General features: G+C 53.7%; 50 protein-coding genes, 1 tRNA gene and 1 other RNA gene (1 of these 52 only partly in view). 40 read left to right on the top strand and 12 right to left on the bottom strand.

All coding sequences use genetic code 11. The annotated features are described in order from the left end of the window. Both OEZ10_09150 and OEZ10_09145 read right to left on the bottom strand, forming a co-directional pair. The coding region (locus tag OEZ10_09150; GenBank protein MDH5633149.1) for a hypothetical protein at positions 1 to 349 on the bottom strand (349 nt) is incomplete at its 3' end. A 2-nt stretch (positions 350 to 351) separates the two neighbouring features. Next, positions 352 to 909 carry a hypothetical protein gene (locus OEZ10_09145; protein MDH5633148.1) on the bottom strand — a complete coding sequence of 186 codons (558 nt, stop codon included), beginning with the start codon at positions 907 to 909 and terminating at the stop codon, positions 352 to 354. A 691-nt stretch (positions 910 to 1,600) separates the two neighbouring features. On the opposite strand from OEZ10_09145, the gene yjjJ reads away from it, so the two are divergent. Then, on the top strand, positions 1,601 to 2,911 hold the full coding sequence (gene yjjJ, locus OEZ10_09140) for a type II toxin-antitoxin system HipA family toxin YjjJ (GenBank protein MDH5633147.1): 1,311 nt from the start codon (positions 1,601 to 1,603) through the stop codon (positions 2,909 to 2,911). Positions 2,912 to 3,101: 190 nt separating this feature from the next. Here yjjJ and OEZ10_09135 read toward each other — a convergent pair whose 3' ends face one another. From OEZ10_09135 to smpB, 3 genes are all read right to left on the bottom strand, one after another. Continuing rightward, positions 3,102 to 3,524 (bottom strand): LAGLIDADG family homing endonuclease, encoded by a 423-nt coding sequence (locus OEZ10_09135; protein ID MDH5633146.1) that lies wholly within the window; start codon positions 3,522 to 3,524, stop codon positions 3,102 to 3,104. A 525-nt stretch (positions 3,525 to 4,049) separates the two neighbouring features. Further along, positions 4,050 to 4,385, bottom strand: a transfer-messenger RNA (tmRNA) gene (gene ssrA, locus OEZ10_09130). 72 nt (positions 4,386 to 4,457) lie between these two features. Beyond that, positions 4,458 to 4,934 (bottom strand): SsrA-binding protein SmpB, encoded by a 477-nt coding sequence (gene smpB, locus OEZ10_09125; protein ID MDH5633145.1) that lies wholly within the window; start codon positions 4,932 to 4,934, stop codon positions 4,458 to 4,460. 133 nt (positions 4,935 to 5,067) lie between these two features. Here smpB and OEZ10_09120 point away from each other — a divergent pair, with 133 nt between their 5' ends. The 4 genes from OEZ10_09120 to OEZ10_09105 all read left to right on the top strand — a co-directional run bounded on the left by OEZ10_09120 (position 5,068) and on the right by OEZ10_09105 (position 8,597). Further along, complete coding sequence (locus OEZ10_09120; GenBank protein MDH5633144.1) at positions 5,068 to 6,477, top strand: sodium-dependent transporter; 1,410 nt, start codon at positions 5,068 to 5,070, stop codon at positions 6,475 to 6,477. Continuing rightward, positions 6,474 to 6,914: a type II toxin-antitoxin system RatA family toxin gene (locus OEZ10_09115; GenBank protein MDH5633143.1), complete on the top strand. Its 441-nt coding sequence runs from the start codon at positions 6,474 to 6,476 to the stop codon at positions 6,912 to 6,914. The genes OEZ10_09120 and OEZ10_09115 overlap by 4 nt, the downstream gene beginning before the upstream one ends. After that, positions 6,911 to 7,198: an RnfH family protein gene (locus OEZ10_09110; GenBank protein ID MDH5633142.1), complete on the top strand. Its 288-nt coding sequence runs from the start codon at positions 6,911 to 6,913 to the stop codon at positions 7,196 to 7,198. Before OEZ10_09115 ends, OEZ10_09110 begins: the two co-directional genes overlap by 4 nt. Positions 7,199 to 7,373: 175 nt before the next feature. Then, positions 7,374 to 8,597, top strand: a complete 1,224-nt coding sequence (locus OEZ10_09105; GenBank protein ID MDH5633141.1) for a hybrid sensor histidine kinase/response regulator — start codon at positions 7,374 to 7,376, stop codon at positions 8,595 to 8,597. A gap of 34 nt (positions 8,598 to 8,631) precedes the next feature. On the opposite strand, the gene bamE is transcribed toward OEZ10_09105, so the two are convergent. Next, positions 8,632 to 8,994 (bottom strand): outer membrane protein assembly factor BamE, encoded by a 363-nt coding sequence (bamE, locus tag OEZ10_09100; protein MDH5633140.1) that lies wholly within the window; start codon positions 8,992 to 8,994, stop codon positions 8,632 to 8,634. 90 nt (positions 8,995 to 9,084) lie between these two features. Here bamE and fur point away from each other — a divergent pair, with 90 nt between their 5' ends. Continuing rightward, positions 9,085 to 9,519 (top strand): ferric iron uptake transcriptional regulator, encoded by a 435-nt coding sequence (gene fur, locus OEZ10_09095; GenBank protein ID MDH5633139.1) that lies wholly within the window; start codon positions 9,085 to 9,087, stop codon positions 9,517 to 9,519. Between the two features lie 65 nt (positions 9,520 to 9,584). Here the strand turns inward: fur and OEZ10_09090 are convergent, their stop codons facing one another. The 3 genes from OEZ10_09090 to OEZ10_09080 are packed head-to-tail and all read right to left on the bottom strand — an operon-like array spanning position 9,585 to position 12,642. Then, positions 9,585 to 10,049, bottom strand: coding sequence for an N-acetyltransferase (locus OEZ10_09090; protein MDH5633138.1), 465 nt, complete (start codon positions 10,047 to 10,049; stop codon positions 9,585 to 9,587). 19 nt (positions 10,050 to 10,068) lie between these two features. Continuing rightward, positions 10,069 to 11,742, bottom strand: a complete 1,674-nt coding sequence (gene recN, locus OEZ10_09085; protein MDH5633137.1) for a DNA repair protein RecN — start codon at positions 11,740 to 11,742, stop codon at positions 10,069 to 10,071. A 3-nt stretch (positions 11,743 to 11,745) separates the two neighbouring features. Beyond that, entirely contained in the window at positions 11,746 to 12,642 is an 897-nt protein-coding gene (locus OEZ10_09080; GenBank protein MDH5633136.1) for an NAD(+) kinase, read from the bottom strand. A gap of 188 nt (positions 12,643 to 12,830) precedes the next feature. Here OEZ10_09080 and hrcA point away from each other — a divergent pair, with 188 nt between their 5' ends. The 10 genes from hrcA (at position 12,831) to OEZ10_09030 (ending at position 23,671) form a co-directional block, all read left to right on the top strand. After that, positions 12,831 to 13,871 carry a heat-inducible transcriptional repressor HrcA gene (gene hrcA, locus OEZ10_09075; protein ID MDH5633135.1) on the top strand — a complete coding sequence of 347 codons (1,041 nt, stop codon included), beginning with the start codon at positions 12,831 to 12,833 and terminating at the stop codon, positions 13,869 to 13,871. Between the two features lie 86 nt (positions 13,872 to 13,957). Then, positions 13,958 to 14,566 carry a nucleotide exchange factor GrpE gene (grpE, locus tag OEZ10_09070; protein ID MDH5633134.1) on the top strand — a complete coding sequence of 203 codons (609 nt, stop codon included), beginning with the start codon at positions 13,958 to 13,960 and terminating at the stop codon, positions 14,564 to 14,566. Between the two features lie 114 nt (positions 14,567 to 14,680). Next, a complete protein-coding gene (dnaK, locus tag OEZ10_09065; GenBank protein MDH5633133.1) occupies positions 14,681 to 16,612 on the top strand; it encodes a molecular chaperone DnaK in 1,932 nt (643 codons plus the stop codon). A 93-nt stretch (positions 16,613 to 16,705) separates the two neighbouring features. Continuing rightward, positions 16,706 to 17,836 (top strand): molecular chaperone DnaJ, encoded by a 1,131-nt coding sequence (gene dnaJ / locus OEZ10_09060; protein MDH5633132.1) that lies wholly within the window; start codon positions 16,706 to 16,708, stop codon positions 17,834 to 17,836. Between the two features lie 143 nt (positions 17,837 to 17,979). Further along, entirely contained in the window at positions 17,980 to 18,102 is a 123-nt protein-coding gene (locus tag OEZ10_09055; GenBank protein ID MDH5633131.1) for a hypothetical protein, read from the top strand. Between the two features lie 294 nt (positions 18,103 to 18,396). Further along, on the top strand, positions 18,397 to 19,341 hold the full coding sequence (locus tag OEZ10_09050) for a SulP family inorganic anion transporter (protein MDH5633130.1): 945 nt from the start codon (positions 18,397 to 18,399) through the stop codon (positions 19,339 to 19,341). Positions 19,342 to 20,202: 861 nt separating this feature from the next. Beyond that, positions 20,203 to 21,492 (top strand): FtsX-like permease family protein, encoded by a 1,290-nt coding sequence (locus OEZ10_09045; protein ID MDH5633129.1) that lies wholly within the window; start codon positions 20,203 to 20,205, stop codon positions 21,490 to 21,492. Next, entirely contained in the window at positions 21,489 to 22,766 is a 1,278-nt protein-coding gene (locus OEZ10_09040; protein ID MDH5633128.1) for an ABC transporter permease, read from the top strand. The genes OEZ10_09045 and OEZ10_09040 overlap by 4 nt, the downstream gene beginning before the upstream one ends. 18 nt (positions 22,767 to 22,784) lie before the next feature. Next, on the top strand, positions 22,785 to 23,480 hold the full coding sequence (locus OEZ10_09035; GenBank protein ID MDH5633127.1) for an ABC transporter ATP-binding protein: 696 nt from the start codon (positions 22,785 to 22,787) through the stop codon (positions 23,478 to 23,480). A gap of 26 nt (positions 23,481 to 23,506) precedes the next feature. After that, entirely contained in the window at positions 23,507 to 23,671 is a 165-nt protein-coding gene (locus tag OEZ10_09030; GenBank protein ID MDH5633126.1) for a hypothetical protein, read from the top strand. 4 nt (positions 23,672 to 23,675) lie between these two features. Here the strand turns inward: OEZ10_09030 and OEZ10_09025 are convergent, their stop codons facing one another. Beyond that, positions 23,676 to 24,458 (bottom strand): hypothetical protein, encoded by a 783-nt coding sequence (locus tag OEZ10_09025; protein MDH5633125.1) that lies wholly within the window; start codon positions 24,456 to 24,458, stop codon positions 23,676 to 23,678. 95 nt (positions 24,459 to 24,553) lie between these two features. Between OEZ10_09025 and OEZ10_09020 the strand changes: the two genes are divergently transcribed. Continuing rightward, the gene (locus OEZ10_09020) at positions 24,554 to 24,727 is read left to right on the top strand and encodes a hypothetical protein (GenBank protein ID MDH5633124.1); all 174 of its coding nucleotides are present in this window, start codon (positions 24,554 to 24,556) and stop codon (positions 24,725 to 24,727) included. A 4-nt stretch (positions 24,728 to 24,731) separates the two neighbouring features. On the opposite strand, the gene OEZ10_09015 is transcribed toward OEZ10_09020, so the two are convergent. Beyond that, entirely contained in the window at positions 24,732 to 25,526 is a 795-nt protein-coding gene (locus OEZ10_09015; GenBank protein MDH5633123.1) for an MgtC/SapB family protein, read from the bottom strand. A 63-nt stretch (positions 25,527 to 25,589) separates the two neighbouring features. Here OEZ10_09015 and dapB point away from each other — a divergent pair, with 63 nt between their 5' ends. The 6 genes from dapB to OEZ10_08985 all read left to right on the top strand — a co-directional run bounded on the left by dapB (position 25,590) and on the right by OEZ10_08985 (position 33,002). Continuing rightward, positions 25,590 to 26,387, top strand: a complete 798-nt coding sequence (gene dapB / locus OEZ10_09010; GenBank protein ID MDH5633122.1) for a 4-hydroxy-tetrahydrodipicolinate reductase — start codon at positions 25,590 to 25,592, stop codon at positions 26,385 to 26,387. Positions 26,388 to 26,527: 140 nt separating this feature from the next. After that, complete coding sequence (gene carA, locus OEZ10_09005; protein ID MDH5633121.1) at positions 26,528 to 27,664, top strand: glutamine-hydrolyzing carbamoyl-phosphate synthase small subunit; 1,137 nt, start codon at positions 26,528 to 26,530, stop codon at positions 27,662 to 27,664. A 6-nt stretch (positions 27,665 to 27,670) separates the two neighbouring features. After that, positions 27,671 to 30,901, top strand: a complete 3,231-nt coding sequence (gene carB, locus OEZ10_09000; GenBank protein MDH5633120.1) for a carbamoyl-phosphate synthase large subunit — start codon at positions 27,671 to 27,673, stop codon at positions 30,899 to 30,901. Beyond that, a complete protein-coding gene (gene greA / locus OEZ10_08995; protein MDH5633119.1) occupies positions 30,901 to 31,377 on the top strand; it encodes a transcription elongation factor GreA in 477 nt (158 codons plus the stop codon). Before carB ends, greA begins: the two co-directional genes overlap by 1 nt. Positions 31,378 to 31,381: 4 nt before the next feature. Next, entirely contained in the window at positions 31,382 to 31,846 is a 465-nt protein-coding gene (locus OEZ10_08990; GenBank protein ID MDH5633118.1) for a DUF4149 domain-containing protein, read from the top strand. Positions 31,847 to 31,964: 118 nt separating this feature from the next. Next, the gene (locus tag OEZ10_08985; GenBank protein MDH5633117.1) at positions 31,965 to 33,002 is read left to right on the top strand and encodes a hypothetical protein; all 1,038 of its coding nucleotides are present in this window, start codon (positions 31,965 to 31,967) and stop codon (positions 33,000 to 33,002) included. Positions 33,003 to 33,148: 146 nt separating this feature from the next. Here OEZ10_08985 and yhbY read toward each other — a convergent pair whose 3' ends face one another. Further along, entirely contained in the window at positions 33,149 to 33,442 is a 294-nt protein-coding gene (gene yhbY, locus OEZ10_08980; protein ID MDH5633116.1) for a ribosome assembly RNA-binding protein YhbY, read from the bottom strand. Positions 33,443 to 33,515: 73 nt separating this feature from the next. Between yhbY and OEZ10_08975 the strand changes: the two genes are divergently transcribed. The 17 genes from OEZ10_08975 to nuoG form a co-directional block, all read left to right on the top strand. Further along, a complete protein-coding gene (locus tag OEZ10_08975) occupies positions 33,516 to 34,160 on the top strand; it encodes an RlmE family RNA methyltransferase (protein ID MDH5633115.1) in 645 nt (214 codons plus the stop codon). A 177-nt stretch (positions 34,161 to 34,337) separates the two neighbouring features. Then, the gene (gene ftsH, locus OEZ10_08970) at positions 34,338 to 36,248 is read left to right on the top strand and encodes an ATP-dependent zinc metalloprotease FtsH (GenBank protein ID MDH5633114.1); all 1,911 of its coding nucleotides are present in this window, start codon (positions 34,338 to 34,340) and stop codon (positions 36,246 to 36,248) included. A gap of 59 nt (positions 36,249 to 36,307) precedes the next feature. After that, positions 36,308 to 37,099, top strand: a complete 792-nt coding sequence (folP, locus tag OEZ10_08965) for a dihydropteroate synthase (GenBank protein ID MDH5633113.1) — start codon at positions 36,308 to 36,310, stop codon at positions 37,097 to 37,099. 71 nt (positions 37,100 to 37,170) lie between these two features. After that, the gene (gene glmM / locus OEZ10_08960) at positions 37,171 to 38,544 is read left to right on the top strand and encodes a phosphoglucosamine mutase (GenBank protein MDH5633112.1); all 1,374 of its coding nucleotides are present in this window, start codon (positions 37,171 to 37,173) and stop codon (positions 38,542 to 38,544) included. A 39-nt stretch (positions 38,545 to 38,583) separates the two neighbouring features. Further along, entirely contained in the window at positions 38,584 to 39,252 is a 669-nt protein-coding gene (gene lepB, locus OEZ10_08955) for a signal peptidase I (protein ID MDH5633111.1), read from the top strand. Continuing rightward, the gene (locus tag OEZ10_08950) at positions 39,249 to 39,674 is read left to right on the top strand and encodes a GFA family protein (protein MDH5633110.1); all 426 of its coding nucleotides are present in this window, start codon (positions 39,249 to 39,251) and stop codon (positions 39,672 to 39,674) included. The genes lepB and OEZ10_08950 overlap by 4 nt, the downstream gene beginning before the upstream one ends. After that, a complete protein-coding gene (locus OEZ10_08945; GenBank protein MDH5633109.1) occupies positions 39,664 to 40,308 on the top strand; it encodes an alkylmercury lyase family protein in 645 nt (214 codons plus the stop codon). Before OEZ10_08950 ends, OEZ10_08945 begins: the two co-directional genes overlap by 11 nt. A gap of 100 nt (positions 40,309 to 40,408) precedes the next feature. After that, positions 40,409 to 41,161, top strand: coding sequence for a triose-phosphate isomerase (gene tpiA / locus OEZ10_08940; GenBank protein ID MDH5633108.1), 753 nt, complete (start codon positions 40,409 to 40,411; stop codon positions 41,159 to 41,161). Between the two features lie 30 nt (positions 41,162 to 41,191). Further along, positions 41,192 to 41,542 (top strand): preprotein translocase subunit SecG, encoded by a 351-nt coding sequence (gene secG, locus OEZ10_08935; GenBank protein ID MDH5633107.1) that lies wholly within the window; start codon positions 41,192 to 41,194, stop codon positions 41,540 to 41,542. Between the two features lie 57 nt (positions 41,543 to 41,599). Beyond that, positions 41,600 to 41,684: transfer RNA gene (locus OEZ10_08930), tRNA-Leu, on the top strand. Between the two features lie 248 nt (positions 41,685 to 41,932). Next, positions 41,933 to 42,289 carry an NADH-quinone oxidoreductase subunit A gene (locus OEZ10_08925; protein ID MDH5633106.1) on the top strand — a complete coding sequence of 119 codons (357 nt, stop codon included), beginning with the start codon at positions 41,933 to 41,935 and terminating at the stop codon, positions 42,287 to 42,289. Beyond that, positions 42,280 to 42,756: an NADH-quinone oxidoreductase subunit B gene (locus OEZ10_08920; protein MDH5633105.1), complete on the top strand. Its 477-nt coding sequence runs from the start codon at positions 42,280 to 42,282 to the stop codon at positions 42,754 to 42,756. Before OEZ10_08925 ends, OEZ10_08920 begins: the two co-directional genes overlap by 10 nt. Before the next feature lie 24 nt (positions 42,757 to 42,780). Continuing rightward, positions 42,781 to 43,407 (top strand): NADH-quinone oxidoreductase subunit C, encoded by a 627-nt coding sequence (locus tag OEZ10_08915; protein MDH5633104.1) that lies wholly within the window; start codon positions 42,781 to 42,783, stop codon positions 43,405 to 43,407. 495 nt (positions 43,408 to 43,902) lie between these two features. Beyond that, positions 43,903 to 45,156 (top strand): NADH-quinone oxidoreductase subunit D, encoded by a 1,254-nt coding sequence (locus tag OEZ10_08910; GenBank protein MDH5633103.1) that lies wholly within the window; start codon positions 43,903 to 43,905, stop codon positions 45,154 to 45,156. Then, a complete protein-coding gene (gene nuoE, locus OEZ10_08905) occupies positions 45,153 to 45,659 on the top strand; it encodes an NADH-quinone oxidoreductase subunit NuoE (protein ID MDH5633102.1) in 507 nt (168 codons plus the stop codon). Before OEZ10_08910 ends, nuoE begins: the two co-directional genes overlap by 4 nt. A 12-nt stretch (positions 45,660 to 45,671) precedes the next feature. Then, positions 45,672 to 46,970 carry an NADH-quinone oxidoreductase subunit NuoF gene (gene nuoF, locus OEZ10_08900; protein ID MDH5633101.1) on the top strand — a complete coding sequence of 433 codons (1,299 nt, stop codon included), beginning with the start codon at positions 45,672 to 45,674 and terminating at the stop codon, positions 46,968 to 46,970. Between the two features lie 17 nt (positions 46,971 to 46,987). Continuing rightward, positions 46,988 to 48,623, top strand: partial view of an NADH-quinone oxidoreductase subunit NuoG gene (nuoG, locus tag OEZ10_08895; GenBank protein ID MDH5633100.1) — the 5' portion only. 749 nt of this gene lie beyond the right edge of the window; 1,636 of the gene's 2,385 nt are visible here — the first part of the coding sequence; it begins with the start codon at positions 46,988 to 46,990; its stop codon lies off the right edge, out of view.

The following is a 48,623-nucleotide window of genomic DNA, read 5'->3' as shown; positions in this document are numbered from 1 at the left end:
GAAATAACCTGAAATGTTTCATAAAATAAGGCGCGGAATGAGATACACAGATTCTTTCTATATGCTCCCATGGAATGAATCCTATTCGTACATCAGATGCCTCGTCGATAACTCCTTTCTGGTTTATAACAAAATCGCCGGTTCGAATTTTTCTAACAAGCAAATATAAAAAACCTATTGGAGTTATTATTATGCCGATATTAGATGATACCTTTTGCATCATTGATAGATAACTCCCACTATACTCTTTATTTATACCCCAGAAAAACATTACCTCTAAAATCACGAGAATTATGAACAACTTGTTTGTCATACTAAAATGATAAACATCAAATTTACTATCAATCATATCTATCCTTTGCATAACAATTCTGCAGTCTTTTCTCTTATCCACTCCAATATTTGCGATACAATAAAAGCCAACGATGCAAATAATATTGATACTAGAATTACTGCGCCGAGTGGCCCCAGCGCCGCCAAAGGCGCAGCGGCAAGTGTCGCCTCAAATACAACTGTAGCAGCAAATTGATAAGCAAAAAATGCAAATGCCGCAGCCAACATCCAATGACATTCCTGGCTCATATCAAAAAAACCATATAACGCAGACATTAATCCCAGCATTTTACTTATTACGCTGTTAAACAGCTTGGCAATTTTGGGAGCGCCGTCGATTTTATGGAAAAAATTGATAGCGTCCGACATCCCGCCTTCCACGGTAATTGCCATTTTACGCAATTCCTGATCCTCCGCCTCTCCTCCATTGCTTCCACCAGAGATCTTCCAGGCACCGTTACCATCGGATGGGCTATAGATTATATAACCTTCTCCTCTCCAGCCCCCCACATTTATCTGGTTCTGATGAGCAACGATGTGCCTTCCTGTACTTAACCCCTGTTGTATTTCCTGCAACGCAGAGCTGCTTAAGCCTAGCTGGGGTAATACTGTCCCGGCATCTTGGACTCTGTGCAGGGTCGGACCTACCTAACCCGTTAATAACAAAGCATTACGTCCCCAAAATTACCCAGTTTTAGGCCCTAGACACCTCTTTTTTGACCCAAAAAGCAGGCTCTAACGAAATGCCGTGTTGTCCTGGGGGCATGGGCACAGCGCCGGACCTGCCTTACCCTCTGATAACAAGCAGTCTGTGCAGGGTCGGACCTACCTAACCCGTTAATAACAAAGCATTGAGTCGTTAAATTTCCCCTGTTTCTGGCCCTAGACGCCTGTTGCCGGATCCGAAAAGCCCGGTTTAAGAAAGTAATGGCGGCTTTCTGTAGGCCGGGTTTGGAAAACACGAAGCCTGGGCCGGATATGCTTCCAATCTGTTAGATCATCCATTTTGCCCTCTAAATGGTCGCTCTAAGAGTGGAATAGGCCGGTTATTTCGATAAAACATACTTAGTATCAATGGGTTACATAGGTCTGACCCCTTGCCGTCGACCCCTTGCCACGAGCACGCCATCCTTGCTTGATTAGGCTATTCATTAAGTAAGTCAATAGTTTTCTAAAAAATACACTAAGCTATTGTAATAACAATATAAAATACTATATTCTGGCTTGATATATCTATTCACAATATCAGTCAATTGGGGCCAGTTTTATGGCGTTATCTATTCGAGACATTCTGCGGCGCGGGCCGGCGACGTCGAAAGCCCTGCAAATTGAGGCTGACATCAGCCAAGCCGGGGTGTCGCGTCAGCTTCGCGCCCTGGGCGACAGCGTTGTCCGGTTGCCCGGGGGCAGGGCGCCGCGCTATGCATTGGCCCGCAACGCGTTTGGCGGTGATGACCGGTTGCCTGTCTATATGGTTGACGCCGATGGCAATAATGCTGTCGTGGCATACTTGCGGCCGTTGGCTCACGGCGGCTATTTCGTCGAACCGCTTGCCGGTATGCCGCCGGTGTTGCTGGGCGAAACCGGACATGGTGTCTACGATGATCTGCCGTATTTCCTGGCCGATATGGCGCCACAAGGGTTTCTTGGCAAGCAAATCGCGCTTGAGATGGCATTGCGCTCACCGGATTTCCCTGAAGACCCACGCCATTGGAATACCGATCATATTGGTCGTTACCTGGTATCCAATGGTGATGACCTGCCGGGTAACCTTGCTTTTGGTGCACAGGCCCATCTGCGCATCAGGCGTGAGCCGCAAGCGGTTGGCGTTGCCGATTTCCCGGCGTTGGCAGATGCGGTGATGGGTGGAGCCGTGCCGGGCTCTTCAGCCGGTGGTGAGCAGCCGAAGTTCACCGCGTACAGTGCCGAGAGTCGTGCACACATGATCGTAAAGTTTTCACCACCGGGGAATGATCCGGTTGCGCGCCGATGGCGGGATATCCTGGTCACCGAACATCATGCGCTGGAAGCCATGCGTCAATGCGGCGTTTCTGTGGCCGATGCGCGCTTGCTGGAAGTGGGTGATCGCTTGTTCCTGGAGTCACAGCGATTTGATCGGCAAGGCAAGTATGGCCGCATGCCCATGCTGTCCTTGCAGTGTGTTGATGCCGAGTTTACCGGTATTGGCAGTAACTGGCCGCGTGCGATGCACGCGCTTGAGCAAAAGGGCATGGTCAGCAGCCGGTATGTTTATGAGGCCGAGATGATGTGGGTGTTCGGCAAGTTAATCAATAATACGGACATGCACCTGGGTAATCTCAGCCTGGGTATAGATGGCAGTATGTTCAGGTTATTGCCCGTGTACGACATGTGTTCCATGGGCTTTGCGCCCCGGGGTGGCGAGGTATTGCCTTACGAGTTTGTTGCGCCGGAAGCATTGCCTGTAACCAGCCTGGATGACAAAGCTGTTGCAGGTATCAGGAGTGTTGCGCGTACCTTCTGGCATAACCTGATGCTTGACGAAAGAATATCGCCCGAGTTCAGGGAATTTCTGCAACGTGGTAATCCTGCTAACTAGAATTTGAATCTCGTTTCATCGATGGTCTCGGACTTCGTTGCTGGGGAAGGCGTGCAGCCGTGAGCGTTCCGATATTGTGAACTCGACTACGACAGCCAGGACTGGTTTGTGAACCTGGTGGGCAAGTTCTAAGTCAGTCTCAAGATGAACAGTTCTAATGAAATGCTTGGTATTGCAGTCTTGATATATCTTACGGCTTTATCGTCAGCACAGCATTTTCAAACATCCGGCGTTCGGCCGCGGTTTCCTTTGAGTACTTGCCGTTTCTTGGTGTCAGTTCGATGTATTTCTCCAGGATGAGATTAACCCGCCTTATTTTGTACGACAGCATATACGGTTGCAGTTGCGCGATCAGCAACAAGGCCTGGCGGTTGTATATGGCGTAGGTATAGCTCGGTGTATGGTTTGGGGAGGTTGTACGTTTGCGCGTAATCTTGCCGGCACCTATGGCCTGTTTGGTAAATTCAAGTAACTGGAGTTCAGTATTGCTGATACTGACGGCGAGGTGGCGGTGTTCATCTTTATGCTTTCTGGTGAGTGTTACGGTGCCTTCGCCATCAATAAGTCCGGCAATGTAGGCAGCATTAACAGGGGTAAGTATATTGATGTCCATAGTTGCCATCCTTGACGATATGAATCTGCTACCAATATAACGTAATAACCAGGTGGGTCAAAAAAGAAAAGGGCTGCCTTTCGGCAGCCCTTTAAGTTGGTGGAGGCGGCGGGACAGTGATTCCTGAATTTTCATCCAGGCCTGGACTATTCCTTCACCTGCAAGTCACTGCAGGGGAGGGCGTGTTGTGAGTCAGAATACGACTCACCCTAGTGCTGCATAGTTCCAGCCTTTTGGGCCGTTACCTTAGCAGCCTATGAGTCTCTAGACGGCTTATGGGTTTCCCCTTCACCGTACGGCGTTGGCCTAGATCGGTAATCTCTGAAGGACCCCTGAAGTGGCGCTTGCTGTGTTGAAAAGAAACTCAAACTGCTCATTTACGAAAATGTAAACTCCGCGTTTTCGTTTCTTTTCGTCTTGCAATCATCCACTTGATGGGTCTTCAGAGCTCACCGGGTTCCTTAGCGTTCACCGTATGAGCCCTCTTTTTCCAATGGAGATCACTCTCCATGGCGACCATTGTCTTAATCGAACCCGCGTCCGCAAGCTCTCCGCCATTGGCTCTACATGCTTAGCCCAGTCTTTGAGTTTAACTAGCGGCTACCCGACGGGCAGGGAAGACCGATAGCGATTCCGTTAAGTTTTAGTGAATCCACCCCGGACGTGTTTCATCACGAGCCTGTGTGCGATGACCCCTCGAACCTGCGCCCACAGGCAAACAGCAGTGAGAGGGCACCCTACTGGGGTTTAGGCAGCGAGTGCGTAGTTGTCTTCGTTGGCAACTATAAGTTTTGCAGCTGATTAGCGAGTTTCTGCCACTCGGCATGCACCGCAGGTTTTGTAACCCACGTCGAAGCCAGGTCGCCCCCATGTACTGCACAAGCGCTTGGCTGTGGCTGAGTATAACGCCGATGCCGGGGAAAAGGGTAATGTTCAGCCTTTTTTCATGGCCCGGGCGACTTCGCGCTTGTTTTCCCGATCCTTGATGCTGGCGCGCTTGTCGTGGGCCTGCTTGCCCTTGGCCAGGGCGATTTCCAGCTTGGCGCGACCCTTGGACCAGTACATGGCCGTGGGCACGACCGTGTAGCCCTTGCGCTCGGTAGCGCCAATCAACTTGTTGATTTCGTGGCGATTAAGCAGCAATTTCCGGGGCCGGGTGGGGTTGGGGTTGATGTGGGTGCTGGCCGTAGCCAGGGGTGTGATCAGTACGCCGAGCAGCCAGATTTCGCCGTTTTCCAGGCGCACGTAACCCTCCTGCAGGTTGACGCGACCGGAACGCAGGCTTTTGACTTCCCAGCCTTCCAGGGCGATACCGGCCTCGAGCCGGTCTTCCAGGAAGTAGTCATGACGCGCTTTTTTATTGAGCGCGATGGTGCTGCTGGGGGATTTATCCTTTTTGCTCTTGCCCATGGCGATAGCTGTTTTGTGATATTTTCCGTTTCCCGGCATGATGCCGGGGTCTGGGTTATATAATAGTATTGTTTCATTGTCACCCGACAACGATAAAGCCGGGACCGAACCCGGCAATAATGGCAGGTGCAGTTTGGCGGAGAATCAGCAAAAACCGGTTCAGGAAGATATGGCCTTGCGCGATTATGGTATCCGCTGGTCGTCCAATCGCCTGTTTGTCATGGCCGGCGCCGGTGCCGTCATTGGTCTCAATAATATCTGGCAGTTTCCCTATCTCGTGGGTGAGCATGGCGGCGGGTTATTCCTGCTGGTGTATGTATTGGCGGTGCTGGTCATTGGCTTGCCGCTGATGATGACTGAATTCGCCGTTGGCCGTCTTGGCCGCGGTTCACCGATCCAGACCGTGCGCGCGCTGGTGGACAAGACTCATGGCGATCCAAACTGGGTCGTGCTTGGCTCCATCAAGACTTTTGCCGGTTTTATTGTTCTTTCCTACCTGAGTGTTATTGCCGGCTGGTTGCTGGCCTACGTCGTACGCAGCTCGCTGGGCATGTTCCAGGATCTTACCGCTGATGGCATGAGTGCCCAGTTTTCCGGGTTTGTCAGTGACCCGGAAAAACAACTGTTCTGGCACAGCCTGTTTGTCATTATGACAACCGTTGTAGCCGCGCGCGGATTACAGCGCGGGTTTGAAAAAGCCGTCCGGGTGCTGGTGCCATTGTTGTTCGTATTGCTGTTGGCACTGCTTGCCTACACGGCAAACTTCAACACCATTGCCCAGGCCGCAACCAGGATTTTTGCCATGGACGTCGAAGCATTTACCTGGACATCGGCAATGATGGCCATTGGCCACGCGTTTTTCAGTCTCGGTCTTGGCTATGGCGTTATCATGATGTACGGCACCTATATACGGGAAGAGTGTGATATTACGCGCAGCAGTATCATGATTATCCTGATTGATCTGGCTGTAGCCATTATTGCGGCAATCATTGTCTATGGCTTGCTGATCGCCGGCCAACAAAGCATATCCAGCGGACCAACCCTGGTGTTTCAGACCTTGCCGCTGGCATTGGACAACCTGCGCTTTGGTTATATCGTGATGCCGCTGTTGTTTGTCATGCTGGTAATCATCGCCTGGCTGTCATCCATTGCCCTGGTTGAGCCGGCCATCGTCTGGCTTATCGAGTGCCATGATACCGGCCGGTTCAATGCCGCGGTTATTGCAGGACTTGGTGTCTGGTTGCTTGGCCTGGTCACGCTGTTGTCATTCAATGTCTGGTCTTTCGAGTTTTCCTATTTCGGCATCAACAAGTACCTGGGTGCATTTGATATTTTGCAGATTATGACATCCCATTACATGCTGCCCGTATCCGGCCTGTTGCTGGCCCTGTATGCGGGCTGGTCAATGGAAAAAACCATCAGCATGGAGATGTTGGGCCTGCATCATCCGCTGCTTTACCGCATGTGGTATGGCAGTATTCGGTTTGTTATACCGTTGCTTATGCTGATGATCATTTTTACTGTTCCCAGGTTGTTCCTATGACATCAATCACCAAGTCGGCTTTGGTGCCTTTCAGTGCCCAGGATATGTATGAGCTGGTTTCTGATATTGAAGCCTATCCGAAATTTCTTCCCTGGTGTGGTGGTACGAATATTATTGAGAAATCAGGCGAGTCTGTTACCGCGTCCATCGCTATCGCCTACAAGGGCGTCAACAAGAGCTTTACCACGCGCAATCGCCTTCAGCCTGGAAGAGTCATGGAGATGCAACTGGTCGACGGCCCGTTCAAGGCGCTGCATGGTTACTGGACATTTGATGCGCTTGATGAAACTGCCTGCAAGGTGACGCTGGATCTGGAGTTTGAATTTTCCAGTATGCTCGTATCCATGGCGCTTGGACCGGTATTCGAATCCATCGCCAACAACCTGGTTGACCAGTTTCAGAAGCGCGCCCACGAGATTTACGGAAAGCGATCATGAGCAAAATTCAGGTAGAGGTTGCCTATGCCTTGCCCGACAAGCAGTTTTTAAAGCCTGTTATCTTGCCGGATGGCGCCTGTGTTCGTGAAGCCATAGTGGAATCCGGCGTGCTGAATGATTTTCCGGAAATAGACCTGCCGTCGGTACGCGTGGGTATTTTCAGCAAAAAAGCTGTGCTTGAGCAGCTTTTGAATGATGGCGACCGGATTGAGATATACAGGCCGTTAACTATCGATCCCAAGGAAGCGCGCCGCCGCCGGGCGGAGCTGCCCAGAGGGTCCTGATAGCCCCGGTTTAATTTCTGAAGTCGCGGTTTTACGAAAAGCTGCGAGCAAAAGTAAACATTATTTTCAACTGGCCTTTCAACGCTTTAAATGCATCTTGTTATCGGCTAAAACTGTTAGGATTTCCGATACGACAGAGAATGCAAAAACAATATGCACTTCGCGGATTTATGAAATGACAGTTGAGGGCGACCAGGCTGAGCTGGTTTTGTGTGTGGAAGACAACCCTGTCAACCAGAAACTAATTGTTGCTTTGCTTAAAAAAGCCGGATACCGCGTGGTTGCTGCCGGCGATGGCCTGGAAGGCATCGATATGGCGCGCAAATACAAGCCTGACCTGGTGATCATGGACATGAGCATGCCGGGCATGGATGGTTACGAGGCAACCACGCTGATCAAGAGCGATCCCATGATTGCACATATACCGGTAGTCGCAGTGACTGGTAATGACCTTGAAGGTGATCGCGAACGCAGCCTGATAGCCGGTTGTAATGGCTATATTACCAAGCCCATTGATCCAGTTGCCTTTGCGCCCAAGGTGGCCATGTACCTGGAAGGCTACTCCGAGTTTGTAAATTCCGAAGAGCAAGCCGACCTGTTATCAGAATACAGTCGTCGCCTGGTAGCGCGTCTCGAAAAGCGTGTGCGCCAGCTGTCCGTCGCTCTTGAAGAAGCAGAAGAGGGCAATCGCCTCAAGTCTCAATTTCTCGAAGTCATGTCTCATGAACTGAGAACCCCTTTGACTGTTATCCAGTCATCAGCGGACATGATGACAACAATCGAAACCAGTGACGATGAATTCTTTGGTTATTGCCTGTCAGCGTTGCGCGAGAATTCTGACAAGTTGCTGTTCACGGTGAACTCGGTGCTGGAGCATTGCCAACTGGAGGCAGACAAGCTGGAGTTGTTTATCAGCGATGTGGATATCGCTCAGCTGCTCCGGGAAGTCGCCGAAGAGTTCAGACCGAGGGCCGAAAGCAAGGGCCTCGGGTTTTCGCTGGAAATCCCGGATGACATGCCGTCTGCCAGTATTGATTCGGAGCGCACCCGCCTGGTTATTTCCCACCTGGCTGATAACGCCATCAAGTTTACCCGCGAAGGTGACATCAGGGTTGTGATGAGTTATGACAAAACAGAAGAAGTGGTAAGGATCAGCATTTCGGATACCGGGATCGGTATTGCAGCAGGCAGCGATCGTGACATGCTTCGGTCTTTTCGGCAGCTCGACAGCCGCGAGTCCCGTGAATACGGCGGCACCGGTATTGGCTTGCCGTTATGCAAGCAGCTCCTGGATCTTCATCATGGATCTCTCAACTGGGTCAGCGAGGAAGGGAAGGGTTCCTGCTTTACCGTCAGCCTGCCCGTTTCCGGCAAGGTCAGTGTTGCCAGGACCGCCTGAGATCGTCTGAAACAAACAGAATGGCAGATTTGGCCTAGTCCTGGTCAGGCTCGGTACCGTTCCGGGTCGTCTTATCCCTGAATTCCTGCTTGCTGACCCGGCTGACCTTGCCGTCACGGAAGAATACGGTTGCCTGTCGTCGCTCAACCTTGCTGCTACCCCCTTTCTGGTAGCTGTAATAGTAGTCCCAGCGATCATTGTGGAACGGGTCCTGTATGAGCGGGGTGCCCAGCACGAAACGGACCTGTTTTTCGGTCATGCCCGCCTTGATTCGCTCAACGTCCTCGGCCTTGATCATGTTGCCCTGCTGGACGTCGGGAATGTAAATGATGCCGCAACCGCTTAGTGACAGCAGCGTAAAGACGAGTAAAATCAGGATGTAACGGCTTTTTTTCATTTGTGGCTCAGGTGCTGATAAAATCGGCCGCATCATACCGTAATCGGCGGTTAAGTGGTACACAGCTAAATAACAAGAAGGGAGTGCACGATGAGCGAATCATCCGAACTGAAAAAAGCAGGCCTCAAGGCGACCATGCCAAGGCTGAAAATCCTCAATATCCTCGAAAACACCTCCAACGCCCATATGACCGCTGAAGACGTCTACAAGCTGCTGCTTGATGCCGGCGAGGAAGTGGGTTTGGCAACGGTCTACCGTGTGCTGACCCAGTTCGAATCAGCCGGGCTGGTGATGCGCCATAATTTTGAGGGTGGCCGGGCGGTCTACGAGATCGACAAGGGTCATCATCACGATCACATGGTCTGCGTAAAATGCGGCAAGGTGTTTGAATTTGTTGACGATGCCATTGAAGCCAGGCAGGACAAGATTTCCCGGGAGGCCGGTTTTGTCATCGAAGACCACTCACTGTCGCTCTACGGAATGTGTGAGGGCATGAAGAAAAACGGCGTCTGCTCAAAACAGTAACGGCATCGCGGTTGCCACGATCGGGCGCCCGGTTCAGGCGCCCACAGCCGGTTTGTATCTCTGCATTACATTTCCAGCAGTACCGCGATTTCGTCGCAGTTGTTGTACTTGTAGCACTTGATACAGATCCCCCAGACCTTTTCCGGCAACATGTCCTTGCTGACAGTCCTGAACCCCAACCGATGAAAGAACTCCGGCACGTAGGTCAACGCCATTAATCGGCGTAGCCCGAGCCTTTTGGCCTCGTTGATGACTTCCTGGACCAACAGCCGACCATAACCTTTTCCCTCAACCTCGGATGCCACCACCAGGCTGCGCACTTCACCGAGATTTTCAGTAAAGATTTCCAGGGCGCAGCAGGCCACGACCTTGCCGTCAAGCTCGGCAACAAAGAAATCGCGCAGGTGACGATAGATGTCGTTGATCGGCCGCGGCAGCAGGTTGCCCATGTCAGCGTAATGGCTGATCAGATCATGTATCTCGTGGGCATCAGCAACAGCGGCAGGACGAATTATGGCTGGTGTAGACATATCAAGACTTGCCCTGGATTTAGCGATTACCGGCTCGCACGAGCATGTCTTCGGCATGAGCCAGGGTTTGCTGGCTGATTTCAATGCCGCCGATCATTCGTGCAATTTCCTGGACCCGTGCCTCGGAAGGCAGGGTGGTGATGCTGGTCTCGGTGATGCCATTTCGCGCGGTTTTATGTACCTGCAGCTGATGATGGCCCTGTGATGCCACTTGCGCCAGGTGGGTAATACATAAAACCTGGCGGGACCCGCCCAGGTCGCGTAGGCGGGTGCCGACAATCTCGGCAACGCGGCCACCAACGCCGACGTCCACTTCGTCGAAGATCAGGGTGGGGATTCGGCCCAAGCCGGCCAGTACCACCTGTAAAGCCAGGCTGATACGTGACAGCTCACCCCCGGACGCCACTTTGCCAAGTGCTTTGGCTGGTTGGCCTACATTGGCACTGACCAGGAGTTCAACCCGCTCACGCCCGGCTGCAGCTGGCAGGTCGCCCTCCAGGGGCGCCAGTTCGACCTGGAATTGACCGCCGGGCATGCCCAGTTCCTGCATGTGTTCGGATACAGCATGCGACAGCTTTTTGGCTGCCTGGGTGCGTGCCGCGCTTACGGTTTCGGCCAATGCTGCGTAGTCTGACTTGGCTCTGACCAGGTCTTTTTCCAGCCGATCGAGGCTATTGTCCGCGTCTTCCACGTCCGCCAGTTCCTGGGCGAGCGTATTCAATACATCCGGTAATTGATCCGGGTTTACCCGGTGTTTGCGCGCCAGGTCAGTCATGACGCCAATGCGTTCATCAAGCCACTGCAGGCGCTGCGGATCCAGGTCCATATCATCCACGTAATGACGTAATTGTGAAACCGCCTCGCTGATCTGGATATCGGCGTCGCGCAGCAGCGAGGCGATGGCGTCTATGGACTGGTCGTGACCACCCAGTTGTTCCAGGCGCGAAATGAGGTGGCCGAGGGCGTTGCTGATGGACTGGTCATCTTCATAAAGTGTCTGGATGGCAGCCTGCGCACCTTCCATCAGTTCTGCACCGTTGGCCAGGCGATCGTGCTCCTGCTCCAGTCGTACCGGTTCGTCGCGACCGAGACCCAGGGCTTCCAGCTCGTGTACCTGGAACTGGAGCAGCTCAATGCGGGCGCTGCGATCACTGGATTCCTGGCGCAGCCGGTTCAGGCGATCCTGCAGCGTGCGTGCCGAGCGATAGCGGTTGCCCAGTTCGGCTACCCGGTCATTGATGCCGGCATAATCATCAAGTAGCTGGCGTTGCGTATCGCGTTTGAGCAGCGACTGGTGTTCGTGTTGACCATGAATATCCACCAGCAATTCGCCCAGCTCCCGAAGCAACTGGATAGGCACCGGCCGACCATTGATGTAGGCGCGGGAGGATTTGTCGTTTTCGATAATGCGGCGCAGCAGGCACTGGTTGTCTTCATCCAGGTCCTGTTGCGACAGCCAGGCGCGGGCTTCCGGCGCGTCATCCAGTGAAAAGCCGGCAATCACCTCGGCGCGCACGCAGCCATGGCGAATATTGCCCTTGTCGGCGCGTTCACCGAGCGCCGCTGCCAGGGCATCAATGAGTATGGATTTGCCGGCGCCGGTTTCACCGGTCAGCACGCTGAAGCCCGACTCGAGATCGAGCTCAAGGCTTTGAACAATGGCAAAGTCTTTTATAAAAAGATGGCTGAGCATGGTTTACAGCTTTTCACCCCAGTGCAGTTTGGCGCGAAGCACACTGTAATGATTTCGACCACTGGGGCGCAACAGGGTAATGAGCTCAGGGTTGCGGCGCACAAAAATATGATCATGATCCTGCAGCGAGAACATGGCCTGGCCGTCCAGGGTCAGGTAAGCGTGCTGATTGGACAGCGAGGTCATGACGATTTCAACTACACACTGGTTGTTCACGACAATGGGGCGATCAGACAGGGTGTGCGGACAAATCGGCACCAGCTCTATAGCTTCCAGAGCCGGGTGCAGGATCGGGCCGCCGGCGGAAAGCGCATAGGCAGTAGAACCGGTCGGTGTGGCGACAATGATACCGTCGGCGCGCATACTGTTGACGAACTCACCATCAATGAAGGTTTCGAATTCGATCAGTCGTGCCAGCTCGCCCTTGTTGATGATGACATCATTAAATGCCTTGGCGGCATGGATGATTTTGCCGCTCCGCATTACTTCGGCGTGCAATAAGGAGCGCCGCTCGGTTTCGTGGTCGCCATCGAGTATGCGGTTAATTTCCGGGATCATGTCGTCCACGGAAATATCGGCCAGGAAACCGACCCGACCCAGGTTGACGCCAATGAGCGGCACCTGGTCGGCGGCCAGGTTGCGGGCAATATTCAAAAATGTGCCGTCACCGCCGATGACTATGCCGACGTCGATGTGTTGGCCAATAACATCCAGGGCTTCAGTGCTGTATTGGTCCAGGTCAAAACCGGCTTTGGTAATCAGTTCCGCTGTAGAGGATTCGATGACGACCTTGATTTTGCGGCCAAGCAAATGCCTGGCGAGCCGGGCCAACGTGTCCGCCATGCTGCTGTCGGCATACTTGCCGAATAATCCCGCCGTTTTGAAAGATGAATGTTCCATGGCCGCAATGTGTATTGTTATGTGCAGAAACTACCACGCGCCATGGCGCGAATAAATGATTTCCATCCGGGTATCCGGGTGTTTTAACGGTTATGGCCGGCGCTGTATTGACAGCGCCGGCCTGAGCTAGCAAGCTTGGTTTTAGCACTCCACCAGCTGGAGTGCCAGACGTTATTTGGACCTGGTTTATGTCATCACTATCCGCGCGCGCTGAAATTCTGTTAAAGACACTGGTCAATCGCTACGTGAGCGACGGGCAGCCGGTGGGCTCCGGCGTGCTCGCGCGCCAGTCCGGGCTGGAGGTAAGCCCTGCAACCGTGCGCAATGTGATGGCGGACCTGGAGCAGCTGGGCCTGGTGGTATCGCCGCATACATCTGCCGGGCGCATTCCGACGCAAAAAGGCTACCGGGTATTTGTCGACAGCCTGCTCAAGATTCAGCCGCTGAGTTCGGAAACTGTTAATGCACTGCGGGGAGAAATCGGCCACTGCAGTGATGCGCAGCGCATGCTGTCTACGGCCACTGACATGTTGTCGCAATTGTCATCCATGGCATCTCTGGTCACGCTGCCCCGAAATCCTGACCGTCACGGCTTCAAGCAAATCGAATTTGTGGGTCTTTCAGGTACCCGGGTGCTGGTGATCCTGGTTTCCCAGAGTGGCGCGGTGCAAAACCGGGTTATTCATACCGACCGCGGTTATTCCCCGTCCGAACTGGTGGAAGCAGCCAACTATTTTAATGAAACCTATGCCGGCCAGACGCTGGAGCAGGTCAAGCAGGCACTGGCCGCGGAAATGAAACTGGATAGCGAAACCATGGCCCAGGCCATGCGCCGGGCGGTGACCATGGCCCAGCAGGTATTTGCCGATGCCGATGACGCTGAGAACCTGGTGGTACGTGGCGAATCCAACCTGATGGAATTTCCTGATCTTGGCGACATGCGGCAAATGCGACACCTGTTCAATGCTTTTAATACCAAGCGTGACCTGCTGCATTTGCTGGATCGCAGTGACCGGGAAACCGGCGTGAAGATATTCATAGGTAATGAGTCCGGCTATCAGCCGCTGGAGCAGTGCAGTGTTGTGACCTCGCCTTACAAGGTGGGGAACGAGATCGTTGGCATGCTGGCTGTGGTCGGCCCGACGCGCATGGCCTACGAGAAAGTCATTCCGCTGGTGGATATTACGGCGCGCCTGCTGGGCACGGCCCTGAGCGCTGACAACGACTGATTTTCCTGAATTACCCCTGAAATGCTTGAATTCAACTGCTGCTGGCCCCATTTGACGGGCATTGCGCAAGCCGGAGTATTGTTCACATGACCCAGAATAAAGACGACGTTTACAAAGAAATTGAAGGTGAGACCGAAAACATGGTTGATGCTGCCCGCAATGATGCAGCTGATGCCGATGCAACCGCCGGTGAAACCGGCGATTCGGGCACAGAAACGGATTCGGTGGCAGTGTTGCAGCAGGCGCTGGAGCAGGCTCGGGCCGAAGCCGCCGAGGCCCGCGACAAGATGCTGCGCGCTGCGGCAGAGGCGGAAAATATTCGCCGCCGCGCCGAGAATGACGTGGCCAATGCGCACAAATTTGCTATCGAGCGTTTTGCCGGTGAAGTGCTGGCGGTTCGTGATTCACTGGAGCTGGCTCGCGCCGTGGAAATCAAGCAGGGTGACAGTGACGCCCTGGCCAAGATGCACGAAGGCCTGGAGCTGACCCTCAAGCAACTGGACAGCACCTTCGAAAAATTCAATCTCAAGGTGATCGATCCCGTCGGCGAAAAATTCAATCCGGAGCACCACCAGGCCATGACCCTGGTCGAGTCTGACGAGCACGAACCAAACCACGTGGTTGCGGTGGTACAAAAAGGCTGCCTGCTGCACGATCGCTTGATCCGGCCGGCCATGGTGATGGTGTCCAAGTAGCAGGAATAACAGGAAACAAATTGGCGATCGGGGCTTGAATTCAGGCTTGTCAGCCCCATTTCTGAGTCAGAGCATTTTTAACAGCAAGATTTTTGATTTTTCAGGGGAATTGCAATGGGCAAGATCATCGGTATTGACCTGGGTACGACCAACTCCTGCGTGGCAGTGATGGAAGGCGGCAGCCCGCGCGTCATCGAAAACAGCGAAGGCGATCGCACCACACCATCTGTCGTCGGTTTTAGTACTGACGGCGAAGTTCTGGTAGGCCAGTCCGCCAAACGCCAGGCTGTTACCAATCCGCATAACACGGTTTTTGCCGCCAAGCGCCTGATTGGTCGTCGCTTCGAGGAAGACGTGGTTCAGCGCGACGTCAAGCTGATGCCTTACAAGATTGTCAAGGCCAACAACGGTGATGCCTGGGTTGAAGCCAATGGCAAACAGATGGCGCCGCCGGAAATTTCCGCCCGCGTCCTGCAGAAGATGAAAAAGACCGCCGAGGAATACCTGGGCGAAGAAGTTACTGAAGCGGTTATTACTGTACCGGCATACTTCAATGACAGCCAGCGCCAGGCCACCAAGGATGCCGGCAAGATTGCCGGGCTTGAAGTCAAGCGCATTATCAATGAGCCTACCGCTGCGGCACTGGCTTTTGGTCTCGACAAGAAAGAAGGCGATCGCAAGATTGCAGTTTACGATCTTGGTGGCGGCACCTTCGATATTTCAATTATTGAAATTGCAGAAGTTGATGGCGAGCACCAGTTTGAAGTGTTGTCCACCAATGGTGACACCTTCCTGGGTGGCGAAGACTTTGACTTGCGCCTGATTGATTACCTGGCCGACGAGTTCAAGAAAGACAATGGCATGGATCTGCACAATGATCCGTTGGCCCTGCAGCGTCTGAAAGAAGCGGCTGAAAAGGCCAAGATTGAACTGTCTTCCAGCCAGCAGACTGATGTAAACCTGCCCTACATCACCGCTGATGCAACCGGTCCGAAGCACCTGAACGTAAAGGTTACCCGCGCCAAGCTGGAATCACTGGTTGATGACCTGGTTCAGCGCACTATTGAACCGTGCAAGGTGGCGTTGAAGGATGCCGGCCTGTCCGCTTCAGAAGTGAATGATGTCATCCTGGTCGGCGGCCAGACACGTATGCCGAAAGTACAGCAGGCGGTGAAGGACTTCTTTGGCAAGGAAGCGCGTCGTGACGTGAATCCTGACGAAGCGGTTGCCGTGGGCGCGGCCATCCAGGGCGGTGTCCTGGGTGGCGACGTCAAGGATGTGTTGCTGCTGGACGTTACGCCGTTGTCCCTGGGTATTGAAACCATGGGCGGCGTCATGACCAAGCTGATTGAAAAGAACACTACTATCCCGACCAAGGCGTCACAGGTGTTCTCGACCGCCGAAGATAACCAGCCCGCGGTAACCGTGCATGTTTTGCAAGGTGAGCGTGAAATGGCATCCGGCAACAAGTCATTGGGCCGTTTTGACCTGACCGACATTCCACCGGCGCCGCGGGGCATGCCGCAGATCGAAGTGGCATTTGATATTGATGCCAACGGTATTATGCATGTATCCGCCAAGGACAAGGGCACCGGCAAGGAAAACAAGATTGTTATCAAGTCCAGTTCCGGCCTGTCCGATGATGAAGTCGAGCGCATGGTCAAGGATGCCGAGGCACACGCCGAGGAAGACAAGAAGGCGCGTGAACTGGTCGATACCCGCAACCAGGCCGACCAGATGATTCATGGCGTAAAGAAATCCATGAAAGATGCCGGCGACAAGCTGGAAGCTTCCGAAAAGGAGTCCATTGAAGCCGCCATCAAGGATCTCGAAGATGCCATGAAGGGTGATGACAAGGATGCTATCAGCAGCAAGACTGAAGCCCTGGCCAATGCCGCGCACAAGCTGGCTGAACAAATGTACCAGCAGACTGAAGGCGCGGCAGGTGGTGCCGATGCCCAGGCATCTGGTGCCGGTGCATCAAAGGATGACAACGTTGTTGATGCCGAGTTCGAGGAAGTCAAGGACGACAAGAACAAGGGTTAATCTGTGCTGGCAGGCAATTGGGGCGCGGCGTTCAATAACAGGGCGTCGCGCCTTGTTGCGTAATATGAACCAATAACACGAAGTAGACTGATTATGTCAAAACGGGATTATTACCAGGTACTGGGTGTTGAGCGAAATGCTTCGGAAGCTGATTTGAAAAAAGCTTACCGTCGATTGGCCATGAAGCATCACCCGGACCGCAATCCTGACGACAAGGAAGCCGAGGCAGCGTTCAAGGAAGCCAAGGAGGCCTATGAAATCCTGAGCGATTCGCAAAAACGCGCTGCCTATGACCAGTTTGGTCATGCCGGTGTTGATCCGAGCATGGGTGCCGGTGGTTTTCGTGGCGGACCTGGTGGCGCCAGTTTCTCCGATATTTTCGGCGACGTGTTCGGTGATATCTTTGGCGGCGGCGGCGGTCGTCGTGGTGGCAGCAATGTCTTCCGTGGTTCTGATCTGCGTTACAGTCTTGAGCTGAGCCTGGAAGATGCGGTGCGTGGTACCGAAGTGAAAATCCGGGTACCGACGCTGGTGAAATGCGATACCTGTAATGGCTCCGGTGCCAAAAAAGGCAGCAGCCCGACCACCTGCCGTACATGCGGAGGCCATGGCCAGGTACGCATGCAGCAGGGTTTCTTCTCGGTTCAGCAAACCTGTCCGACCTGTCACGGCAACGGCAAGACCATTACTGATCCGTGCGAGTCCTGCCATGGCCAGGGTCGGGTCAAACACACCAAGACGCTGAATGTAAAAGTTCCGGCGGGTGTTGATGAAGGTGACCAGATTCGCCTTTCCGGTGAGGGTGAGGCAGGAGAGAATGGTGGACCGGCCGGCGATTTGTATGTGCAGGTGAGAATCAAGCCGCATGACATATTCCAGCGTGATGGCGACAACCTGTATTGCGAAATGCCCATGAGTTTTGCTACAGCAACATTAGGTGGTGAGATGGAAGTGCCGACGCTGGATGGTCGTGCCAATATCAAGATACCGGCCGGCACCCAGAGCGAGAAGATGTTTCGGCTTCGTGGCAAGGGCGTGAAAAATGTCCGTAGCGGTCATGTTGGCGACCTGTACTGCAAGGCCAGCGTCGAGACCCCTGTAAACCTGACCTCAAAACAGAAGGAATTGCTGGAAGCATTCAATCAGAGTATTCAGGAAGGTGGCGACAAGCATAATCCGCGCGAGAAGAGCTGGGTCGACAAGGTGAAAGAGTTCTTTGTATGATGATGGCCGGGCACTGCCCGGCCTTTGTTTGTCTGGCGATATCCAGTCAGGCCGCGAACAGGTAGCGCAAAGAGCGTGGTGCAACAGCATCCACGGCAACCAGCGTACCGGCTTGTGCCGGATATAACAGTAAGGGAGCGAAAGTGAAAATTTATCCAACCGAGGCCAGCAAAGACAAAACTGATCTGGGCAGCCGTATCAACAAGGTGCTGCAATATGGCGCAGTCATTGCCTGCCTCGTGATTGTTATTTTGTATTTTTCCTGAAATCTATTCGCGTGTTTGTCCTGGCCGCTGGTTCGCGTGATCCCATAGCATTAAGCGCGGCTGCATAGTGTTGGAGATGTGGTCTCCGATTGCGGGCTGAGTTTTAGAATTTTTATATCTTTTCAAAGCCAGGAATATGCCTGGCTCCGTGCATTTTCCCACCAAAAACCCCGTGCAGTGGTAGCACCATGCTGGTATATTACTGACTGCTAATATTCCTCGTAGCGTTTGCTGCTTCAGGCTAGCGATTCAATTCTGATTTTTCCCGTTTTTTGTGAAGGACCTCATGCCGCTATGAATATCAGGGCGCTTTTTCCGTTTCTTTCGTGGTTTCGCCTGGTTAATCGTGACAGCCTCAGAGCGGATATGGCGGCAGGGTTTACCGGAGCCGTTATCGTGTTGCCGCAAGGCGTGGCCTTCGCCACGATTGCCGGGTTGCCGCCCGAGTACGGGTTGTATACGGCCATGGTGACGCCGATCATTGCTGCGCTGTTTGGTTCATCCATGCATTTGATATCCGGCCCGACCACAGCGATTTCCATTGTTGTATTTTCCGCAGTAAGCCACCATGCGGTGCCCGGAACTCCCGAGTTCATTTCACTGGCTTTGTTGCTGACATTTCTTGCAGGTGTGTACCAGATGGCATTCGGCTTTGCCCGCATGGGCAAGCTGGTGAACTTTGTTTCGCATACGGTTGTAATCGGGTTTACTGCCGGCGCCGCCATTCTTATCGTGACATCGCAAATGAAAAGCGTGTTTGCAGTTCCGATCCCCAGGGGCGAGTCATTTTTGCATACCTGGGTCGACCTCTGGAATATGGCCGGGGACATGAATGGTTATGCGTTTATCGTGGCAATGGTGACCGTGGCAGTCGCCATAGCGGTAAAGAAATTTGCGCCGAAGATTCCTAACCTGCTGGTCGGCCTGGTAGCAGGCAGTTTCGCAGCGCTAGGCATCAGGTTCATGGGGCATGGTATTGATATGGTCGGTGCGATTCCGGCGCAGTTGCCGCCGCTATCTGTTCCGGAATTCTCGTTCAGTTCCATCAGGATGCTGGCCCCGGAATTCATCCTGTCAAGCAACTGCAACTATCCGGTGTTGCCAAAAACTATTTGGAAGCGACAGCCGGGGCGGCATTGTTTTGCTTTGGCCGTTTTCGTTTATCGAACGGAAAAAGACCTTTTCCGGCATCCGGAAATTCGTTCAGTTGTTGTGCCAGGCTGTTGCGATAGCTTTTGACCCCGCCAGTACTAACCCCGTCATGGAACAGGGTCGCCCAGAGTAGTTCTCCGGTTTTAGCATCCACAAGAATGGCATACCCATAAATGTTGTTTTTATGGGGCCTGCCGGAGCTAACCCAAATAGTGGCTCCGGTTACGACGCTTGCCATGGTTGACACCAACACGTCCGACAGCGCCCGCGAAAGAAACTTCTTGGCGGAAAGTGATATCCCGGTGTACTCCAGGAACAAATAGGCGTCTGCTGTATTTACGTTTTGATTCAGGGTGTCGTCATTAAGAAGAACAATATTTGTGTTATACGCAGTATCTACATCGACCAGCCTGGTGTCATATAGCTCGGCCAACGGGGCGCCTGAAAAGCTGGAGCGGATTTCTTCGATAATGGCACACTCCGGGTTGTCAGTTTGCGCCAATGAATTGTTGACCACGGCGTAATGCTTTTCAGTCAATACCTCTTTTAGTTTATCGTGCAACAAGGGGTTGAGTTTCTCGGTGCGTGGGGTAAGCACCTCAAGATTGCCTTCATCATCCAATCGATTCATTTGCCCTTGCGGTGCAAGAACCAGGACTTTTTTGAACTGACTCGTTCCGTAGGCAAAGTCACTTCTTGCGCGAAGAGCGGTTTGCATTGCGCAACCACTCATAGACAAAAGCAAAGTGATAAAAACAAGGCTGGTATAGATTCGGCGGGATGTTGGTATTTTCATTTTTATTTCCTTCTCCAGGAACTTCAATGCGTAAAATCATAATACTGTAAAACATCCTTAAATCAACGGTTTGTTTATTGATAGGGCGGGTGGAATGTCAAACTTTGCGGGAGTATAATTCGTATCCGTACCTATGAAGCCAGGGGGTCAGCGTGTCAACACACCCGCCATTGCTGGTATATATCGCCTGGCGCAACCTCTGGCGCAATCGTATTCGCAGCGTGCTCACCATTTCCGCGCTCGGTATCGGTCTGGCACTGATGATCGTGTATGCCACCCTGGTCGAGGGCATGTACCGACAAATGGCCAACTCGGCCACCCAGATTTCCACCAGTCATTTCCAGATTCATCGGCAGGCCTATGCCGATGACCAGGACCTGTATGCTTTGTTGCCTCAGGAATTGCTGGCAGTGCTGGATACCGTGCCCAGGGTCAGGGTAGCGCCTCGACTGTACGCCGCCGGTCTTGCTGCTGCGGGTGATCAATCTGTCGGCGTAATGTTGAAGGCTATCGATCCGGAGCGCGAAGCCCGTGTCACGAGTATGCTTGAACATATTCGCAGTGGCGAAATGAATCTTGGCAAGACTTCAACACAGCAGGGCGAGGTGACGGTATATCACGTACTTGTTGGCACGCAACTCGCTCGAAGTCTGCGCATCGCAGCTGGCGATGAAGTGGTCATTATCACCCAGGCCGCCGATGGCGGCATAGGCAATGGCATTTATCGCGTTGGTGGCATACTTAAACCTATCGAGGCCGGTTTTGATCGTGCGGGTGTCTTGATGTCTATTGATGCATTTCGCGAGCTCATGTTTATCGAGACCGGCATGCATGAAATTGCCGTGAACACGGATGATCTCGAACAGCTATCATTATTTGGACAGCACCTGTCCGATGCCTTGGCCGGGTTTCGCTCTCAGCATTCGATGCCGGAGTACGGTGGCAAGCTGGTGCTGCGCAACTGGCGACAACTTGTCCCGGCGGTATCGGACATGCTGGAGATGAGTGGTACGGTGATTTATATCATTGGCGGTATTCTGGTGGGACTGGCGGCGCTCGGTATGATGAATACCATGCTCATGGCTGTGCACGAGCGTACACATGAGTTTGGTATATTGCTTGCGATCGGCATGAGCCGCTACCGGTTGCTGACCATGGTGATGCTCGAGTCATTTTTCCTGTCCTTGGTCGCCATGGTAGTTGGTGTAGCGCTTGGTGCATCCTCGTCTCACTACCTGGAGGTGACCGGAATTGATCTGACACCATGGTTGCCTGATGGCATGGACTGGGCCGGTGTAATATGGGATCCGGTCTGGAAAGGTTACTTGACCGGCGAAAGTGTTGTTGTCGGTATTGTCATCATGGTTGTTGTTGCCATGTTGGCGTCTCTGATTCCTTCGTGGCGAACCGTGCGCATGAAGCCGGCCGAGGCGATACGATGAATATTTTTGAATTCAGGAATCGCTGGATTACCCTGGTATTGCTTGCCTGGCGCAACTTGTGGCGTCACCGGCGTCGTACCTTTATCACGCTAAGCTCTGTTGCGCTTGGCTTCAGCCTCGCGGTAGCCAGTATCGGTCTGCAGGACGGATCGCATAATTCGATGGTGCGTAATGGCATTCGGATGGGTGAAGGCCATATCACCATACAGCCACAAGACTACCGCGATTCTCCGGCCAATTACCGCTTTATCGGCGATGGCAACAAGCTGGCGCAATCACTGTCAACATTGCAGTTTGAGGGCAGGATCGCGCCCCGTATCGCCTTGCAGGTACTCGCCAATACTGCCAGTAATTCAGTGGGCGCAATACTGGAGGGCATTGATCCTGAAGCGGATCCGCGCGTCGGCCAGTTTCGGGGAAAGCTTGTTACCGGCAACTGGATTGAAAGCACCGATGCGCGAGGTGTGGTGGTCGGCAGCAACATGGCGCGCAAACTAAAGCTTGAAACGGGACGAAAACTCGTGATTATGATTGGCAAGCGCGGGGGTGATCCGGAAGCAAGACTGGCGCTGGTGCGAGGCATATTCAACACCGGCATTGATGCACTTGACAGTTATTATATAGTTAGCGGTATGGAGTTCGCCCGTCACTTCCTGATAGCAGAAGGAGGCAACGCCGAACTGGCACCGGTAACCCGCGTAGCCTTGTATCTTGATGATGCCGATCAGCTTGAAACCTGGCTGCCCGCGATCGGGAAACAGGTAAAAGAGCCCGGTATTGCCGTACTGGGCTGGCCGGAAATGATGCCGGAGTTATTGCAGTTCATCGCCATCGATGATGGCTTCAGTTACGTCATGTTTTTTCTGATCCTGTTTGTTGTTGTTATTGGCATTCTTAATACGGTGCTAATGAGCGTGCTGGAGCGTACACGGGAGTTTGGATTGTTGCGTGCCCTGGGTCTGAGCCGGGATTATCTTCTTGCCCTGGTATTTTGCGAATCCTTGCTATTGAGCTTTCTCGCAGTCGCGGTGGGCTGGATACTCGGCGGCAGCTTCCATCTATACCTGGCCTTTTATGGTATCGACTTTTCTGCACTGGTACCCGAGGGTACTGAAGTGATGGGCACGGTAATGGACCCGGTTGTTCGTTCGGAGCTGTCGATGACCCGGGTGGTCCAGCTGACGTCTATTATTTTCATGGCGACACTGGCATCGGGTATCTATCCCGCTATCAAGGCGGCGCGTGTGACACCTATCGAAGCCTTGCGTACCTGAAACATGAGGAAACCGGTTATGGCATTGCTGGAGGTCAAACAGATCAACAAAACCTATATCCAGGGCGAAGTGGAGGTGAGCGCGCTTCGTGAGGTCAACCTGTCACTGAAGGAAAGCGAGTTCGCTGCACTGGTGGGTCCGTCAGGTTCAGGCAAGACGACATTGCTGAATATTATTGGTGGGCTTGATGCGCCTTCGAGTGGTGGCGTGTTTCTGAATGGAACCGATATCACCGCGATGACCGAAAAACAGCAGGCGCATTTCCGGTTGATGGAAGTGGGGTTTATATTCCAGGCTTACAATCTGGTTCCGGTGCTGAGTGCACTGGAGAACGTGGAACTGGTCATGGTGTTGCAGGGTCGTCATGCTCATGAGCGACGGGAGCGCGCCCGGCACTACCTGGAAGTGGTTGGCCTTAAAGACATGATGCACCGTCGCCCGGGCGCCTTGAGTGGAGGTCAACAACAACGCGTTGCCGTCGCCAGGGCATTGGCAGCCGGTCCGCGTATCGTGCTTGCTGATGAGCCAACAGCCAACCTGGACTCTGAGAATGCGACGGCGTTACTGGAAATCATGCACGACTTGTCGCATGAAGAAAAAACCACGTTCCTGTTTTCAACGCATGATACAAGGGTGATGGCTCGTGCCGAGCGCATTATTACCCTGCGCGACGGCGCCGTGGAATCAGATAGCTATACCGGGCGTCATCATTAACGAGCACCGGTTTTGAAGGAATTGCCATGATCGCTGCTCTGCTCATTTCCGTGCTGTGCATTATCAGTGGAGTTGTTTGTCACCGCCTTGCTGCTGCACGCGGCAGGCAATCGGTACCTTGGGGCGTGGCAGGCTTGATGTTTGGGCCACTGGTGATCCCGATCATATTGCTGTTGCCGCGTCGGCGCTGATGCCTCACGGTGCAATCGGTTGTCCGCGTGCGGGCAAATCATCCAGTACTTCGACAATGGCAGCAATAAAATCATTATCGTTACCAAAGTGCATGTCCTTGTCAGCCTGGTTTGCCCAGAGTACGGCCCCGGTCTTGCTGTTGATCAATACCGCCAGTGTCTGCACGCTATGACGTGAACCGGTCGGCGTTATGACATTACCGGTTCCGATAATGGTGCCGCCCGACAGGGTGGCGTTGTCCCATTCGCCCGCATAGCTGGCACCGGAGTAACTGATATACAAAACCATGTCACTGTCCTTGAGTAATGGTGATTGCAGGGCCTCGGCCGGAATCGTTGCGTCGATATTAAGAGCCCTTTCCTTTGGCTGGTAGAGTCGGTCGTACAAGGTGCCGGATACAAGGTGCCAGGCGGCGGAGATACCACCGGAAAGCTGTTTTTCCTGTATACGCTTGTCCTGGTGTTCTCCCGGCCGAGATGCCGAGTAACCCTTCTTGTTCAGTTCTTTCACCAATACCGAAGACGCCATCTCCGATATGCGCAGGCTGAATATGCCGGTATTGCGAGGCAGGCCGCCTCGACTGATATACCTGATGTCACCCTCCGGTTTGAGTACCGCAATGCTTGAAACGGGATACCGGCCTCCGGCAAAGTCTGGCGTGGCGCGAACGGTTCCGCCCGAGACACAAGATTGCACCAGCAGTGAAGTCAGGATAAAAACCGGCAGCATGAGCCTGGAGGGGCGTGGCAATGGTAGCCGGGTTGAGTGGTAGCCGGACGTAATCATGATCTGAACCCCGCAATTGTCAGGTTTCGATTGACATATTAAAGTCAAAAAGCCTCAATCAGGCAATCATTGTGTTACACGAGGCGATAACCGGTATGACCGAAAAACACGTTATTTTCACCTACCTCGCAATCTGGGCGGCTTCCCAGGTCGCCGCCGTACTTGTTTCATGGAAGTTGGGCTACATCAGCACAGTATTGATTATCGTTGCGCCCATCCTGGTGGCCGCATCCTTGGGCAATATAATTACCCGCCGCCATTCCGACTAGCGGGTCAGCCACCGGCAGGATTCAGCATGAATTCTGCTACTTTCTCCTGCATGGTCAGCGCCCGGGCAAGCTTCTGGTAATTGGCATTATGGCGCGTGTGCAGAGTCATGCGGTATTCAATCCATTTTCCCTGTTCCTGAAGGTGATAACTGACATTATGAGCCTTGGCATCATGCTCGGTAATCACTTTGCACAGGTCATCTTCGGAGATGGCATTGGCGGCCAGGGTGCGCACGTGCAATCGCGCATAACTCAGGGTTGGCAACATATCTTCGAGAAACCTGAAAATGGACAGTGTGCCCATGGTAATGACTGTCGCGGCGAATGCCGCCTCCATGAAACCAATTCCTATCAGGATACCGATTGAAGCAGTGATCCAAATGGATGCCGCGGTGGTCAGTCCACGGACAGACAGGCCTTCTTTCATGATGACGCCGGCGCCAAGAAAACCAATGCCCGTCATGATGCCCTGGGCCATACGCGTCGGGTCGATGCGAACCGCCTCTATGGGCAGGTCGGGCAGAAGTTTGACCTGGTAAACCGTCAACAGCATCAACAAGGATGATGATACGCACACCAGTGAATGCGTGCGAAAACCTGCCGGGCGACCATTAATACTGCGTTCCAGGCCAATAATAGAACCGGCGGCCAGTGCCCACAGCAGGGTTTCAATGGCGGGCCAGTAATCAGCAAACAGCATGGTGAGCTCCTTGTTGGTAATGCAGTAATGGCGCAATGGTATCCGGGTTTGGAACAGCTGAGCCAGTATTGCTATTTCGTGCAGCTCTCTTGGCCACACTCGGGCAGATGCGCTACTCTCCGACCATATATAGAGGTATTCGACAAGCGAGGCAAAAACTAGATGACACGCATTGCAATTACCGGCGCGGCAGGCCGAATGGGCAAATCGTTGGTGCAGGCCGTGCAGGAAGCCGATGGCGTTACCCTGGGTGCAGCCAACGAGCATGCCAGCAGCCCGGCTTTGGGCGTGGATGCCGGGATCAATACCGGTCTGGGCGCAACCGGTGTGCTCATTCGCGAGCAGCTGGACCCGGCTGATTTTGATGTGCTTATCGATTTCACTCGCCCCGAAGCCACCTTGGCCAACCTGGCCTTGTGTCGCCAGCACGGCAAGAAAATGGTCATCGGCACCACCGGCTTTGATGATGCGGGAAAACAGGCTATTGCCGATGCCGGCAAGGATATGGCCATTGTGTTTGCGCCGAATATGAGCGTGGGCGTGAATTTGAGCTTCAAGCTGGCCCAGATTGCAGCCCGGGTGCTGGGAGATGATGTTGATATCGAGATTGTCGAGGCACATCATCGGCATAAGGTCGATGCACCATCGGGTACGGCGCTGCGCCTGGGCGAAGTCATTGCCGACGCCCTGGGCCGCGATCTCAAGACTGACGCTATCTACGGCCGCGAGGGTATTACCGGCGAGCGCGAGCGCAGAACCATCGGGTTTGCCACCGTCCGTGCCGGGGATATCGTCGGGGAGCATACGGTCATGTATGCCGGTACCGGTGAGCGCGTGGAAATCACTCATCGTGCCACCAGTCGCATGACCTTTGCCGGCGGCGCCGTGCGTGCGGCACGTTGGCTAAGTGATAAATCTTCCGGTGTGTTTGATATGCAGGATGTTCTGGGTTTGCGTTGATTTTATCGGGTTGCTGACGTAACATCCGCGTCCAGCCTGATCCGGATCATCCGGCATTCGAATTCGTTAAAAACGGGAGAGCAGTTCCGACTCTCCCGTTTTTATGTGTCTGTTTTACTTGATTTATTTGGGGGTCCCGCTTGCCACAGCCCGCCTTGCTCGCACTGGAAGATGGTTCGCTTTTCGAAGGAATTTCTATCGGTGTTTCCGGTCAGACAGTGGGTGAAGTGGTGTTCAATACAGCGCTTACGGGTTACCAGGAAATCCTTTCCGACCCATCCTATGCTCGCCAGATCGTTACCCTGACTTATCCGCATATCGGCAACGTTGGTACCACCAGCGAAGACATGGAATCCAAAAAAGCTCATGCTGCCGGCCTGGTAATCCGTGATTTGCCGTTGTTGATGAGCAACTGGCGCGCGCAGCAAACCCTGCCTGAGTTCCTGGAAAAGCACAAAGTCGTGGCCATTGCCGGCATTGATACCCGCCGTCTTACCCGTATCCTGCGTGAAAAGGGTGCGCAGCGAGGTTGCATTGTTGCAGTGGAAAAAGGCCAGCGAATCAACAAGAAGGACGCGGTTGCCGCTGCCCAGGCGTTTGCCGGGCTGGCCGGAATGGATCTCGCCAAAACCGTGACCACGAGAAAACAGTACGACTGGAACGAAAGCAGTTGGTCCCTGGATAAGGGATACAAGCCGCTAACCGATGCACGCTTTCACGTGGTCGCCTATGATTTTGGCGTAAAGCACAATATTTTGCGCATGCTGGCTGATCGGGGCTGCAAGCTGACCGTGGTACCTGCCAAAACACCGGCAGAAGAAGTGCTGGCCATGAAGCCTGATGGCGTGTTCCTGTCCAATGGTCCGGGCGACCCGGAGCCGTGCGATTACGCCATCGAAGCCATCGGCAAGGTGCTGGAGAAGAAGCTGCCGGTATTCGGAATTTGCCTGGGCCACCAGTTGCTGGCACTGGCATCCGGCGCGCAAACCATGAAAATGAAGTTTGGTCATCACGGCGCCAATCACCCGGTGCAGGACCTTGAAACAAAACAGGTCATGATTACCAGTCAGAACCACGGCTTTGCCGTCAACGAAGACTCATTGCCCGGTAACCTGGAAGTCACACACCGTTCGCTGTTTGATCAAACCATCCAGGGAATTCGCCGCACGGATTGTCCGGCGTTTTCATTCCAGGGACACCCGGAGGCCAGTCCGGGGCCGCACGATGTAGCACCGTTATTTGACCAGTTTATCGCTTCCATGCAGGAGGCGAAGTAAGACGCCATGCCAAAACGTACCGACATAAACAGCATACTTATTATAGGCGCGGGCCCGATCGTAATTGGTCAGGCCTGCGAGTTCGACTACTCCGGCGCCCAGGCGTGCAAGGCATTAAGGGAAGAGGGCTACCGCGTTGTCCTGGTGAATTCCAACCCGGCTACCATCATGACCGATCCCGGCATGGCCGACGCAACCTACATCGAGCCGATACACTGGAAGACTGTTGAAAAGATCATAGAGAAGGAAAAGCCCGACGTTATTCTGCCCACCATGGGCGGCCAGACAGCGTTGAACTGTGCCCTGGATCTTGAGCGTCATGGCGTACTGAAAAAACATGGCGTTGAAATGATCGGCGCCACCAAGGAGGCCATCGACAAGGCGGAAGACCGTGAATTGTTTCGCAAGGCGATGCAGAAGATCGGCCTTGAGTGCGTGCGCGGTGCTATTGCCCACAGCATGGAAGAAGCACACCAGGTGCAGGCGAGTATCGGTTTCCCGGTCATCATCCGTCCGTCGTTCACCATGGGCGGCAGTGGCGGCGGTGTTGCCTATAACAAGGAAGAATTCATCGCCATTTGCGAGCGCGGCCTGGATGCCTCACCGACACGCGAGCTGCTGATTGAAGAATCCATCATTGGCTGGAAAGAATACGAAATGGAAGTGGTGCGTGATCGCAATGATAACTGCATCATCATCTGTTCCATTGAAAATCTTGATCCCATGGGTGTGCATACCGGTGACTCCATTACCGTGGCGCCGGCGCAAACCCTGACTGACAAGGAATACCAGATCATGCGTGATGCCAGTCTCGCCGTGTTGCGCGAGATCGGTGTAGATACCGGTGGTTCCAACGTGCAGTTTGCCGTTGATCCTGACAACGGTCGCATGATCATTATTGAAATGAACCCGCGTGTATCGCGCTCTTCGGCGCTGGCATCCAAGGCAACAGGATTCCCCATTGCCAAGGTGGCAGCCAAGCTGGCTGTTGGCTATACGCTCGATGAACTGGATAACGATATTACCGGTGGCGTGACCCCGGCATCGTTCGAGCCGAGTATTGATTACGTGGTAACCAAGATACCGCGTTTCACTTTTGAGAAATTCCCCAAGGCTGACCCGACCCTGACCACGCAAATGAAGTCAGTGGGCGAAGCCATGGCCATTGGTCGCACCCAGCAGGAATCCCTGCAAAAGGCGCTGCGCAGCCTTGAGATTGGTGTTTACGGTTTTGAATCCATGCTTGATCCGGGTATGGGCAAGGATGAAGCGCGTGATCGACTGAAGAATGAACTGCCCAGGCCGACAGCGGAGCGCCTGTTCTATGTAGGTGACGCTTTCCGTTTTGGCATGAGCTTCGAAGAGATCCACGATCTGACGCGCATTGATCCGTGGTTCCTGGCACAGATTGCCGACATCATCGAAACCGAGAAACAGATTATCAAGTCTGCCGGCAAGAAGCTGAGCAAAAAGAAAGTATACGAGTGGAAACGCAAGGGCTTCAGTGATCGTCGTATTGCTGACCTGCTGGGTATTCGTGAGGCGAAGTTCCGCAAGCAGCGTTACGAGCTGGATGTGCATCCGGTATACAAGCGTGTGGACTCCTGTGCTGCCGAGTTTGCTTCGGCCACCGCTTACATGTACTCCACTTATGAAGAAGAGTGTGAAGCCAACCCGTCAACACGTGAAAAGATCATGGTGCTGGGTGGTGGTCCCAACCGTATTGGCCAGGGTATCGAGTTTGACTATTGCTGCGTGCATGCAGCACTGACCATGCGTGAAGATGGTTATGAAACCATCATGGTTAACTGTAACCCGGAAACCGTATCGACAGATTACGATACCTCGGATCGCCTGTACTTTGAGCCGCTGACTCTTGAAGACGTGCTTGAAATCATACGTATAGAGAATCCCAAGGGCATTATTGTTCAGTACGGTGGACAAACACCGCTGAAACTGTCTCATGGTCTCGAAGAGGCGGGTGCCAACATTATCGGTACCAGCCCGGACTCCATTGACCTTGCCGAGGATCGTGAACGTTTCCAGCGACTGCTGAAAAAGCTCAAAATGCTGCAGCCGCCCAATGATATTGCCAAGGACGTGAAGTCAGCGGTCAAGAAAGCCGAAAAGATCGGTTACCCGCTGGTCGTGCGTCCATCGTATGTGCTCGGTGGCCGCGCTATGGAGATCGTGCACAACCAGGGCGACCTGGAAACCTACATGCGTGTGGCAGTGAAAGTATCCGAAGATACACCGGTGTTGCTGGACAAGTTCCTGAATGACGCCATCGAAGTGGATGTTGATGCCATTTGCGATGGCACCGACGTGGTAATCGGCGGCATCATGGAGCATATCGAGGAAGCCGGTGTGCATTCCGGCGACTCGGCGTGTTCATTACCGCCTTACAGCCTGTCAAGGAAGCTGCAGAAGCAACTGCGTGAACAGGCGGTGCAGCTGGCACACGGGCTCAAGGTAAAGGGGCTGATGAACATCCAGTTCGCCATCAAGGATAACGATATTTACGTGCTCGAGGTCAACCCGCGTGCCTCGCGTACCGTGCCTTATGTATCCAAGGCCACAGGCCGGCCGCTGGCGCGTGTTGCCGCCCGCTGCATGGTTGGCAAGACGCTTAAGGAGCAGGGTGTAACCCGCGAAATCATCCCGGAATACTATTCCGTCAAGGAAGCGGTATTCCCGTTCGTCAAGTTCCCGGGCGTGGACTCCATGCTCAGCCCGGAAATGAAGTCTACCGGCGAGGTCATGGGTGTTGGCCGTACATTCGGCGAGGCGTTTCTGAAATCGCAAATCGCTGCTGGTGACGCCATTCCCAAGTCCGGGCGCATGTTTATCAGTGTTCGCGATTCGGATCAGAAGCCGGCAGCGAAACTGGCCCGGGATTTTGCCGACATGGGATTCGAAATACTGGCAACACGCGGTACTGCCGCTGTGTTTGAGAAGGAAGGCGTAAAGGCGCGCGCAGTAAACAAGGTATCGGAAGGCCGCCCGCATATTGCCGACATGATCATGAATGGCGACGTGAGTATTATCATTAATACCATATCGGACAAGCAGAGCGTCGAGGATGCCTCGGACATCCGTCGTGTTGCCCTGCGCCAGAAAGTCACGCACTATACAACACTGGCAGCAGCCAGGGCCGCGCTTGAAGCACTGAAAGAGGATGAGGGGAGTGCTGTCAGCATTTATCGACTGCAGGATTTGCACGAGGAGATTGCCTGATGGACAAGGTGCCAATGACCGTCAAAGGTGCCGAGAAGCTGAAGGCGGAGCTGGAGAACCTGAAAAAGGTCGAGCGCCCGCGCATAATTGCTGCTATTGCCGAGGCTCGTGCCCATGGCGACCTGTCGGAAAATGCCGAGTATCACGCTGCCCGTGAACAACAGAGCTTTGCCGAGGGTCGCATCAAGGAGATTGAAGCCAAGCTGTCATTGGCCCAGGTAATCGATCCGACAAAGCTCAATGCGGAAGGACGGGTGGTCTTTGGTGCTACTGTCGTGTTGGCCGATGAGGAAACCGGTGACGAAGTTACTTACCAGATTGTTGGCGAAGACGAGGCCGACATCAGCGGTGGCATGATTTCCGTTACTTCCCCCATTGCCCGCGGAATTATCGGCAAGGAAGAAGGTGAGGTCGTTGAAGTCAAGGTTCCTGCCGGCATCAAGACCTACGAAATCGTCGAAGTCCGTTATAACTGATTCCATGAGCAGCCTGCAATCCACCGCCTGGCCGGAAAGGGTTGAGCGAGCACTGCTGACATTGTGGATAGGTGGCATGTGGGTGACCGGGTTCATCGTCGCCCCGGTCTTGTTTAAATCCCTTGATGATCGCCTGCTGGCCGGCAATATCGCCGGTCAACTTTTCCATATCACAAGTTATATCGGTATTGTGACCGTATTGCTGATAACAGCTATGGCTGTTGTCCAATACGGCAAGGACGTGTTCAGGCTAACTCACATTCGCATTATCCTGGTCATGCTCCTGTTAACCCTTGTTGGTGAATTCGTCCTGACACCAATGATGGTCGCCCTCAAGGCCGATCCCATCGCCCAGTCCTTGATTGCAGTCGGTGCTCACAGCCGCTTCTCCATGCTGCACGGCATATCCAGCAGCCTGTTTTTATTAAATAGTGTTCTCGGGCTTGTGCTTGTAGCCAAGATCAAATAACTCTATTCAGGTTGTAACCCGCTTCTTTTAGTCTTCCGTTTCAGTTGCACAACGGGCAGTAATCATATGGGCGGCCGTTTTTCTGCTGTTGCTAGCAGGAACTCTATGGAGGATAAAAGTGAAAATATCTCGTTTATTGCTTTGCATGCTTACCCTGTCTTTTCTTGTTTCATGCAGCAGTATGGGCGGCAGATGGGCGATTCGGTCAACCGAGTCAATGTGGCGTGAAAACCCGATGAATAAGATAGTCTTGGTTGGTACGTCCAAGGTAATTGATGTAAATGCAGAACCATTGAAAATACCGTTAGATCCCGACACTTCCGCAAGTTATATTGAGCTGATTTCGAAATCCATACAAGAAGCGCTCGTCGAGAAAGGCTATACAGTAACTGCAACGCTCTCCGGATTCACTGGCAACTGGAGATATCCGCTTGCCGATCAGTACTGGTCGGTAGACATGTACCGCAGAAATGGCGGCTTGGTAACCAGCGAAAGGCTGGTTTCAGAAACACTGCGACCGACAGGGCAGGATGAATTGCAGTACCTGTCGGACAAATCAACGGACAAAGCCATAAGGAATACTACAACGACACTGGCGCTGGAGTTCGATGATGGCATCAGTGATTTTTTGCCTGTATCGGGCAAGAACAACAAGCACAAGGGGATTACCTGCGGTCTAACAAGGCAGGCATATGCGCTGCAGTATAATCCGGATATGGACAAAATTGACGCGGTAGCCCGGTATTACAAGGCCGATACCGTTTGCCTGGTGAATGCCAGATATTCACGCCATTCGGAGGCGTTGATAGCAAAAGAAACCGAGCACTCAGTTGCAAAAGGCGTGATTGCCGCTGTCGCTGTGATTGCGTTAGCGGCTAATGGCCAGATGGTTGGTCTGGGTGCGCCTGGCCGCAGAATTCCAAGAAACAAGCTGCTGTTGCATTTGCAGTGCAGCAATCCAGGTGCGGCGGACGTCAGTTGGCAAAGCCGGGTATTGCTGGGGGTTGAGGATTCACAAAAGCTGGCCGACGATGTGAAATTGTTCCTGAAATTATTTCCAGGGTTGGGGCAACCATTGGACGGCGATTGCCATAAAAAGTCGCAAAGAGGATTGTACAATTGCCCGGGCCCGCGGGCGATGAATGCGCGCAACTGAGATAAGCGGATAGCAAATCCAGGCCATTTGAACCATATCGCCACATGCTGACCTGGTCTGGATACAGCAACCCGGATAGTCAGAGGTTCCGGGCGGTGGTGTCATATCATCCAGACACGAAACCCGGTTGCCAATTAGTGTTTTTGCTACCTGGGCAGCGTGATCTTCGATTCCTCGTTGGCCCGGAACAACACTACCACGCGACCAATACTCTGAACGGCCTCGGCACTGGTGCGTCGGCACAATTCCTCGATCGCGGCGTTCTTGTCTTCCTTTTCCACTGCCGGCAGCTTGAGTTTGAGTAATTCGTGCACATTTAGGGACAAATCCAGTTCGGCGATGACGGCATCGGTGATACCGTTGGCACCGATCGTGACCACGGGCTTGAGGCTGTGTGCCAGTCCGCGAAGGTGGTTTTTCTGTTTGCCGGTGAGTGCCATGGAAAACCGCTCGATCTGAAGGGGCAGCGATCATGCCCGTATTTTTTTCTCCAGACAAGCTAGAATCGGCGCCATGGGAAACAAGCAGCAGCAAAATCGACGCAAAAAAACCAAGGCCTGGCTGAAGCAGCACGTCAACGACGAATACGTGCAGCTGTCACGCCGGGAGGGCTATCGCTCGCGCGCCGTGTACAAGCTCAAGGAGATTGATGAGCGCGATAAGTTATTGAAACCGGGGCTAAATGTTGTTGAGCTGGGTGCTGCCCCGGGGGGCTGGTCCCAGTACGCAAGAGAAAAGTTGGCCGCGGAGGATAGCCTGCTGGCTATGGATATTTTACCCATGGACCCGGTGGCAGGCGTGCATTTCATCCAGGGCGATTTCACCGAAGACGCTGTGCTGAAGCAGTTGCTGGTCGCCTTGGCAGGACAGCCTGTAGACCTTGTAATTTCGGATATGGCCCCCAATATTACGGGTATTGCACCATCGGACCAGGCGCGGTCGGTATACTTGGCTGAATTGGCCCTGGATTTTGCTGACAGGGTATTGAGGCCCGGTGGTCAGTTCCTGACCAAGACATTCCAGGGTGAGGGTTTCCCGGAATTGCGCCAGGAGATGATGAGGCGATTCAAGACAGTGATTTCGCGCAAGCCCAAGGCGTCCAGGCCCCAGAGCCGGGAGATTTATCTGCTGGGCAGGGATTTTCGCGGTGCGGAATAGGCAGGATTAATAAAGTTTTGCAGTTTGCGTGGGGATTTGACGGGCCGCGGCAGTTATACTGGTTGCAAATCCGCCAGCTTACAGGCGCAATCAAGCATGGATACAATGGTCGGCATCTCGTTCGGCCGGTAATGAGCAGACAAGCAAAGTCGTATAGTGAGGTGGCTTTTGAATAATATGACCAAAAACCTGTTGTTGTGGCTGGTGATCGCGGTCGTACTGATGTCGGTCTTTAATAACTTTGGCCGTCACAGCCAGGCACGTCCACCCATGGAATATTCCACTTTCCTGGGCAAGATCAAGCAAGGCCAGATTGAAAGCGTCAATATTCAGGGCCGCGGTATCGAAGGTGTTACCCGCAACGGCGAGCATTTCAAAACCTACAGCCCGGAAACTGACAACCGTGCACTTATCGGCGACCTCATGGACAACCGCGTGGTGATCAAGGCCGAGCCACCGGAAGAGCCGTCAGTACTGTTACAGATTCTTATTAACTGGTTCCCGTTATTGCTGTTGCTCGGTGTGTGGATTTTCTTCATGCGCCAGATGCAGGGCGGTGGCGGCGGTCGTGGCGCCATGAGTTTTGGCAAGTCCAAGGCGCGCATGCTCACCGAGGAGCAGAACAAGATTACCTTTGATGATGTAGCCGGTGTTGAAGAAGCCAAGGAAGAAGTGGGTGAGCTTGTCGACTTCCTGCGCGATCCTTCGCGCTTTCAGCGTCTGGGCGGTCATATTCCCAAGGGTGTATTGATGACCGGTAATCCCGGTACCGGCAAGACCCTGTTGGCCAAGGCTATCGCCGGTGAAGCCAAGGTGCCGTTTTTCACTATTTCAGGTTCGGACTTTGTCGAAATGTTTGTTGGTGTTGGTGCTTCACGTGTGCGCGACATGTTTGAGCAGGCCAAGAAGCATGCGCCGTGCATTATCTTTATCGACGAAATTGATGCTGTCGGTCGCCAACGCGGCGCCGGTCTCGGCGGCGGACATGATGAGCGTGAGCAAACCCTGAACCAGCTGCTGGTGGAAATGGACGGATTTGAAGGCACCGAAGGCGTGATTGTCATAGCCGCTACCAACCGCCCCGATGTACTCGACCCGGCATTGCTGCGTCCCGGTCGTTTTGACCGGCAAGTGTACGTGCCGTTGCCGGATATTCGTGGCCGCGAGCATATCCTGAAGGTACACATGCGCAAGGTGCCCATGGCTGATGATGTGGATGCATCCATCATTGCCCGAGGCACACCCGGATTCTCCGGTGCCGACCTGGCTAACCTCGTTAACGAGGCTGCCTTGTTTGCTGCCCGTGCCAACAAGCGCCTGGTGGATATGGATGACTTTGAAAAAGCCAAGGACAAGGTCATCATGGGTGCCGAGCGCCGTTCTATCGTTATGCCTGAAAGGGAACGCATGAACACGGCCTACCACGAATCCGGTCATGCCATTGTCGCGCGCATGCTGCCCAATACCGATCCGGTTCACAAGGTCACCATTATTCCGCGCGGACGCGCACTGGGCGTGACTATGCAGTTGCCGGAAGAAGATCGTTACAGCCACGATCGCGAAACCCTGTTTTCCACCATCGCCGTGCTGATGGGTGGCCGTATTGCTGAAGAAGTATTCATGAACCAGATGACTACCGGTGCATCCAATGACTTTGAGCGCGCTACAGACATGGCGCGCAAGATGGTCATGCGCTGGGGCATGAGTGACGCCCTGGGTCCGCAGGTATATGGTGACAATGAATCAGAAGTGTTCCTGGGTCGTGACGTCACCACGCACAAGAACCTGGCCAATTCCACGGCAGAACTGGTGGACCGGGAAATTCGCCGCATTATCGATGAACAGTATGATCGTGCGCGCAAGGTTATTGAAGCCAATCGCGACAAGGTCGAGGCGATGACCAAGGCGCTGCTGGAATGGGAAACGATTGATGCCAACCAGATAAATGACATTATGGAAGGTCGCGATCCGCGACCGCCCGAGGCAACCGGGAGCGATTCCGGTTCTGATTCAAACACGCCCAAAGGTGGATCGCCGGTTGAAGGCAAAATCAAGCCAGACCTGGACAATCCGGCAGGTGAACATTGAACATTGAACAGCTCTTGACAAAAGCAGGTATCGCGCCCGGTTCCGGGCGCGTTGCCGTTATGGGTATTCTGAACAGTACTCCCGATTCATTTTCTGATGGCGGCAGGTTCAATACCATTGAGGCCAGTATTGGCCAGGCCCTGCTCATGCGGGAACAGGGCGCCAATATTATCGATGTTGGTGGTGAATCAACCCGTCCTGGAGCACGGCAGGTATCAGAAGCAGAAGAACTGGATCGCGTGATTCCGGTCATTGAGCGCCTGACCCGTGAACTCGACATTCCCGTTTCTGTGGACACGACCAAGGCAGTGGTCATGACCGAAGCAGTAAAGGCAGGCGCGGCCATGATAAATGACGTGTGTGCCTTGCAGTTACCTGGCGCCATGGATGCAGCCGTAAGTGCCAGTGTGCCGGTTTGTCTTATGCACATGCAGGGCGATCCGCGTACCATGCAGGCAGAGCCACACTACGAGGATGTGGTTGTCGAAGTGCGGGATTTTCTGAACGACCGAATTGCCCAGTGCGAGATTGCCGGACTGAACCATGACCAGATTATTATTGACCCAGGTTTTGGTTTTGGCAAAACCGTGGCGCATAACCTGTCGCTGCTTCACGAACTGGAAGAATTGACCGGGCTGGGCTTTCCCGTGCTGGCGGGCCTGTCAAGAAAGTCACTTATCGGAAAGTTGCTGAACCTGCCAGTTGACAGTCGTGCTCATGCCAGCGTGGCGTTGGCATTAATCGCTGTCCAGCATGGCGCGAGATTCGTGAGGGTGCATGATGTTGCCGAAACTGTCCAGGCTGTGCGGATGTGGGAGGCCGTGCAGTCAGGTGAAGTGACAGCGCTTTAGCTGGCGCTATAATAGAGAACAATTGCATGCGCTGTGTCAGCGCCGCGCATCGTCTGTACCCGGGAGGAGAAATGGCAAGAAAATATTTTGGCACCGATGGCATGCGCGGCCAGGTCGGGCATGAGCCGATTACACCTGAGCGCGTACTCAAGCTCGGTTGGGCGGCGGGCAAGGTGTTGTCGCAGCATGTAGAAGGGCGCGGCAAGGTGCTTATTGGCAAGGACACGCGCATATCCGGCTACCTGCTGGAATCAGCACTGGAATCAGGATTTTCCGCTGCTGGCGTTGATGTGCGCCTGCTTGGCCCGATGCCAACCCCCGGCATCGCTTACCTGACGCGTACGGCGCGCGCAACCGCCGGCGTCGTTATCAGTGCGTCGCACAATCCCTATGAAGACAACGGTATCAAGTTTTTTTCGGGCCAGGGCACAAAGTTGCCGGACGATGTCGAATTGCAGATAGAAGCAATGATGGATCAGCCCATGGAGACGGTGCCGTCACAGCAACTGGGTAATGCCAAGCGCTATCCCGATGCAACCGGACGCTACGTCGAGTTCTGCAAGAGCACCTTCCCGGGCCGGGCCAGCCTGGCCGGGCTGCGAATCGTACTGGATTGCGCCAATGGTGCAGCCTATCAGGTAGCCCCGTATGTATTTAACGAGTTAGGTGCCGATGTCATTGTTATTGGCAACAAGCCTGACGGATTCAATATCAACAAGGCTTGCGGATCTACCCATCCCGAGGCGCTTCAGGAAGCGGTAAAACAGTATCGCGCTGATGTCGGCGTTGCTCTTGACGGTGATGCTGACCGGGTGCTGATAGTTGATGAAAACGGGCAACTGGTTGATGGTGATGAACTGCTGTTTATCATCGCCATGTTCAGGAAGGCTGCCGGTATCCTTAATGGCGGGGTTGTCGGTACATTGATGAGTAACTATGGCCTGGAACAGGCCTTCCAGCGCGAAGCCATACCTTTTTACCGTGCTGCTGTTGGTGATCGCTATGTCATGAGTGCGCTGGATGAAAAAGGTTGGGAGCTGGGAGGTGAATCATCGGGGCATATTATCTGTCTCGACAAAACCACAACAGGTGACGGCATCATTGCAGCACTGGAAGTGCTGTCCATTATGCTGGAGCGCAGAAAGCCCATGTCAACGCTTGCTTCCGATATGGAAATACTTCCTCAAAACATGGTGAATGTCCGAATCCCCCGTGAAGTGCACGCAGCACGTACATTCGACGTAAACAGTTCCGGTGCCGTGCAAGAGGCGGTTCGCAGTGCTGAAACGGAACTTGCCGGCAGTGGCCGCATATTGCTGCGGGCATCGGGTACTGAGCCGGTGATCCGGGTAATGGTTGAAGGAAATGACGCGGCATTGATTACTCGCCTGAGCCAGGAGCTGGCAGGCGTGGTGGAACAGGCTGCCGCGGCATTGGGTCAGTAGTTGTTTCGCGGATTGGCAGCAAAACACGGGAGTGACCAAGTGTGGGACTATTTTCGCGAGCACAAGGGTGCAATCCTTTTCATTGTGCTGATGACGTTTTTTCGTGGCGCTATCGCCGACTGGAACCATGTACCGACAGGATCGATGAAGCCCACCATTGTTGAAGGTGATCATATCCTGATCAACCGTCTGGCTTATGATATCAAGCTGCCGTTAACAGCCGTTTCCGTATGGCGTCTTGCTGATCCGGAGCGTGGCGACATTGTTGTGTTTGACTCGGAAGCCGCCGGTATGCGTATGGTTAAGCGGGTTATTGGTCTGCCGGGAGACAGTGTTGCCATGCGCAATAACAGGATTTATATCAATCACAGACAATTGCCGCGTAAGTCCGTGGCGCAGTGCAGCAGTCATGACGAGGGTTATGAAGCGTACAGAGAAGAACTGGGGTCGACCAGTTATTGTCTGCAACTAAGCGGTGAGATTCATCGATTCGGCAGTTTCGGTCCGGCAGTCGTGCCTGCGGATCATTATCTTGTACTGGGTGACAATCGTGACAACTCTGCGGATTCACGCGTGCACGGTTTTATTCCGCGCAAGGAAATTATTGGTCGTACGCTGCGGGTCGCCTGGTCGCTTGACCGGGGTCGTTTTTACCGACCACGGTTTCAACGCTTTTTCAGCGGGCTTGATCCGGTGGCACCCCAATGAATTCATACCAGGGCGGCTGCCTGTGCGGCGCCATTCGTTTTGAAATTACCAGTCCCATACGCAAAATCATTTATTGCCACTGTTCGATGTGCCGAAAGGCGCAGGGAAGCGCCTTTGCCGCCAATGGTATTGTTGAGCGGGAGGCGTTCCGGATATTGAAAGGCGGGGACAAGCTCAGTACCTACGAGTCCTTACCCGGGCAGACCAAGTATTTTTGTTCCATTTGCGGCTCACCCATTATGAGCCGCAATACCCGACGACCGGAACAGGTGCGGGTGAGGCTTGGCACCATTGATTCAGACATCGTCGAAAAACCGGAAGCGCATACGTTCTACAGTTCGCGCGCAAGCTGGGAAAACTATTGTGATGCTGAACTGCCTCGTTTTGACAGCTGGGAGCCGGGACGAAGCAATGCAGACTGATACCGTTGAAGCAGTACTGGATCGCCTGACTGAGCGGTTGCCGCTGGCGGAGCAGATTGCGTCGCTGAATTCCCGACAGCTACGGTTTTACCGCTCCATTTGTTTTGAGTTGATCGCCCGTGGCGAGGCCATTGTTCCGGACAGCTCCGCGCGGGAAGATGTGCTGGCACTGGCGGAGCGTGACCTAGTGGTAATGGATGCCGACCGCGGCGCCGTGCTGGGCGCCTACCCGGTAACCACGGAACACACGCCGCACAAGCTGAAAATGGGGGCGCGGGCATTTCACGCGATGTGTGCTTTCGACGCGGTTTCCGTGGCGCCAATTCTCGAGGTTTCAGTACACATCGAGTCGCAATGCGCTGCAACGGGCGGGGCGATTGATTTTATGCAGACGGCGACCCGGACTCCCAGGCTTGATCGGCCTGTATGGGTAGGCATTGCCTGGCAGGATACGTGCCAGTGTGCTGCACATAGCTTGTGCCGGGATATGGTGTTTCTTTCATCGGAGCATGCAGCAGACGAGTGGCGGCAACAAAAAACCGTATCGGTACTCACGCTGGAGGATGCGATACGCGCCGGACAGCAATTTTTTACCCCGGTTTTACAGCCGATTCGAGCGCAATTGGCGTTATGAAAGGCCGATATCCCGGTGTCGGCAATTGCTTTATCGGTCGCCGACCGGTAACATCCCGCCCGTTTTTGAACCGGAATATTAAAGAATTCAGGAGTTTGTCATGCGTCGTCCCTTGGTTGCCGGTAACTGGAAAATGAATGGTTCGAAGGCGGAGTCTGCCGCTTTGTTGGATGGTATCCTGGCCGGTATCGGCTCGGTGACCGCTGCAGACATGGCCGTATGTCCGCCGGCAATCCTGGTGCCACTTGTTGAGCAGAAACTTGCGGGCAGCGCAGTAGCCTGGGGAGGGCAGGATCTCAACGTGAATGCCTCGGGTGCCTACACCGGTGAAATCTCCGGTCTGATGCTCAAGGATTTTGGTTGCAGCTACGCAATTGTTGGTCATTCTGAGCGTCGCGAATACTATGGCGAAACCGACCAGGTGGTGGCCGAAAAATTTGGTGCTGCCCAGGCACACGGCTTGGTCCCGATCCTGTGTATTGGTGAAACCCTGCAGGAACGCGAAGCCGGTGACACGGAAAATGTCTGTGCCCGGCAACTCGATGCGGTCCTGGCGGCTCATGGTATTGAGTCGTTCAAAAACGCAGTCATTGCCTACGAGCCTGTTTGGGCGATTGGTACCGGCAAGACTGCTACCCCGGAACAGGCGCAGGAAGTGCACGCTTTTATTCGAGGCAGGCTGGCGGAGCAAAGCGCTGACGTGGCAGCAACTGTGCGCATCCTGTACGGCGGTAGCATGAAGCCGGACAACGCCCAGGAACTGATTTCACAGGCCGATATCGATGGCGGCCTGATTGGCGGCGCCTCATTGAAGGCAGAAGATTTTCTCGGAATTGGACGGGCTGCGGGCTAATCCTGCTCGCCTGTAAAGGAAAGAATCGGGATGAAAGAAATCGTACTTATTATTCATGTGCTGGTGGCCATTGGCATCGTCGCGCTGGTGCTGTTGCAGCATGGCAAGGGTGCCGATGCTGGCGCAGCCTTCGGTGGCGGGTCGCAGAGCCTGTTTGGCAGTCGCGGCTCGGCAAGCTTTCTGAGCCGTACAACGGCAATCCTGGCTACAGTGTTTTTTGTTACCAGTATGACGTTGGCGTTTTTTGTGAACCAGCAGGTCAAGCCGACCAGTGTTACCGAGACCGTGGTGGAGCAGGCCGCTGAAAAGCAGGGGGCCCCGGCGATCCCTGATGCACCGGAGCCGAAAAAATCCGGCGATATTCCCGAGGTTCCTCGATAGGAATGTTCCGTTTTGTTGCCGCCCGTTGTATAAACGGGCGGCGATTCATCTCATATTGCCGAAGTGGTGGAACTGGTAGACACGCTATCTTGAGGGGGTAGTGGCGTAAGCCGTGCGGGTTCGAGTCCCGCCTTCGGCACCATCTTTTTCCTGATCATTCACTTTTTGCCGACGTCGATAGCGGGTCTTGTATGGTCATGTCATTTGCACATGCATCTCTATTCATTTTCATGATAGGTGTTTTTTATGCAAGCCAAAAAATCAATATAAGTAGTTGAAAAAGATAAGGAAAACGAATCCGACTCAAACTTGCTTTTGTTTGGCTCAAGCCATAGACTGCCTGCGAACCCTTCGGGTGGACTCTGACAAACTAGAAAGATAAATATTGAAATGTTGGAAAACTACCTACCCATACTGATTTTCATGGCAATCGGCATTGCAACCGGGATCGGACCCATATTGATTGGCCGCATTCTTGGTCCGCACAAGCCGGATAGCGAGAAACTGTCTCCCTATGAATGCGGTTTTGAGGCCTTTGAAGACTCGCGCATGAAGTTCGATGTTCGTTACTACCTGGTGGCGATACTATTCATTATTTTTGATCTCGAGATTGCATTTCTGTTCCCGTGGGCCGTCGTCCTGAGGGAGATCGGCATGTATGGTTTCCTCGCCATGATGCTGTTTCTTGGCATCCTTGTTATTGGCTTTATCTATGAATGGAAAAAAGGGGCGCTGGAATGGGAATAGAAGGCTACCTGGAGAAAGGCTTTGTCACGACGACTGCTGACAAGCTGATCAACGCTGCGCGTACCGGCTCCCTGTGGCCCATGACTTTCGGCCTTGCCTGCTGCGCCGTTGAAATGATGCAGGCCGGTGCTTCCCGTTACGATATCGATCGATTTGGTATGCTGTTCCGGCCGAGTCCGCGCCAGTCAGATGTCATGATTGTTGCCGGTACACTATGCAACAAGATGGCACCGGCATTGCGCAAGGTCTACGACCAGATGGCCGAGCCGCGCTGGGTCATCTCCATGGGTTCCTGCGCAAACGGTGGTGGCTACTACCATTATTCATATTCGGTTGTGCGTGGTTGTGACCGCGTGGTTCCGGTCGATATTTACGTTCCAGGTTGTCCGCCCACACCCGAGGCGCTGTTGTACGGAATATTGCAGCTTCAGGCAAAGATCAAACGTACCAATACAATCGCCCGCTAGAAGCTTTAAAGAGAATAAAGAATAATGACCGCACAGATGGAGACGCTACAAAAACACATTACGGATAAACTCGGCGATGCTGTGACCGGCTCCGTGGTTCATCTGGGCGAACTGACTGTTGAAGCAAGGCCCGATCGCATTGAAGAGGTATGCCGTACACTTCGTGATGATGCGTTATTCGGTTTTGAAGAGCTTATCGATCTTTGTGGCGTTGACTACCAGGACTATCGCAAGGAGTCAGAGCAGGGTGTCAGGCAGGGTCCGCGCTTTGCAGTTGTCTATCACCTGTTATCAGTAAAGCATAACCGCCGTATCCGGGTGCGTGCATTTCCGCAAAATGATGACGCGCCGATTATCCCGTCAGTAATCAATATCTGGGCTTCAGCCAACTGGTACGAGCGTGAAGCATTCGATATGTTCGGTATCCTGTTTGAGGGTCATCCCGATCTTCGACGTATTCTTACTGATTATGGTTTTGTCGGTCATCCGTTCCGCAAGGATTTTCCGTTGTCCGGGCATGTCGAGATGCGTTATGACCCGGAACAGAAGCGAGTTATTTATCAGCCTGTTACCGTGGAACCGCGCAACCTTGTACCGCGTGTTATTCGCGAAGAAGGATACGGAGCCAAGCAAGACCGTGAGCAGGAGTAATTAAAATGGCTGAAATCAAGAATTACACCATTAATTTTAGCTCCGGCGTAACTTGTGCTTCGCAAAAGTTAGCCTGCACTGAAATTTATCCTGAGCCTGCCAGGGCTCAAGTGATTGGGGCATAGGGTAGCGTTGTGGCAGAGATCAGGAACTACACGATAAATTTTAGCTCCGGCGTAACTTGTGCTTCGCAAAAGTTAGCCTGCACTGAAATTTATCCTGAGCCTGCCAGGGCTCAAGTGATTGGGGCATAGGGTAGCGTTGTGGCAGAGATCAGGAACTACACGATAAATTTTAGCTCCGGCGTAACTTGTGCTTCGCAAAAGTTAGCCTGCACTGAAATTTATCCTGAGCCTGCCAGGGCTCAAGTGATTGGGGCATAGGGTAGCGTTGTGGCAGAGATCAAAAACTACACGATAAATTTTAGCTCCGGCGTAACTTGTGCTTCGCAAAAGTTAGCCTGCACTGAAGTTAATGGTGCGAGAGGGTGCCGGCATGGCTGAAATCAAGAATTACACCATTAACTTTGGTCCGCAGCATCCTGCTGCGCACGGCGTTTTGCGCCTGGTGCTTGAGATGGATGGCGAAGTCATTGAGCGCGCTGATCCGCATGTCGGCCTGCTGCATCGCGGTACCGAGAAGCTTGCCGAGCATAAGATGTATAACCAGAGTATCGGTTACATGGATCGTCTCGATTACGTTTCGATGATGTGTAACGAGCACGCTTATGTCATGGCTGTCGAGAAGCTCCTGGGCATCGAGGTGCCGCTGCGCGCCCAGTATATCCGAGTCATGTTTGACGAGATTACACGTATTCTCAACCATCTGTTGTGGCTGGGTACGCATGGCCTTGATGTTGGTGCCATGACCATGTTCCTGTATTGCTTCCGTGAGCGCGAAGACCTGATCGATGCCTATGAAGCCGCCTCCGGGTCGCGCATGCATGCCACCTATTATCGAGTTGGTGGTGTTGCCCGCGATTTGCCCGACTCCATGCCGCAATACCGGACGTCAAAGTGGCACAATGCCAAGGATGCTGATTACATGAATCAGAATCGTCAAGGCAGCCTGCTTGATTTTATCTGGGATTTTACTGAACGATTCCCGGCGCGCGTGGATGAATACGAAACCCTGTTGACGGACAACCGTATCTGGAAACAGCGCCTGGTCGATATCGGCGTGGTCTCGCCCGAGCGTGCATTGCAACTGGGATTCACCGGCCCGATGTTGCGTGGATCCGGTATAGCCTGGGATCTGCGCAAGAAGCAGCCCTACGAAGTCTATGATCGCATGGATTTTGATATTCCAATCGGCACTAATGGCGACTGCTATGACCGCTACCTGGTGCGAATCGAGGAAATGCGCCAGGCCAATCGAATTATTCGCCAATGCGTAGAGTGGTTGCGCAAGAACGGTGGCCCGGTGATGGTGGATGATCACAAGATCGCCGCTCCGGCGCGCGAAGCCATGAAGAGTGACATGGAATCCCTGATTCATCACTTCAAGCTGTTTACTGAAGGTTACTGTGCGCCGGAAGGCGAGGTTTACAGTGCCGTTGAACATCCGAAGGGCGAGTTCGGTATCTATATGATATCGGATGGTGCCAACAAGCCTTACCGGGTCAAGATTCGTGCTCCGGGATTTGCACATATTTCATCCATGGATGAAATGACGCGCGGACACATGCTGGCTGATGTTGTTGCCGTTATCGGCACCCAGGATATTGTATTTGGGGAGATCGATCGATGAGTGTACCGGTCGGGAACGGCAAGATTGATTTGCTGACAGCGGCATCGCGCGCTGATATTGATCAGTGGGTGGCCAAGTATCCTTCTGATCGCAAGAGTTCCGCGGTAATGGCGGCTTTGCGTATTGCCCAGGAACAAAATGGTGGCTGGCTTACCAATGACCTGATGGATGCGGTGGCGGAGTACCTGGAAATGCCGCCCATTGCCGTGTACGAAGTGGCAACGTTCTACTCAATGTATGAATTGACACCGGTGGGTCGACACAAGATTTGTATTTGCACCAATATTTCGTGCATGTTGTGTGGTTCCGACAGCATTGTTGAGCATCTTGAGAGCAGGCTGGGAATCAAGATGGGCGAAACCACAGCCGACGGCAAGTTCACGCTCAAGGAAGTGGAATGCCTGGGTGCCTGTATCGGGGCGCCAATGATCGAATTGAACAAGACGTTTTATGAGTATCTCACCCCGGCCAAGCTGGATGAGATTCTGGATGGACTGGAGTAGCACGTGAGCGCAATGGCGAGACCGGCACCTGGCAAAGTCTGCTTGCACAATATTGATGCGGCTGAGCCGTGGACGCTGGCGGAATATGAAAAAGCGGGCGGCTACGAGGTATGGCGCAAGATTCTTCGTGAAAAAATTCCGCCCGAGCAGATTATCGAGGAGATGAAGGCGTCGGTGTTGCGTGGTCGTGGCGGAGCCGGCTTCCCGACCGGACTCAAGTGGAGTTTCATGCCGCGTTCGGCACCCGGACAAAAGTATATTGTCTGCAACTCGGATGAAGGCGAACCGGGCACTTGCAAGGATCGCGAGATTCTGCGTTTCAACCCGCACGCACTGGTTGAGGGCATGGCTATCGCCGGGTATACGATTGGTGCCACAACCGGGTACAACTATATTCGGGGCGAGTTCTGGGAGCCTTACGAACGATTCGAAGCGGCGATCAAGGAAGCCCGCGAAGCCGGTCTGCTGGGCAAAAACATCCAGGGCTCCGGCATCGATTTTGAACTTTACAGTCACCTTGGTGCCGGCGCCTATATTTGCGGTGAAGAAACCGCCTTGCTTGAATCCATTGAAGGCAAAAAAGGCCAGCCGCGCTACAAGCCGCCGTTTCCGGCGAACTACGGTTTGTATGGCAAACCAACCACGATAAACAACACCGAGTCATTGGCATCGGTGCCGATGATTCTCAAGAATGGCGGTAAATGGTTCCTGGAACTGGGCAAGCCCAATAATGGCGGTGTGAAACTGTTTTCAGTTTCCGGTCATGTGAACAAGCCCGGCAATTTTGAAGTGCCCATGGGTATCCCGTTCTCGGAACTGCTGGAGATGGCCGGCGGTGTCCGTAATGGCAATCGCCTTAAAGCCGTTATTCCTGGTGGTTCGTCTTCACCGGTTATACCTGGACTGCAGATGATGGACCTGACCATGGATTACGATTCCATTGCCGGTGCCGGCTCGATGCTGGGTTCGGGAGCGGTGATCGTGATGGATGAGACCACCTGCATGGTTCGGGCGCTTTCGAGAATGTCGCATTTCTATTACGAAGAATCCTGCGGCCAGTGTACGCCTTGTCGCGAAGGCACAGGCTGGATGGCCAAGGTTATCCACCGGATTGAGCACGGTCACGGTCGCATGGAAGACCTGGATATGCTGGATGATGTTGCCGCGCGCATCCAGGGTCGAACCATTTGTGCGTTGGGTGATGCTGCGGCCTTGCCAGTAGCCAGTTTCATCAAGCACTTCCGGGAAGAATTTGAATACCATATCAAGCATGGCAAATGTATGCCGGGCACCACACGTCATCGTGCCTGAGTTATCGAGATACGGAAATGAGTACTGAAGCGCAAACTACAACTGCTGATGCCGATACTGTAAGTATCGAAATCAACGGAAAGCAGGTACAGGCCAAAAAAGGCAGCATGGTTATCCAGGCCGCCGATGATGCCGGTGTCTATATTCCGCGCTTCTGTTATCACAAGAAGCTGTCGGTTGCTGCCAATTGCCGCATGTGCCTGGTCGAGGTGGAGAAGGCGCCCAAGCCGATGCCGGCCTGTGCCACACCGGTTGCTGAAGGCATGAAAATATCTACGCAGTCTGTTGTCGCCCGTAGTGCACAAAAGTCTGTCATGGAGTTCCTGCTTATCAACCACCCGCTCGATTGCCCGATATGCGACCAGGGCGGTGAGTGCACGCTGCAGGATCTGGCGGTGGGCTATGGTGGCGACAGTTCCCGTTACCTTGAGCCAAAACGCATCATCAAGGACAAGAATCTCGGTCCGCTGATCGCGACCGAAATGACGCGTTGTATTCATTGTACCCGTTGCGTTCGATTCGGCGAGGAAATCGCCGGTGTGCGCGAAATGGGCGCTACCGGTCGCGGCGAGCATACAAAGATTGGCACCTACATTGAAAAGAGCGTGGATTCCGAACTGTCAGGCAATGTCATCGACTTGTGCCCGGTCGGAGCACTGACATCCAAACCATTCCGTTATTCCGCGCGCAACTGGGAACTGGGCAGCCACGACAGTGTTAGCCCGCATGACAGCCATGGCTCAAATATCGTTGTGCAGACCCGCAATGGCCGAGTTATGCGCGTATTGCCTCGTGAGAACGAGGAGATCAACGAGACCTGGATTTCTGATCGAGACCGGTTCGCCTATACCGGGTTGTACAGTGACGATCGCCTGACCGCGCCCATGGTGAAAACCAATGGCGAGTGGCAGGAAACAGACTGGAATAGTGCTCTTGAAAGCGCAGTGCGCGGCCTGAATCGCGTTGCTGAAAAGCAGGGTCCAAGCCAGGTGGCTGCATTGGCATCTGCTTCAGTTACTACTGAAGAAGCCTACCTGCTGCAGAAGTTTATGCGCGGTATTGGCAGTGGCAATGTCGATCATCGTCTTCGTCAACTGGATTTTTATGATGATGCGGCAATGCCGGGATTCCCTGGCCTTGGCTGCAGTATTGCTGATGTCCAGGCCAAGGACGCAATCCTGCTGGTGGGTGCACACCCTCGCAAGGAACAACCGCTGCTGGGGTTGCGCTTGCGCAAGGCAAGAGAGGCGGGTGCCAGGTTTATGGCCATTAACCCGGTTGCCTATGACTATGGCTATCGTCCCGATGTCGAAGTAACCGGAACGCCGCAACAGCTGCTGGAGCAACTGGCAGCCGCGGCAGCGGCGCTGGCCGCTGTCGTATCGGGCAAGTTGCCGGACGGTATTCCAAGGATCGAAGCCAATGACAGTGCCCGGGCGATTGCGTCAATGTTGAATGACTCGAAAAACGGCATCATCATCATCGGCCAGACTGCCATGGCACACCCGCAGTCTTCACAGCTGCGCAGCATTGTTCGCGCAATTGCCGATATGAGTGGCGCTACCCTGTCATTTGTCGGCGAAAGCAATTCAGCTGGCGCCTGGCTCGCCGGTTGCGTGCCTCATCGTGGCAGTGCCGGTGCGGCTACGGATA

This window comes from Gammaproteobacteria bacterium, assembly GCA_029880545.1.
In the GTDB taxonomy this organism is placed as follows: domain Bacteria; phylum Pseudomonadota; class Gammaproteobacteria; order Acidiferrobacterales; family SZUA-150; genus JAOUOD01.
Note: the sequence above shows the minus strand (reverse complement) of the source record. Positions and strands in the feature narration are given on the sequence as shown.

Coding starts and splice junctions, on each gene's coding strand:
- OEZ10_09110 (MDH5633142.1), top strand. CDS start 6,911: ATGAGCAAAATTCAGGTAGAGGTTGCCTATGCCTTGCCCGACAAGCAG.
- dapB (MDH5633122.1), top strand. CDS start 25,590: ATGACACGCATTGCAATTACCGGCGCGGCAGGCCGAATGGGCAAATCG.
- smpB (MDH5633145.1), bottom strand. CDS start 4,934: ATGGGCAAGAGCAAAAAGGATAAATCCCCCAGCAGCACCATCGCGCTC.
- carB (MDH5633120.1), top strand. CDS start 27,671: ATGCCAAAACGTACCGACATAAACAGCATACTTATTATAGGCGCGGGC.
- recN (MDH5633137.1), bottom strand. CDS start 11,742: ATGCTCAGCCATCTTTTTATAAAAGACTTTGCCATTGTTCAAAGCCTT.
- OEZ10_09040 (MDH5633128.1), top strand. CDS start 21,489: ATGAATATTTTTGAATTCAGGAATCGCTGGATTACCCTGGTATTGCTT.
- OEZ10_08915 (MDH5633104.1), top strand. CDS start 42,781: ATGACCGCACAGATGGAGACGCTACAAAAACACATTACGGATAAACTC.
- OEZ10_08925 (MDH5633106.1), top strand. CDS start 41,933: ATGTTGGAAAACTACCTACCCATACTGATTTTCATGGCAATCGGCATT.
- grpE (MDH5633134.1), top strand. CDS start 13,958: ATGACCCAGAATAAAGACGACGTTTACAAAGAAATTGAAGGTGAGACC.
- OEZ10_09135 (MDH5633146.1), bottom strand. CDS start 3,524: ATGGACATCAATATACTTACCCCTGTTAATGCTGCCTACATTGCCGGA.
- folP (MDH5633113.1), top strand. CDS start 36,308: ATGGGTATTCTGAACAGTACTCCCGATTCATTTTCTGATGGCGGCAGG.
- bamE (MDH5633140.1), bottom strand. CDS start 8,994: ATGAAAAAAAGCCGTTACATCCTGATTTTACTCGTCTTTACGCTGCTG.
- dnaJ (MDH5633132.1), top strand. CDS start 16,706: ATGTCAAAACGGGATTATTACCAGGTACTGGGTGTTGAGCGAAATGCT.
- glmM (MDH5633112.1), top strand. CDS start 37,171: ATGGCAAGAAAATATTTTGGCACCGATGGCATGCGCGGCCAGGTCGGG.
- OEZ10_09090 (MDH5633138.1), bottom strand. CDS start 10,049: ATGTCTACACCAGCCATAATTCGTCCTGCCGCTGTTGCTGATGCCCAC.
- OEZ10_09050 (MDH5633130.1), top strand. CDS start 18,397: ATGAATATCAGGGCGCTTTTTCCGTTTCTTTCGTGGTTTCGCCTGGTT.
- OEZ10_08975 (MDH5633115.1), top strand. CDS start 33,516: ATGGGAAACAAGCAGCAGCAAAATCGACGCAAAAAAACCAAGGCCTGG.
- OEZ10_09030 (MDH5633126.1), top strand. CDS start 23,507: ATGATCGCTGCTCTGCTCATTTCCGTGCTGTGCATTATCAGTGGAGTT.
- nuoE (MDH5633102.1), top strand. CDS start 45,153: ATGAGTGTACCGGTCGGGAACGGCAAGATTGATTTGCTGACAGCGGCA.
- OEZ10_09025 (MDH5633125.1), bottom strand. CDS start 24,458: ATGATTACGTCCGGCTACCACTCAACCCGGCTACCATTGCCACGCCCC.
- hrcA (MDH5633135.1), top strand. CDS start 12,831: ATGTCATCACTATCCGCGCGCGCTGAAATTCTGTTAAAGACACTGGTC.
- OEZ10_09020 (MDH5633124.1), top strand. CDS start 24,554: ATGACCGAAAAACACGTTATTTTCACCTACCTCGCAATCTGGGCGGCT.
- fur (MDH5633139.1), top strand. CDS start 9,085: ATGAGCGAATCATCCGAACTGAAAAAAGCAGGCCTCAAGGCGACCATG.
- OEZ10_09035 (MDH5633127.1), top strand. CDS start 22,785: ATGGCATTGCTGGAGGTCAAACAGATCAACAAAACCTATATCCAGGGC.
- OEZ10_08920 (MDH5633105.1), top strand. CDS start 42,280: ATGGGAATAGAAGGCTACCTGGAGAAAGGCTTTGTCACGACGACTGCT.
- OEZ10_09080 (MDH5633136.1), bottom strand. CDS start 12,642: ATGGAACATTCATCTTTCAAAACGGCGGGATTATTCGGCAAGTATGCC.
- OEZ10_09105 (MDH5633141.1), top strand. CDS start 7,374: ATGACAGTTGAGGGCGACCAGGCTGAGCTGGTTTTGTGTGTGGAAGAC.
- dnaK (MDH5633133.1), top strand. CDS start 14,681: ATGGGCAAGATCATCGGTATTGACCTGGGTACGACCAACTCCTGCGTG.
- OEZ10_08910 (MDH5633103.1), top strand. CDS start 43,903: ATGGCTGAAATCAAGAATTACACCATTAACTTTGGTCCGCAGCATCCT.
- tpiA (MDH5633108.1), top strand. CDS start 40,409: ATGCGTCGTCCCTTGGTTGCCGGTAACTGGAAAATGAATGGTTCGAAG.
- yhbY (MDH5633116.1), bottom strand. CDS start 33,442: ATGGCACTCACCGGCAAACAGAAAAACCACCTTCGCGGACTGGCACAC.
- OEZ10_09115 (MDH5633143.1), top strand. CDS start 6,474: ATGACATCAATCACCAAGTCGGCTTTGGTGCCTTTCAGTGCCCAGGAT.
- OEZ10_08990 (MDH5633118.1), top strand. CDS start 31,382: ATGAGCAGCCTGCAATCCACCGCCTGGCCGGAAAGGGTTGAGCGAGCA.
- nuoF (MDH5633101.1), top strand. CDS start 45,672: ATGGCGAGACCGGCACCTGGCAAAGTCTGCTTGCACAATATTGATGCG.
- OEZ10_08950 (MDH5633110.1), top strand. CDS start 39,249: ATGAATTCATACCAGGGCGGCTGCCTGTGCGGCGCCATTCGTTTTGAA.
- ftsH (MDH5633114.1), top strand. CDS start 34,338: ATGACCAAAAACCTGTTGTTGTGGCTGGTGATCGCGGTCGTACTGATG.
- greA (MDH5633119.1), top strand. CDS start 30,901: ATGGACAAGGTGCCAATGACCGTCAAAGGTGCCGAGAAGCTGAAGGCG.
- OEZ10_08945 (MDH5633109.1), top strand. CDS start 39,664: ATGCAGACTGATACCGTTGAAGCAGTACTGGATCGCCTGACTGAGCGG.
- secG (MDH5633107.1), top strand. CDS start 41,192: ATGAAAGAAATCGTACTTATTATTCATGTGCTGGTGGCCATTGGCATC.
- yjjJ (MDH5633147.1), top strand. CDS start 1,601: ATGGCGTTATCTATTCGAGACATTCTGCGGCGCGGGCCGGCGACGTCG.